This window comes from Haloterrigena gelatinilytica, assembly GCF_013342145.1.
Classification (GTDB): domain Archaea; phylum Halobacteriota; class Halobacteria; order Halobacteriales; family Natrialbaceae; genus Haloterrigena; species Haloterrigena gelatinilytica.
The window spans coordinates 2,220,971-2,277,270 of sequence record NZ_JABUQZ010000001.1 but is presented as its reverse complement, the minus strand read 5'-3'; the positions used below and the strand labels follow the sequence as shown (position 1 = coordinate 2,277,270).

Here is a 56,300-nt window from a genome sequence, read left to right as displayed (position 1 = left end):
CGCTCGAACTGGCGGACGTGGAGTACGACCTCCTGGGCTGGCCGCCCGACGGCCCCACGCTCCGACTCGACTACGAGCGGTTCAGCTACGCCGGCAAGTTCGTCATGACTAACACGGGGAAGGCGGTGGCCCGAACCGACGAGGACGAGATCGTCGCCGCCGTCGCGTTCAACGAGGACCGCACCGACGCGTCGACGCTGTGGCTGCGCTACGTGACCGTCGCCCGCGATCGGCGCGGCGAGGGGATCGGTCCCGAACTGCTCGCCCGCGTCCGCGACCGCGCCCTCGAGCGGGGTTACGACCGGCTCCGGATCGCCGTCAACAACCCCTTCGCCTACGAGGCGCTCTACCGGACGGGCTTCGCCTACACCGGCGAGACGACCGGGATCGCCGAACTGGTCCTCGAGCATCCGGCGCCGGTCGACGACGAGGGCGATTTCGACGGCGAACCGGACGCGAAAGCGCGCTATCAGGCCGGCCTCGAGGAGTTCCGCGAACGGGATCTCTCCGACGCTGAAGCGGAATTTCTCGAGTCTCGAGAGGGGAGCGAACCGCCGACGCTCGAGTCGTAATGCGGCGGACGCAGCGGTTCGCCGGCGGGTGGCGCCGCGGTGGGCGGCGTGCGACGCGGTCCGTCGTTCACTCGCGAACCGCGGGGAGCGTAAACGAGAACGTCGAGCCCTCACCGGGTTCGGAGTCGACCCAGATGTCGCCGCCGTGGCGCTCGACGATCCGCTGACAGAGCGCCAGTCCGATGCCGGTCCCGTCGTACTCCTCGCGGCTGTGGAGCCGATCGAAAACGGTGAACACGCGGTCCTGATCGTCCGGATCGATCCCGATCCCGTCGTCTTCGACCGAGATCACCCACTCCCGTCCGCGGCGGGTCGCGTCGATCCGAACGCGCGGCGGGGTGTCGTCGCTGTACTGGATCGCGTTCTCGAGCAAGTTCTGCAGGACCTGCCGTAACTGGCTGGCGTCGCCCGACACGCGGGGGAGTCCGTCGGTCGCGATCGTCGCGTCGGTCTCCTCGATCTGGATCTGCAAGTCCTCGCGTACGTCCTCGAGCAGGGCGTTCAGGTCGACGGGTTCGAACGGGTCGCCCTGCGTTTCGACGCGGGAGTACTCGAGCAGGCCGTCGATCATCTCGCGCATGCGGTCGGCGCCGTCGACCGCGAAGTCGAGGAACTCCTCGCCGTCCTCGTCGAACGCGTCGCCGTAGCGGTTCTCGAGCAACTGGAGGTAGCTGGTGACCATCCGCAGGGGCTCCTGGAGGTCGTGGGAGGCGGCGTACGCGAACTGCTCCAGGCGCTCGTTGGACTCCTCGAGGGCCCGTTCCCGCTGGGTTCGCTCGAGTTCGTACGCGATCCACTGGGACATGAGGTGGAGGAACGTCCGCTCGGCCTGCGTGAACTCCCGGTCGCGGGCGTCCGTCGAGACGAAGAAGAACGTCCGATCGGGCTCGTTCTCGAGTTCGATCCGCGTGCCGAGGTACGTCTCGACGCCGAACTCCTCGTAGGCGATGCTGTCGCCGAACCCGGCCCGCTCGGGATCGGTGATGTCGGCGACCGTCTCGTCGTCGACCGTGGCCCGGCAGTACGTCTCCGACAGCGGCGCCTCCGCGCCGGGCCGTAGCTGCTCGTGATCGCCGTGTATCGCTTGCACCGTAAACGAGTCGGACGCCGGATCGATCTTCGCCAGTCCGCCCATCTCGAGGTCGAACCGTTCGCAGCCCAGTTCGAACAGATCTCCCAGCTTCGCCTCGAAGGATCGACCGGGATCGGCGGCGATCCGACTCAGCGTCTGCTGGTGGTGTTCCCGCTGTTCGCGCTCGAGTTCGTAGCTGATCCACTGGCCCAGTAACTCGATGAACGTCCGCTCGGTCTCGGAGAACGGCCGATCGCGGGGGTCCGTACTCCCGAACCAGAACGTCCCGTACGGCGTCGATCCGTTCGTCACCCGCGTTCCGAGGTAGCTCGTCAGTCCGAACTCCCGGTGGATCGCGTCGTCCTGCCAGTCGGTGCCGTGGACGTCCGTCATCGCGACGGGGTCGTCGGCTTCGATCGTCCGCCGACAGAAGCATCCGTACCCCGGATCGGACCACAGCTCGTCGTCGTCGTCGACGCCGAGGCCGATCCCCTTCTCCAGACGGAACTCGCCGCCCCGCGCCGGGAGGTGGTTCAGCCCGCCCATCTCGAGGCCGAACCACTCCCGACCCAGTTCGAGCAGCTCCTCGAGCTTCTCGTCGAAGTCGCGGTCGGGGTCGGCCGTGATCCGGTAGCTCTCCTGGAGGAACGCCTCCCGCTGCCGGCGCTGGAGTTCGTACTTCACCCATTGCCCGAGCAACCGCTGGAAGGTCCGTTCGTCGTCCGAGAACTCGCCGTCGTGGGGCTCCTCGGAGACGAAGAAGAACGTTCGGTCGACGTCCCCCTCGACTTCGATGTACGTCCCGAGGTACGTCTTCATGTCGAGCTCCCGGTAGACGTAGAGGTCGTCGTAGCCGGCCTCGACGGGATCGTCCACGCTTCCGACGGTGCCGCATCCGGCGACCGTGGCGCAGTAGGTCTCGGACAGGGGAAGCTCGAGCCCGGGTTCGAAGCCGTCGTACGTATCGCTCACGTACTCGACCTCGAACCGGTCGTCGTCGGAATCGACCTTGGCCATCGCCCCGAGTTCGAGGCCGAACTGCTCACAGCCCAGTTCGAACAGCGCCTGTAGCTTCTCCTCGAAGTCGAGGTTCGGATCGGACGTGATCTGGGAGCTCTCCCGGAGGAACCGCTCGCGGCGCTGTCGCTCGAGTTCGTACTCCACTAACTGCCCCATCAGATCGAGGAACGTCCGTTCGGCGTCCGTGTACGGCGCCTCCCGGGTCGTCTCGGAGCCGAAACATAACGTCCCGTACGTCTCGCCGCCGACGTGGATCGTCGTCCCGAAGTAGGCGTCCAGTCCGAACCGCTCGTAGGCGGGGTCGTCGGTCCAGCCCGCCTCGGCCGCGTCCCGCACGGCGATGCGTCCGGGCGACGCGAGGAGCTTCTCGCAGTACGTCTCGGAGAGCGAATCGGTGACTCCCGGACGGATGTTCTCGTGTGCGCCGACCGCGTCCACGATCTCGAACGTGTTCTCGTCGAGGGTCTCCGTGAAGTAGCCGATCTCGAGGCCGAGTCGCTCGCGGCCCAGTTCCAGCAGTCCCGCGATCTTCTCGTCGAAGGACGCGTGCGGCGTGGCGATGATCTCGTACAGTTCCCGCTGGTAGCGCTCGTGGGTCTCGATCGTCGTCCGCGCGTCGGTCCGATCGACCAGCGTCGCCAGCTTCCGGTCGAGTTCCTGCGACGGCCGATCGGGACCGAAGTACTCCTCGGGGGGCGTGTAGTAGAAGTTCTGACAGACGGTGGTGTCGTCGTGGACGAGAAACGGATGGGTCTTGAGGACGTCGTGGAGAATCTCCGCGGGGAATCGGTCGCGGTTGTACTGACAGAGGACGGCGTAGTCGTCGTCGTTGTAGAGCGGGTTGAGCAGCTCCTCGTACTCGCAGAGGTCGTCGAACCCCGTGTCGTCGGCCTCGAGCGCCCACGTCATTTCCGCGGCGGCTCTGAGCCCCGTGAACTCGTCGTCGGTCGCGTCGGCGAGCGTCTCCTCCCAGAACGAAAGCATCGCATCGCGATCGAACTCGCCGGTCCGTCGATAGGTCTCCGCTTCCGTGTGTACCGACAGCGCCCCCGACTCGAGCGCCGCGTCGACGTCGACGCCGCGGGATCGCATCGCCGCGAGCACCTCGTCGACGGTGTTGTCGTCGGCGACGTAGACGCACCGCTCGCCGCGCTCGAGTCCCTCTTCGATGAACGGGACGGCCGCGTCGAACTGCTCGGCGCGGTCCTCGTAAATGAGCGCGAAGTGATCGGTGTGTTCGTGGTCCTCGTTCGGGTCGATTGGACCGCGGATATCGAACGTCGACCGCGAGGAGTCGAACCTGCCCTCGAAATCAGATGACGGCCGCTGGATGGTGTGGTCTGATAGATGTTTACTCATGGATTACCCCCTGAGCATCCGGTCTGATAATCGGAATCCCCCGGCTTCGGGACCGGATGTCGTCGAGATCCGAATTCGGTATGTCGACCGAAGAGATGAGGGCGAGAGTGAAAAGATTATCGCGGACCGCGATCGATTCGCGACGAGGGGACGCGGCCGCGATCCCCACAGCGCGACGCGGTAGTCCGAAGCGCCGCGATCGGACCGACGCCCGCCGGTCGGAACCGAACGGCGGGTCGCTCGGAAGCCAATGATACAAATCCCAGTCCTCCCAAGGGATCGGTAATGGGAAACGCAGCACTCCGCGACATCGCCGTCATCGAGGAGCTCCCCTTCTCCGAGATCGAGGGCGTCGTCGCCGTCGACGCTCACAACTGGCTCTACCGCTATCTGACGACGACGGTCAAGTGGACGGACAGCGACGTGTACACGACGTCCGACGGCACCGAGGTCGCCAACCTCGTCGGCATCGTCCAGGGGCTGCCCAAGTTCTTCGAGAACGACATCACGCCGGTGATGGTCTTCGACGGCGGCCCCTCCGAGCTCAAGGAAGACGAGATCGAGTCCCGCCGCGACCAGCGTCGCACCTACGAGGAGCAACTCGAGGTCGCCCGCGAGGAGGGCGATCAGGTCGCCGTCGCGCAACTCGAGTCCCGAACCCAGCGGCTGACGCCGACGATCCAGGAGACCAGCCGCGAACTGCTCCGACGGCTCGACGTGCCGATCGTCGAGGCGCCCGCGGAGGGGGAGGCTCAGGCGGCCCACATGGTTCGCCGCGGCGACGCCGACTACGTGGGGTCGGAGGACTACGACGCCCTGCTGTTCGGCTCCCCGCTCACGCTGCGCCAACTGACGAGCAAGGGCGATCCCGAACTGATGGATCTCGAGGCGACCCTCGAGCACCACGACCTCACCCTAGAACAGCTAATCGACGCGGCGATCCTCATCGGGACGGACTTCAACGAGGGCGTCTCGGGGATCGGCCCGAAGACCGCTATCAAAGCCATCACCGAGCACGGCGACCTCTGGAGCGTCCTCGAAGAGCGAGGCGCCCACATCGAGTACGGCGATCGGGTCAGACAGCTGTTCCGCGACCCCGACGTGACCGACGACTACGAGTTCGACACCGACCTCGATCCGGACCTCGAGGCCGCCCGCGAGTTCGTCTGCGAGGAGTGGCGCGTCGCGGAAGACGAGGTCGAGCGCGGCTTCGAGCGCATCGAGGAGAGCGTCACGCAGACGGGGTTGGATCGCTGGACCTGACGCCGACCGATCCCTCACCCGTATCGTGGTATGCTCCGGATAATAAATGCCGACGCCGGGCTACGACGAAACGGGTGATACCCCATGTCACGACAGCCCGATGGCGACCGATCCCGAGGTGGCGATCGATCGACGCGACCGGGTGAGACCGCACCCCCACCAGGGCGATGGCTGCTGTCGACCGTCCTGCAGACCGTCGTCGCCGTCGTCGGTCTCGCCGTCGTCCTGTACGCGCTGAGTCGAGCGTTCGGCATCGACCTCCTCGGCATGACCGCCGCCGCGCTCGCGACCCAGACCGGCCAGTGGATCGCGATCGCCGTGGTCGCGCTCATCGCCATGAGCGCGGCGATGCGAGCGGTCCGCTCCGTTCGAGCGCCGTGACGTGTCGCGGGACGAATCGCTCGTCGCGTTCGTCCCCTGACCCCCGATTGCTCCCGTTTCGCCGACCGATCGGCGTCGCTTCACTCGAGGTTCCGTTTCGGGAGCGTGATGTAGAACGTCGACCCCGCGCCGGGTTCGGACTCGACGCGGATATCGCCGCCGTGATTGTCGGCGATCTCCTGGCACAGCGAGAGGCCGATCCCGGTGCCCGGATACTCGTCGTCGTGGTGGAGGCGCTTGAACACCTCGAAGATGCGATCGGTCTTCTCCGGATCGATGCCGATTCCGTTGTCGGCGACCGCGAACTCCCAGCGGTCGTCCCGGTCCGCGGCGCTCACCTCGACCCGGGGGACCGCGCTCTCGTTGTACTTGATCCCGTTCGAAACGAGGTTGCTGAACAGTTGCTCGAGTTGGTCGCCGTCGGCGCGGACCGTCGGCAGCGAGTCGACGAGGATCTCGACGTCGTTCTCCGCGATCCGTAGCTGCAGGTCGTCCTGGACGCGATCCAACACTTCGGTACAGTCGACCGGCTCGAACTCGCCGTCGGCGTGTTCGACCCGCGAGAAGGCCAGCAGATCGTCGATCATCTCGCGCATGCGGTCGGCGCCGTCGACCGCGAAGTCGATGAACTCCCGGGCCTCGCCGTCGAGGTCGTCCTTGTACCGGTTCTCGAGCAGTTGCAGGTAGCTCGAGACCATCCGCAGGGGCTCCTGGAGGTCGTGGGAGGCGGCGTAGGCGAACTGCTTGAGCCGATCGTTGGACTGTTGGAGCCGATCGACCGTCTCCTCTAAGTCCCGTTCGTACTGCCGGCGGTCGAGTTCGTACTTCACCCACTGTCCCATCAGGTGGTGTAACGTGCGTTCGGCCTCCGAGAACTCCTCGCGGGGCTCGGTCGAGACGAACCAGAAGGTCCGGTCGGGGCTCCCCTCGATCTCGAGGTGGGTGCCGAGATACGCCCGGACGCCGAAGCGCTCGTAGCACAGTTTGCCGTCGAATCCCGTCTCGACGGGATCGGTGATCGTACGGGTTCCCTCCTCGTCGATTGGCGCCTCGCAGTACGTCTGGGAGAGGGGGTACGGCTCGCCCGGCGTGAGGTACTCGTGATCGCCGTTCGTGGTCTCGACCTCGAACCGATCGGCCGCCGGGTCGACCATCGCGACCCCGCCCAGTTCCATGTCGAACCGCTCACAGCCCAGGTCCAGGACCGCCTGGAGCTGCTGGTCGAACGATCGGTCCGGATCGGCGGTGATCTCGTACAGTTCCCGCTGGGTTCGCTCGTCCCGCCGGCGCTCGAGTTCGGTGCTGACCCACTGGCTGATGAGGTCGATGAACGTGTACTCCGTCTCGGAGAACGGCCCCTCTCGGGGCGTTTCCGATCCGAAACACAGCGTTCCGTACTGTTCGCCGTCGACCTCCAGCGTCGTCCCGAGGAAGGCGTCGAGCCCGTACGTGTCGTAGGCGGGATCGCCCTCCCAGCCCGCGTCGGCGGCGTCGTGGACGCCCAGCGATTCGCCCGCGTCGACGACCTTCTTGCAGTACGTTCCCGACAGCGAACCACCGCCGCCCGTCCGGATCCGGTCGTGGGAGCCGACCGCCTCGACGATCTCGAAGCGATCGGTCTCGGCCTCGACGGCGGTGAAGTAGCCGACGTCGCAGCCGAACCACTCGCGGCCGTGCTCGAGCAGTCGCTCGATCTTCTCCGCGAAGGCGAGGTCGGGATCCGACGTGATCTCGTAGCTCGTGCGGAGAAACTCCTCGCGCCGGCGGCGCTCGAGTTCGGTGCTGATCCACTGGCCCATCAACTCGAGGAACGTCCGCTCGGCGTCGGTAAACGGCCGGTCGCGCGGCTCCGTATCGTAGAACCAGAACGTGCCGTAGGGTTCGGTGCCGGCGGTGACGCGGATGCCGAAGTAGGTCGCGAAACCGAACTCCTCGAAGACGGGGTCGTCGTCCCAGCCGGCGGCGACGACGTCGGGAACGGCGGTCGGCTCGTCCCAGTCGATGGCCTTCCGGCAGAAGTTCCCGTCGGTGGGCTGGATCGGTAACTCCCCCTCGAGGTCGCCCATGTCGGGGCCGACCGTCACTTCCGCCCGGAAGTTGTCGTCCCAGGTCGGGAGGTGAGCCAGCGCGCCGCCCCTGAGGTCGAACCGCTCGCAGCCCAGTTCCAGCAGTCGCTCGACCCGTTCTTCGAAGGAGAGATCGGCGTCGGCCGTCGTCTCGTAGAGTTCGCGGAGGTAGGTCCGGTGCTCGCGGACCGCCGTCTTCGCGTCGGTGCGCTCGTGTACGGTCCGGATCATCCGGTCGACCGTCGCCGCCGGCTTCTCGCCGTCGAAGAACGTCTCGGGGGGCGTGTAGTAGAAATTCTCCGAAACCGTCCCGCCGGAGACGAGATAGGGGTGCGTCTTGATGACGTCTTCGAGGACGGGCGCGGGGAACCGCTCGCGGTCGTACTGACAGAGAAGGGTACAGTTCTCGCCGCGGAGACGGTCGTTCATCCGCGCTTCCAGCGCCACGAACTCGTCGGCGTCCTCGATCGCTCGCAACAGCCACGTCTCCTCGGCGGTCACCCGCGCCCCCTCGAAATCGACGGTCGACTCCGCGACGAACGTCTCGAGCAGCTCCAGCGACGCCTCGAGATCGAACGAGCCGTCCCGCAGATAGGCGTCTTCGGCGTCGGAGAGCACCAGCGCGTCGGATTCCAGCGCCTCGTCGACGTCGACGCCGGCGTCGCGAAGCGCGTCGCAGATCTCGTCCCGGCCGGTCTCGTCGGCGAGGTACAGACACCGCTCGCCGTCCTCGAGTCCACGCCGGACGAACGGAATCACGGCGTCGAACTGCTCGTCGCGGCTCTCGTAGAGCAGCGCGAGGTGGTCGTGCGAGCGGGTGCGACCGTCAGTCGACCCGACCGGCCCGCGAAACGCGGACCCCTGATCCGGCGCCTCGAGTCTCGGTTCCCGATCCGAAGCGCGTCGCCGGTCGGTTCGTTCGACCTCGTCGCTCATCGCTCCCCTCTACTCGGCCGACGACTAAAAGGTCTGGACCGCCGAGCGGATCCCGCCGACGGCCGACGATCACCCGTTTCGCTTGCCGGTAGCACCCAGTTGCGGTAACACGGTCGCCGGGCGCAGGACCGAAGGCTCGAGAGCGCCTCGGCTCGAGCGATGCGAGCCTACGAAGTCCAGACCGCCACGAGCGATTACGAGGGAGTCGTGCAGGTCGACCGCGAGCGCCCCGAACCGGGCGCCGACGAGGCGCTCGTCCGCCTCCGGGCGGCCTCGCTCAACTACCGCGATCTGGCGATCGCGAACGCCGACCTCGCCTATCCGGGCGCCTCGCTTCCGGTCGTCCCGCTTTCCGACGGCGCCGGCGAGGTCGTCGCGGTCGGTGACGACGTCGATCGCCTCGCCGAGGGCGACCGCGTCGCGACGCCCTTCGCGCCCGACTGGATCGCGGGGGAGGGCACGCGCGAGAAGATGGCCCGAACCACCGGCGGCAACGTCGACGGCGCGCTCGCCGAGTACGCCGTCTTCCCGGCCGAGAGCCTCGCCGTCCTGCCCGACCACCTCTCTTACGAGCAGGGAGCGACGCTGTCGTGTGCCGGCCTCACGGCGTGGCGCGCGCTCGTCGAGGACGGCGACCTCACCGCCGGCGAGACCGTCCTCGCGCTCGGCACCGGCGGCGTCTCCACCTTCGCCCTTCAGTTCGCGACGCTGCAGGGCGCCGACGTCTTCGTCACCTCCTCGAGCGACGAGAAACTCGAGGTCGCCCGCGACCTGGGCGCCGAGTGGACGCTCAACTACGAGGAGACGCCCGACTGGGGCGAGGCCGTCCGCGAGCGAACGGACGGCGGCGTCGACCACGTGATCGAGGTCGGCGGTCCCGGTACGCTCGAGCGCTCGCTCGAGGCCGCGGCGGTCAACGGCCACGTCCACCTCATCGGCGTTCTCAGCGGCCAGGACGGACGGGTCCATCCCGGACCGATGCTCCACAAAGCGCTGACCGTCGAAGGCGTGATGGGGGTCGGCAGCCGCGCGATGTTCGATCGGATGAACCGCGCGATGGCCGCCGCGGAGATGGAGCCGGTGATCGACCGCACTTTCGACTTCGACGAGGTCCGCGAGGCCTACCGGTACGTAGAGGCCGGCGAGCACCAGGGCAAGGTCGTGATCTCGCTCGAGTAACGCTCGACCGGCCGACCGTCACCGGTCCCGCCGGAACCGTTCCGGAACGAATTCCCGATAGGCGAACCGTCCGGCGCTGCCGGCGTCGCCGACGTCTGAGAGGTAGCCGACGCCGACGCTCGCCTTCAGCGCCTTCGCCGCCCGTCCCGTGAGGACCCGCGAGCCGACCGTCGCGACGGCGTCGTCGCCGACGCTGACGACCCAGCCCGGCGACTCGAACCGGAACGACTCGAGGTCGGGGTCGAACGTCTCGACGCCGTCACGACGGGCCTCGACGAGCCGTTCGATGTTCTCGGCCGCCGTCCGAGCCTCGCGGACGGCCGCCTGCGCGCTCGCCGGCACCGCCTCCCGGTCGGCGTCGACGACCCGCGCGGCGTCACCGAGGGCGAACGTCCGATCGTCGAGTCGCAGGTCCGCTTTGACGGTCGGCCGCTCGCCCTCGAGGGCGTCCGCGCCGCGAATGCCGCCGGTCCAGACGAACAGATCGAACGGAACTCGCTCGCCCGACTCGAGTCGAACGCCGTCCGCGTCGGCTCCGGTGACGGCCGTCCCCGTTCGGATCTCGATTCCGGAGTCCTCGAGCGCGCGTGCGACTGCATCCCCGAAGTCGGCAGGGAAGCCCGGCGCGACCCGCGCCCGCTGCTCGAGGAGCGCGATCGACGCCGAGCCGTACTCCTCGCGAGCCAGCGCGGCGAGTTCGCCCGCGACCTGCACGCCGGAGAGGCCGGCTCCGCCGACGACGATTCGACCACCGTCGTCCGCCCGCAGCGCTTCGCGGGCTCGCTTTCGGATCCGGCGCGCGTGCGGGAGCCGCTTCAGCGGAATTCCGTGTTCAGACACCCCCTCGAGCCCGTAGTACGCCGTCCGCGCGCCGAGACAGATCGCCGCGATATCGTACTCGAGGCGACCGTCCGAGAGCGACACGACGCGTTCGTCCCCGTCGATCGCCTCGACGCGCGCGACGCGAACCGTCGCCCGCTCTAAGGCGCCGGGCAGCGAGAGCCGAATCTCGTTGGCCACGCCGGGCCGGCGGATCACCCGGTGGAGTTCGTGCTGGACGAGGTGGTCCGGCGACTCGTCGACCAGCGTGAGGTCGACGTCGGACGGAAGCGACGACTCGAGTCGCTTCGTCAGGGTCAGCCCCGCGTAGCCCGCGCCGCAGACGACGACGTGCATGACGGCGGCTACGGCTTCGAGCGGGATAGGTGCACGGCGAGGCCGCTCGCGAGAACTGTGTCACTCGTCGAAGATAATCCACTCGCTCGAGGGATCGTCCTCGCTCGGCGCCGAGACGTCGACGCGGCCGTTTCCGGTAATGAGGACGGAACGGTCGCCGTATCGGAATCGGATCCGGAGTTCGTCCGACCCGGATCGAACGAGCGAATCGAGCGCCTCGGGGTCGACTGCGTCGTAGAGCGTCGGTTCGAAATCCAGCGGCGACGTCCCGGACGCGGCCGCGACCGCTTCGACGACTCTCTCGCTCGGCGGACGACGGTCGTCGGGAGAACCAACTTGATCAGACATCGCGTCGGGCTATCGGTCACCGACCCTAAAGCACGTTGCAGATCGGACGGTTTTCCGCGGCACCTTCAATCCCGCGCGACACTCATCGGAAAACGGACCCGTTTCGGAACGAACGTCCCGAAAGTCAGCCGTCGGTCGTATACTTCTTCCCGAATTGGTCGAACGGCCGCGTACGCTCCTCGACGATAACGTTCGTCCGCACGATTTCGACGCCGAGTTCGTGGAGTTCGTCGGTGGCTTCCTCCACCCGCTGCTGGGTGTCGGTCAGGAGTTCGACGTGGAGGTCGGTCTCGTCGGCCAGCAACCGCCTGACGCTGACGACGTTCTCCACCTCGCTTACGTCCCCGACGATCGCCGCCTCGTCGTCTTCGTCGGTGATCGTGCCGACGAGCAGCGTTCGCTGTTCGAATCCGGCTTTCTCGTAATCGATCGCGGGCCGATACCCCGTGACGACGCCGCGGTCCTCGAGGTCGTTGATCCGCGACGCGACGGTGCTCGCCGCGAGGCCGACTTCCGCGCCGATCTCTTCGGTCGTCGCGTTCCGGGCGTCGTCCTGCAGGACGTGAAGGATCGCCAGATCGTCTCTGTCGAGGTCGACCATAGGTGTCACTATCGACGCACTACCTCGACGCAGTATATGACTCTTTCAACGCCGTTCGCTCGAGAGAACGCTCGATCGCCCGGCGCCACGCAAACCGCGGGCACCGCCGCGGATCGCCGCGCCTAGAACAGGTGCTTTTCCTCGTCCAGCAGCTTCGCGGGCCCGCCGACGTCCCAGACGGTGGTGGAGACGCCGCAGTCCGAGACGGCCTCTTCGACTTCGTCGACGTGTTCTTCGGTGGTGTTGACGTAGACGCTGGCGCCGGTGTCCGTCGAGAAGTAGACGGGGATATCCTCCTCCTCGCGGAGCTCCCGCACTGTATTGAAGATCTTCAGGGTGGCGGGCTGCCAGTAGACCCACCCGGACGGGCCGGTCATCGTCGTCGCGGCCAGCGAGAGGGAGTCCTGTTCGGCGAGTTCGAAGGCGCGGTCGAACTCGTTGTTCCGCAGGGCGTCGCGCATCTCGGCGATCTGGCCGTGGATGTGGGCGTTGCGAGCCTGGAACATGTGGCTGTCGGCGGCCTCCTCGTGGGCGTCCTCGGTCTCCTTGTGGTAGGGAACGAGGCCGACGACGATCTTCAGGTCCTCGTGGAGGTCGCTCGGAATGCGCCGCGAGCGACAGTCCTCGTCGTTCAGACCCGTGTGCAGCTGCGAGAACGCGCCGGTGACCGCGCGGGCGGCCGACGCGGAGCCGACGCGGGCGATCGTCGAAATCTCCTGGCGCGAAGCGTCGAGTTCGGCGGCCTCGGCCAGCGCCATCGCGGCAGCGGCGAAGCCCGAAGAAGAGGAGCCCAGACCGACGTTAGAGGGGAAGCTGTTCTCGCTCTCGAGGCGAACCGGGTAGACGGTGTGGGCCGCGTCGGACTTCGAACGAGCCTTCTCGACGACGGCCTCGACGCGCTCGTAGGCCCGGCCGTCGAGTTCCTCGCCGTCGACGACGAAGGTGTCCTCCTCGTAGTCCATCGAGAACTCGACGGTCGTTCGAGTGTGGCTGGGCGCCGTACAGAGGCTGATACTGTCGTGATACGGGAGCCGCTCGATTTCGTCTCGCATCCCGTGATACTTGACCAACCCCTGAATCGGGTGGGCCATGGCGGTGGCTTTCATACCCGGATAGGCGGATGAAGACCGCTTAAAGGTCACGGCATCCGATCGGAGACGCGCGACGAGTCGACGTCGGCGGGGTACCGACAGTTCACCGATATTCGGACGAACGCCTCACTGAGACGTCTCTTGCATCGACCGGCGCCACTCCCGGATGGCCTCGAGGTCCCGCTCGAGGGCCGCCAGTTGCGTCTCGAGCGCGTCGACGTCGGTCGACAGCGTCTTCACATGTCGTCGGTCGTCGATCCGCGGATCCGATCGGCGCGAACCGAACACCTCAAATGGACGCTCTCGCAACGAACGCTCGATGGGAACCCCACTCGAGAGCCGCGAGGCGCAGGCCGAAGAGGTCGTCGACCGCCTCGAGGAGGCGTATCCGGACTCGACGATCTCGCTGCGGTACTCGAACCGACTGGAGTTGCTGATCGCGGTGATCCTCTCGGCGCAGTGTACCGACGAGCGCGTCAACAAGGAGACGGAGCACCTCTTCGAAAAGTACGACGGCGCCGAGGACTACGCCAACGCGCCGGAAGACGAACTCGCGGAGGACCTGAACTCGATCACCTACTACAACAGCAAGGCGGGCTACATCAAGAGCTCCTGCGAGACGATCCTCGAGGAGCACGACGGCGAGGTGCCGGACACGATGGACGAGCTGACGGCGCTGTCGGGCGTCGGCCGGAAGACGGCCAACGTCGTGCTCCAGCACGGCCACGACGTCGTCGAGGGAATCGTCGTCGACACGCACGTCCAGCGGCTCTCCCGCCGGCTCGGCCTGACCGAGGAGGAGCGCCCCGAGGCGATCGAGCGGGACCTGATGGGAATTGTCCCCGAGGGCTACTGGCAGCAGTTCACCCACCTCTGTATCGACCACGGCCGCGCGACCTGCACCGCCCGCAACCCCGACTGCAGCGACTGCGTGCTGGCCGATATCTGTCCCTCCGAGAAGGGCGATAGCGAGATCGACCTCGCCTCGGGCGAGCCGTGGTGAGGGGAGATGTCGGTCGCGCTCCGGACCCGGCTATTCACCGAGCGGTGGCGCGCACCGTCGATCGTCCGAACGCTAGTGAGGGCGATCGATAACACTGTGCGAGGTCTTCGTGAGCGTAGTGAACGAAGGCGTGTCAGAACTTGTTCTGACAGTGGATGAGTGAGCGATGCGAGGGGTGAACGGCGTGAGCCCCTCGGACAGCGAACGAATCGGCTGGAGAGGGAGTGAAAATCCCCGTTGCCACGATAGCAGAGTGATTACCGTCTTCTCGAGGTATCTCGTCGGAGCGATTGACCAGTCACCGAGACGAACGCCACCGAACGGACCGAAATCAACTAGCCGACCTTCGCAAGCCCAACGCCTTTTCGCGGTTCGACGGTAGCCTCAGTCGGGATCAGTATGTCCGACAACACTGACGAGACCGGCAAAGACGAGCACGGGCGGGACGTCGAACTGGCTCACGAAGACACGGGAGACGAAGCCGAGGAAGAGGAACTCACCGAAGAGGAGAAGGAGGCCCGCGAACGACAGGACGAGGAGCAGCGACGCCAGGACATCGAACACAAGTCCGACGACCGGGTCGACGACGCCCTCGAGCAGGAGAACCCGGACCACCACCGGGACGAAGAGCCGTACAACAGCTAGGCTCGACCGGTCGCGAGCGCACCGCGCCGTTTCCGACCGTTCGAGACGAGACAGCTCGGGACGACCCGCCGTCACCGCCGGTACTCGCACGTTTTTCGCTCGCTCGTCGCTGAGAGCCGTCCTCGAACGCCCTCGAGTGGCGTCTCGGCCGCGCTGAAACGGCGTCTCTGGGACGTCTCGATCGATGACTGGTCGGTATCCGTGGTTACCGACAACCGCAGGCACGGCCGCTTTGCACGGGTACCGGCTACCTCCGATGGAGACATGAGCGACACACCGACCGATACGAACCGAGACAGTACCGCAGCCGAGCGAGCGGACCACCGAAACACCCTCAACACGGACACGATGCAGTGGCTGAGCGCCCTCGTCGCGATCATCGGGCTCTACGTCGTCGCCTCGCCGTTCATCTTCGAGGCGACGGACCAGGCGATCTGGAACGACACGCTCGTCGGGACGGGGATCTTCCTGCTGGCGGGCTATAACTTCGTCCGCCTCTCGCGGGATCGGCTGGCGAGCGTCGGAGTCGCGTCGCTGGCCGTCCTGCTCGGCCTCTGGCTGCTCGTCTCGCCCGCCGTGATCGAGATGGGGAGCAGTACGCTGGCGACCGGGACCGCGGCCTCCGGGCTGGCCATCGCCGTCCTCTCGGCGTACAACGCGTACGCGAACAACAAGGCTGACGCACCCGACCGAGTCGGCGCGCGTGCCTGAAACCGGCCGCTTTTTCTCGACCCGTTTATCGACATCGCCCCTCGAGCGCCCCGTCGGGGACGGAGAGGGTCTCGAGCGAGTCCTCGACCGAGACGGCGATCCGCGCGTCGACGCCGACCGACGTCACGCGCCGGCCGTCGGCGACGAGCGCGATCGGACCTTCGTCGCGTTCGACCGTGAGCTCGAGTCGATCGTCGGGAAGCACCCAGCGGCGCGTGTCGGTGACGAAGGGCGCGACGGGCGCGACGGCGACCGCGTCGACGGCGGTCGAGAGGGAGGGCGCGTCGACGGCGCCGGCGTAGCCGTCGCTGCCGGCCGCCGTCGCGACCACGACGCCGTCGGCCCGGAACCTCGCGACGGAGTCGCCGCGGCTCGCGACGCCGTACTCGGAGATCCGCGCCGGTTCGTCGGTCACGAGCGCGACGTCGAACAGCGCGCGGTCGCGGACGGCGTCGGCTCCGGCGTCGCCGCTATCCGCGTTCGTCTCAGCGGAGTTGCCGTCAGTATCGGCGCCGCGGGCGTCGAACTCGGCGCCGTCGGAATCGCTGTCGATGTCGACGTCCACGCCATCGTATCCGACGGCGTCGCCGGTACGGCCGCGATCGGCGACCTCGAGTTCCAAAATCGCGTGTCGACGGACGGTTGCCTCGCCGTCGAGGACGGCCTCGAGCGCCGCCGGCGCCCGCGCCCGGTCGACGGCGTCGATACCGGTGACGTCGCCGACCGGGAGGGCGGGAGCGTCGGCGCCGGCGCGAGCGATCGCCGAGAGGTCGCCGTCGCCGGCCGCCACGAGAACCGAGGGCGTCGCGGCGAGAACGTCGTCTACGTCGCCGCTGACGGCCGTCGCGTCGCGATCCGCGACGGTCGGTCGGAGCGCGTCTGCGAGCGAGTCGTCGGCGGCGTCGGCTCTCGATCCCGTGTCGGCGTTCGCGTCGACGATACCGACGACCGGCTCCTCGTCAACGAACCACGCGGCGTCCATGTCGGCCCGTTGGCGCGGGTGCGAAAAAAGACGTGGGGTTCTCTCGTCGCCGCCGACGGTCACCGCCCCGATCGAACGACCGTCGTGCGACCGGGGCGTCGGCGCGAATCGGTCAGTCGGAACGCTCGTCGTAGGGCCAGTCGCCCGTGATCCGCATTCCGTCCGCGAGGTCCTGGGCCTCGAGGTCGGCGGCGATCGCCTCGGGATCGCGGTGCTCGACGGTCGCGTCCTCGCCGGCGAGTTCGACGACGAGGTCGGTCAGGAGGATCGCCTGCTCGCGGAGCGTCCGCGGCTCGAGTTTCTCGATCGTGTCGGCGAACGTGTGGCCCCAGCCGCGGCCGACCTCGTCCGACGTCGATTTGACGTGATAGCCGGGGACGCCCCACTGGACGAACGGCCAGTGATCGCTGTGGGGGCCGAGCTTCGGCACCGTCTCGATCGGGTGGTCGTAGCGACCGGCGATCTCGTCGGCGGCCGCCTCGAGGCCGTCGAAGCCGTGGGTCGTCAGCGACAGCGTCCGATCGCTGACGACGCCGTCGTTGTTGACGACGGCTCTGATCGCGTCGTGATCCGCCCGCTCGGCGTGATCGTTCGAACCGACCAGCCCGACTTCCTCGGCGCCGTAGGCGACGAACTCGACGCGGGTCTCGAGGTCGTCCTCGCGGGCGGCCAGCGCGTTCGCGAGTTCGACGACCATCGCGGTCCCGGCGCCGTTGTCCGCGGCGCCCTCCGCGATGTCGTGGGCGTCGACGTGGCTCGTCACCAGCACGCGCTCGTCGGTGTCGAGCCCCAGTTCGGCGTGGACGTTCTGGCTCGTCGCCGGGCCGATGTCGGCCTCGACGGTCAGTTCGACCTCCTCGCCGTCGAACCGGCGGGCCAGTCGCGCGCCGACCTCGCTCGAGACGCCGACGGCCGGAATTTCGCCGATGGGGTCCTCGTCGGTTCCAACACTTCCAGTCGGCGGCAGACAGCCCTCGACGTGGTTCCGGTAGACGAACCCCGCGGCGCCGTTCTCGACGGCGTGATAGTACTTCTCCCGGCGGTGGAGATAGCGATCGTAGTAGTCCGGAACGTCGCTGCGGACCATCGCGATCTTCCCCTCGAGGTCGGCCGCCTCGAAGTCCGCGGGGAGCCCGTAGCCGAGGTCGACCAGCGGCGCCGCCGCGCGGTCGGCGGGGCTGCGCGGCAGGGCGATGCAGTTCTGGCTCGTCTCGCCCGCGGCGATCTCGCTCCCCTCGCGCGTCCAGCCCTGGATGTCGAAGGACTCGAGGCGGGCGTTTCGGGCGCCGGCGTCGGCCAGCGCGTCGCGGGTCAGTTCGGCGGCCTCGCGCTCGCCGTCGCTACCGGCCATCCGAGTTCCGATATCGACGAGGCGCTCGAGGTGGGTCCACCCGACGTCGCTCGTGAAGACGTCTCCGATCCAGTCGGTCATACCTCCGCTGTGGACTGCCGGCCGGGAAACTGTACCGCTCGAGTCCCGACCCGTGCCGGGAGCGAACGAGAGCGACTCATCCTTTCGAAGTTGACAAGACAAACTGCGAATCTTTTTCACGCCCCTCCCTCTCGGAACGAGTATGCGGGAGACGCTTGCCGAGTGGCGGCCGGCCATCGACGAGGCGATCGCCGATCTGGTCCCACGCGAAATCGACGCCGACTACCTCGCATCGTTCTTCGGCGATCCGACCTACGAGTACGATCCCGACGCCATCCAGCGGGCGCTGTCGACGCCGCTGTGGGACCTCCTCGACCGCGGCGGGAAACGGTGGCGCGCGGTGCTCTTTCTCGTCTTCGTCGAGGGATTCGGCGAGGATCCGGCGGCGTACGTCGACTACGCCTGCATCCCGGAGATCCTCCACAACGGGACGATCATCGTCGACGACGTCGAGGACGAGGCGACGATCCGCCGCGGCGAACGCGCGCTCCACCGCGTCTACGGGCGTGACATCGCGCTCAACGTCGGCAACGCGATGTACTTCCTGCCGCTGAAGATCCTGGCCGAGAACCCGGCCGACCTCCCGGCGGAGCGACGGCTCGCCGCCTACGAGATGCTGGTGGCGGAACTCAACCGCACGCACCTCGGCCAGGGGATGGACATCCGCTGGCACAACGAGGACGACGTGCGGGTTACCACCGACGAGTACCTCGAGATGTGCGCGTGCAAGACGGGCTGTCTCGCCCGGATCGTGGCTCGACTCGCGGCGATCATCACCGACCGACCCGACGACGTCGAGGCGGCCGTCGCGCGGTACGCGGAGCTGACCGCCGTCGCCTTCCAGATCGGCGACGACATCTTGGACGTCGAGCACTCGCTGGGCCGGGCCGGCGACTTCGGCAAGGAGTTCGGCAACGACATCCGCGAGGGCAAGCAGACGCTGCTGGTCATCCACGCGATCCGGGAGAGCGATCCCGAGCGGGCCCGACGACTGCGGGACATCCTCGCCGCGGCGTCCAACACCGACGCGGAGATCGCCGAGGCCCTCGCGATCATCGAGGACGCCGGCAGCCTCGAGTACGCCCGCGAGCGCGCCCTCGAGCTGGCCGCCCGGGCCCGGGAGGAAGTCGACCGCCTCGAGTTCGACGCGGAGACGACTCGGAAACTCCACGAGTTCACCGAGTTCGTCATCGAGCGCGAGGAGTGAGCGGCGAGACTAGTCGGACAGACGGTGTCTCGCCCCGGCACGTCCCAATCGCAGCATCGTCTCGAGCCCCTCGTTCTATCGGTTTCGGTGACTGTCTCCGGTTCCGACGGACGACCCTAGCTACTACTAGCGGGACGTGGTAGCCGTTCGTCGATGGTCGATCACTCGAGTGCGAACGACCGCGGCGAGCGCGATCGCGAGCGGCCGACGGCGAGCCCGTGGCCCGTGCTGGTCGCGATCGGACTCGCGGGATCCGAGGTCGGCATCGTCGTCGATCTCTTCCCGGTCGCGGTCGGTGGGCTCGTGCTGTTCGCCGCCAGCGTCGCGGGGATCCTCGCCGAGTCGGACCACGTCGCCGACCCCTTGCCGGTCGCGATGGGCTTCGGCGCGGTCTTCGCGCTCGGCGGCGGCGTGCTGTACGCGCTCGGAACCGACGCCGTCGCCCCCGCAGCGACCGACGGACTGACCGGGCTCACCACCCGCGGCCTCGCGATCGCGATCGCCGGCATCGTGACGGTCGTCGGAACGGTGATCGTCCACTACCGACGCCGCTAACAGATATCCATGAGCCGACGCGCATTCGACGCCGAAATCACGCTCGATCTCGCGGTCAACCTGATTCCCCTCGCGATCATGGTGTTCTTCGTCGCGCTCTTCGCGGTGTTCAACCCGTGGGGGATCGAACCGCTGCAGTCGACGATCCAGTTCGCGATCCTGCTGTCGATGATCGCGACGCTGGGTTTCGTCACCTACTACGCGGCGCGCGTGATCGAACGGGACGACCGCACGTATCACGATACGACGACGATCGACCAAGAGAAGGACTGACCCCGACGGCCGATATCGGCCCGCGGCCGCCGTTCTCGACGCGATCCTCAGGTGACGATGAGCATGAACCCCAGCAGCGCCATCAGGAGGGCGATACCGACGAGTAGCAACAGGAACAGTTCCTTCTCGGCGAGCCGTCGCTGCGACTCGTCGGTGTCGGCGGTGGCGTCGGGTCCGGTAGCGTCGGTCGGTTCGGAGTCCACGGCTACGTTGCTTCGAGCGTACGACGACGCCGGGTAAAAAACGAGTGGTGGCATGCGAACGCGCCGACGTCGTTCGCGCGGATCGGCGGTGTCGCGCCGGCAGCGGTCGGCGCGACACGGGCAGTGGGGGATGTGGATGGGATGGGGTGGGATGGGATGGGAGTGGGGATGCGACGGCAGGGCCCGACACGGGGGGTCCGGTGTCGACGACCCTGCCGTACGCGTTCGTACGACGACATCGTCGAAACAAGTGCGGCCAAACAATTTTGGGTCCGCGAGATCAGCGTGCCTCGAGGCGACGATCGAACGCGCTCGCGCTGCTCGAGACGAAGCGCAAGGACCTCGGGGACGCGCCGCGAACGGGCGACCGTGACTGCCGATCGACGACTGGGCGGTCGCCGCGTGGTCGGCGGCCTCTGTCTCGTACTGATCGCCGCCACCGCCACCTTCGGCGCCATCCTCGGCTACGCCCTGCCGGTTATGACGGACCTCGAGGAGATCACCGTCCTCGAGGTGGTCGTTCCCGTCACGCCGGCCACGTTCGCCCTCTACGGCGGCGTGACCGTCGGCGTCTTTCTGGTGACGTTCCTCCTGGTCGTCCAGTTCGTCTCGCGCTTCGACGAAAACGCGGTGTGACGGCGGCCGCGATTCGCTCAGTCGCGGTCCGCGTCAGCGTCAGTATCGCCGTCGTCGTTCGCATTAGCGTCAGTATCGTCGTCGCTGTCGGCGTCGGCATCGCCGTCGCCGTCAGCGTCTGCGTCCGCCGTCTCGTCGTCGCTCGAGTCGCCGTTTCCGTCCTCGCCGTCCGTTCCGTCGTCGACCTGTCGCGCGATCTCGTCGACGATTTCGGGGTTCCGGAGCGTCGAGGTGTCGCCCAGCTCGTTGCCGCTGGCGATGTCCTCGAGCAGGCGGCGCATGATCTTCCCAGAGCGCGTCTTCGGGAGCTCCGGCGTGAACAGGACCTCCTCGGGGCGGGCGATGGGGCCGATGTCGTCCTCGACGGCCGCGACGATCCGCTCGCGCATGTCCTCGCTCGGTTCGGCGTCGTCCTCGAGGATGACGTAGGTGTAGACGGCCTCGCCCTTGATCTCGTGGTCGCCGCCGACGACGGCGGCCTCGGCGACGCCGGGGACGCCGACGATCGCGGACTCGATCTCCATGGTCCCGAGTCGGTGGCCGGAGACGTTGATCACGTCGTCGACCCGGCCGAGGACGGTCACGTAGCCGTCGTCGTCGACCGTCGCGCCGTCTTCCGGGAAGTAGACCCACTCGTCGGCGTCCTCGCGAGACTCGCTCGAATGAGGGCTCGTCAGCTGTCCGTTGACGGCGTCGGCGTCGGAGTACTCGGTCCAGTATTCATCGATGAACCGTTCGTCGTTCTGGTAGAGCGTCCGGAGCATCCCCGGCCACGGGTTGTTGACGGTGAGGTAGCCGGCTTCGCCAGCCGAAATCTCCTCGCCGGCGGCGTCGACCACGCGGGCGTCGATACCCGGCAGCGGCGGCCCGGCCGAGCCGGGCTTCATCTCGTTGATCGCGGGCAGCGTCGTGATCATCATCCCGCCGGTCTCGGTCTGCCACCAGGTGTCGACGATCGGGCATTCTTCGTCGCCGATGTGCTTGTAGTACCACTTCCAGGCCCGCGGATTGATCGGCTCCCCGACGGTGCCGAGCAGGCGCAGCGAGGAGAGATCGTGCCGCTCGGGGTACTCGGAGCCCCACTTCATGAACGACCGGATGGCCGTCGGCGCCGTGTAGAAGGTATCGACGCGGTTCCGCTCGATGAGTTCCCACAGCCGGTCCTTGTCCGGGTAGTCTGGCGTCCCCTCGTACATCATCGTCGTCGTTCCCAGCGCGAGCGGACCGTAGACGATGTAGGAGTGACCGGTGATCCAGCCGATGTCGGCCGTACACCAGTAGGTGTCCTCGGGTTTGACGTCTAAGACGGCGTGAGAGGTCCAGGCCGTGTAAGCGAGGTAGCCGCCGGTCGTGTGCTTGACGCCCTTGGGCTCGCCGGTCGTTCCCGAGGTGTACATCAGGAACAGCATGTCCTCGGCGTCCCGCGAGACCGGCTCGACGCTCGCTCCCTCGTGGTCGGCGACGAGTTCGTCGTAGTCGTGGGCGTCGTTGCCGAGGAAGTGAGTCAGTTCGTCGCCGAGTCGGTCGACGACGACCGTCTGGACGTCGTTCTCGACGCCGCGAAGCCCCTTGTCGGCTTTCTCCTTGTGGTTCAGGGCGTCGCCGCGGCGGTAGTAGCCGTCGCAGGTGACGAGATACTCGCTGTCGGCCGAGTTCATCCGGGTCGCCAGCGCGTCCGCCGAGAAGCCGGCGAAGACGACGCTGTGGGGCGCGCCGAGGCGGGCGCAGGCCAGCATCGCGATCGGCAGCTCCGGGATCATCGGCATGTACAGCGTGACGACGTCGTCCTCCTCGACGCCGAGGTCGCGCAGCGCGGCCGCGAACGCCTCGACCTCGTTCAACAGGTCGCCGTAGGTGTAAGTCCGCGTCTCGCCGAGTTCGCCCTCCCACTTGATCGCCGCGCGGTTCTTGGCGCCTTCCTCGACGTGGCGGTCGAGACAGTTGTACGAGGCGTTCAGCTCGCCGCCGGTGAACCACTCGTAAAAGGGCGCGTCCCCGTCCTCGAGGACGGTGTCGTACTCCTCGTCCCACGAGAGGAGGTCGGCTGCCCGCTCCCAACAGTCCGGCCAGTTCTCCTCGAACTCCTCGTAGACGTCCGGATCCGAGACGTTCGCCTGCTCGACGAACGAGTCGGAGGGTTCGAACGTCTCCTGTTCCTCGAGTCGCGCCTCGAGTTCGACTTCGGGCTCGCCGGTATCGTCGCTCATAAACACTGCTACCATCGGACAAGATCGGGATAAACGTTCCCCTGTCGGCGTCCCGTCCGGCGGTTTCGCGGGTTCGCCGTCCCTCTAGGACGCCGCGCGTAGGGGAAGAGCCGACGGGTCGCGGGTATTATCCTTCCAGCTCCGCAATCGACCGATATGCCGCCGACGAATCTGCTCGTCATGAGCGGAGCGCTACTGGTCGGACTGGGGATCCTCGGGGCCGGGCTGTTCATCGCGTCGATCGGCGTCGGCCGCGTCCGGCTCGCCCGACGGCTTCGGCAGGCCGGGCCGACGCCGATCAGCGAGGTTCCCGACGCGACTGGACTCGTCGCGTTCGACGGAATCGCGCGAGCGGGCGCCGAGGGGGCCCTCGAGGCGCCGCTCTCCGAAACCGACTGTCTGGCCTACGCGGTGCAGTCTCGCTCCCGGACTCGCGCCGACGCGGACGTGGATGCGGACGCGGACGAGACGTGGACCCACGACGGACGCGTCTCGGCCGGCGTCCCCTTCGTGGTCGCCGACGGCGGCGACCGCGTCGCGGTCGACCCGAGCAACGCCGTCCTCTCGCTCGCCGACTGGGAGCCGGACGCGACGGCGTGGACGGACCGCGCCGATCTCTCGGCCGACGCGCGCGATCGGCTCGCGGCGGTCGGTCTCCCCGGTACGGACGCCGAGTCGACGGCCGACTCGTCCGCCGCGAGCGACGCGCTCACCCAGTACCGCGAGCTTCGCCTCGAGCCCGGGACCGACGTCCACGTCTTCGGCGGCTCCGTCGTCGACGACGCTCGAAGCCACATGGACGACGCTCCCGTCACCGTCGGCGGCGACGACTGGTTCGAGGTGTCCGCCGGCGAGCGGTCGACGGTGATCCCCGACCGGCACCGATCGGGCTCGCTCTACGTGATCTTCGGCGGGCTGGTCGCGATCCCGGGACTGGGTTTTACGCTCGCCGGGATCGTCGGTCTGGTGTCGACGTTCCTGCTCTGAGGGGCCGCCGCGACCCGACTCCCGGTTCGGGCGCCGCTCACGCCAGTCCGATCTCCTCGCTGTAGGCGCCGTGCTGTTCCTCGAACACCTGCATGATCTCGCCCATCGTCGCGTACGCCTTCACCGCGTCGACGATGTACGGTATCGCGTTCTCGCCGCGCTCGCTCGCCTCGCGGAGCGCCTCGAGCGCGTCCTCGACGGCCGCGTCGTCGCGGTCGGCCTTGACGTCCTCGAGGCGCGCGAGCTGCCGTTCGGCCGTCGTCTCGTCGATCTGGAGGATGTCCGGGCTGGTGTCCTCCGTTAAGGTGTACTCGTTGACGCCGACGACGACCTCCTCGCCGCGCTCGACGCGCTCCTGGTACTCGTAGGAGGCGTCCTGGATCTCCCGCAGGAAGTAGCCGTCCTCGATGCCCTTTAAGACGCCGTCCCGGACGGAGCCGTCGCCCATCTCGCGGATCTCCTCGATGTAGCGCATGGCGCGCTGCTCGGTTTCGTCGGTCAGCGCCTCGACGGCGAAACTGCCGCCCATCGGGTCGACGATGTCCGCCGCGCCGGACTCCTCGGCGATGATCTGCTGGGTGCGCAGGGCGACCGGACCGCCTTCTCCGAGGGAGCGCCAGCGCCTCGTCGAAGCTGTTAGTGTGCAGCGACTGCGTGCCGCCCAGTACCCCGCAAGCGCCTGGATCGTCACTCGAACGACGTTGTTCAGCGGCTGCTGGGCCGTCAGCGACTGGCCCGCGGTCTGGGTGTGGAACTTGAGCCGTTTGGACTCGTCGGCCTCGGCGTCGTACCAGTCGTCCATCACGCGGGCGTAGATCCGCCGAGCGGCCCGGTACTTCGCGATCTCCTCGAAGAAGGAGTTGTGGCAGTTGAAGAAAAAGGAGAGCCGCGGCGCGAACTCGTCGACGTCGAGCCCTCGCTCCATCGCGTCCTCGACGTAGGCGAAGCCGTCCGCGAGGGTGAAGGCCAGTTCCTGGACGGCGGTCGAGCCGGCTTCGCGGATGTGGTAGCCCGAGACCGAGATGGGGTGGAACTTCGGCGTCTCCTCGGTGCTGAACTCGACGACGTCCGTGACGAGATCGAGCGACGGCTCCGGGGGGATCACCCACTCCTTCTGGGCGATGAACTCCTTGAACATGTCGTTCTGGAGGGTCCCGCGGAGCTTCTCGCGGGGGACGCCCCGCTGGTCGGCCAGCGCGACGTACATCGCGTAGATCACCGGCGCGGAGGGGTTGATCGTAAACGAGGTCGAGATCTCCGCCAGGTCGATCCCGTCGAAGAGGATCTCCATATCGCGGAGCGTGTCGACCGCGACCCCTTCCCTGCCGATCTCGCCCTCGCTCATCGGATCGTCCGAGTCGAGTCCCATCAGAGAGGGCATATCGAACGCCGTCGAGAGGCCGGTCTGGCCCTCGTCGATCAGGTAGTGAAAGCGCTCGTTGGTCTCCTCGGCCGTCCCGAAGCCCGCGAACTGCCGCATCGTCCACGTCCGCCCGCGGTACATCGTCGGGTACGGGCCGCGGGTGTACGGCTCCTCGCCCGGAAAGCCGAGGTCCTCGAGGTAGTCGAGATCGGCGACGTCCTCGGGCGTATAGAGCCGGTCGACCTCGAGGTTCGAGACGGTCGCGAACCGCTCGCTGCGCTCTCCGTGGGCGTCGAGGGCCGGCTCGAGCGTCTCCCGTTCCCACTCGTCCGTGGCCTCCCGGATCGACTCGAGGTCCTCCTCGTCGTACATACGCACACGATTTGCCGGACGCGGCATTAAGGATTCCGGGGAATGGTAGCGTGTGACGAAGCGGGTCGCGAGAGCGACCGCGGACGGCTGTGTTCGGCTCCGGACGGACCGATCAGGCGAAACTCGAGAATTCGGTCCCGCCACAGCCACAGCGGTCGCCCATCCCGATCAGGAAGACCGCGCCGTCGTCTTCGATTTCGGCCGTGAAGATGGACTGACAGTCGCCACACCGAACGGCGGTCTTCCGCTGGACGTTTGCGCGTTTCATCGTATCCGCTCGAAGGGTCCAGTCAGGGTTGAACCCGTCTCCAAAACACAGTGGGTCCGCGCTCGACGGACTGGGACTCGAGGCGACTCGATTGGCGGCCGGACGTCCGCTACTGCTCGGCCAGCCACGCCAGCGCGTCCGCGTCGCTCGTGAACGTGCGGTACTCGAATCGGGGATCGATCTCGTTCAGCGCCGTCTCGATGCGTCGCTTCTCGAGCGACGCGACGGCCGAGTCCGCGTGTACGCCGGCCCCCACCCGAACGCCGAGATCGAGCAGTTTCGGGATCCAGGTCTCCGCGAGCCACTTCTTATCCTCGTCCTTGTGCGCCATGAACTCCGCCGTGTTCACGACGTAGCGGTCGGCGCCCTCCGCCTCGACAACCTCGGCCCACCTGAGCGCGGCCTCCCGTAACTCCTCGCCCGTGACGAACCGATTGTACGTGAAAACCGGAATACCGAGCTCCGGCTCCAGTTCCACGGTGTAGTCGTCCGTCCGTTCTACTACCTTCGTTGTCATATATCCCGGTCTTTTCCCACTGTACTTGTAACTATTCAGCCGCAGCTATCAGATCTGATACGCCGATCGGAGTCGATCTGCGGCGAGCCGCCGGCCGCCCTCAGTTGTCGGACTGCAGCCGCTCGGTCGTCTGGACGAGCGGGTGGTGTGCGTAGTCGACGACCTCGATGTCGTCGATCCGCTCTAGGTTCTCCTTCTCCGCGGTCTTGGCCATCCCGAGCTCGATCGTCTGATCGACGACGATGACGTAGGCGTCCATCTCGTCGATCCCCAGCCGATCGGCCGCGAGCACGCGGTGGTGGCCGTCGGCCAGCAACAGCGTGCCGCCGTTGTCGATGACGACCAGCGGCTCGGCCAGCCCGTGCTCGAGTTCGTACCGCCGACCCTCGAGTTCGTCGGCGTAGACCCGGCCCTGCGTGGGCGTCAGCTCCGCCAGGGCGACGGTTCGGCGCTCCTGCTCGAGGTGGGTGTCGTGGATCTCCTCTAGGGTCCGAACGAGTTTCCCCACTTTCTCGGGCGTGGCGCGCTCGATCTGGCTGCGGATGACGTCGGCGTTCGAGATGATCCCCACGAGGTTGCCGGCGTCGTCGACGACGGGGAGCTTCTGGATGCCCGACCGGAGGATGACGCGGGCGGCGTCGGTCACCTTCATATCGGGATGGGCCACGAGCAGGTCGGTGGCCATCACCTTGAAGATCGGATCGTCGTCGTCGGCCAGCAGCAGGTCGCGGGCGCTGATAAAGCCCTCCACGCGGCGCCGCTCGCAGACGGGAAAGCCGCTGTGCTCCTCGCTCTCGGCGATCCGCGTGGCGACGTCGCCGACGGTTTCGTCGGGAGCGACCGTCGCGACGTCGCGCGTCATGTACTCCTTGACCTTCGGCTTGCTCCGGTCCGACAGGACCTCCATAGACGGGCCAACGAGCCGCGCGCGCAAAAACGTGTCTTCCGCGACCGCTCGGCCCCCTCGCGGGGCGGTGGTCTCGGGACGACCCCAGACCCTAGACCGACTCCCCGTTCTCGTCGGCCGACGTTCGGTTCCTCGAGGGAGACTCGGACTCGTCGTCGACCGAGAACAGCCGCTCGCTGGTCTGGGTGTAGACGCCGACGGGCGTTCCCGGACCGGTGTCGATCGCCTCGAAGAACCGGTTCGTGATGACCTCCTCGACGACGCTGACGATCGATTCGACCTCGTCGGCGTCGTCGGCGTTGCCGAGGATGCCGAGCTCGAGCTGGGCGCCGGCCATATCGGCGTGGCCGCCGGCGCTGCCGATCCGATCGAACGCGTCCCGGACCGTCTCGCCCAGGTCGACGTCGGCCGCCCGCGAGCGCGCGGAGACGAAGACCATCTCGTCGCGAAAACCGAAGATGAGCGTCGTTTCGATCCCCTCCATCGACAGCAACTGCTCGGCCGCCTGCGGGAGGGCGTCGCGGTTGGTGATCTCGCCGACGCTCGCGACGGCGACCGAGTCCCGCTGGATGCGGTTCTTGATCGCCCGGGCGATCGTCTCGAGCGTGTCTCCTTCGACCGTCGGCTGCTCGATCTGCTCGAGCATCGACGTGTCGGCGTGGGGCCACAGCACCGAGGCGGCGTTGAAATCCGCCGGGGAGACCTCGCGGGTGAAGTCGTTCGTGTCGATCCGGATCCCGTACAGCAACGCGGTCGCCGTCGGCCGCCGCGGTTCGAGACTGAACCGGTCGAGATACTCCGTCAGCACCGAGCTGGTCGCTCCGGCTCCCTCGCGCAGATCGACGAACTCGCCGGGCACCGGACCCCGTGGCGGGTGGTGGTCGATGACGATGTCGATGTGGAGTCCCTCGGGTAGTTGGTCGTTGACGCCGGGTCGGGAGTGATCGACCAGCGCGAAGGCCGAGTAGTCGTCGAGGGAGTCGGACGGCGAGAGGTTTCGCAGGTCGAGATCGAGCAGGTTGACCATCGCGCGGTTCTCCTGGTGGGAGATCTCGCCGAAGTAGCAGGCGTCGGCGTCGACGCCCATCTCCGCGGCGATGTCGACCAGCGCGACGGCGCTTGCGATCGCGTCCGGGTCGGGGTTGTCGTGCATCACCACCGCCAGCCGACCGTCGATTTCCGCCAGCTGTTTCCGGAGTCCGATCGCGGCGCCGGCCGACGGACTCACGGTCCCCTCGAGGATGTGATCGACCATCGACCGCCGGGCGTCGACGACATAATTCGCGAGTTCCTCGAACCGCGTTCGGTCCGCTTCGGTCGCGTTCCCGCCCATGTAGGCGACGATCGAACTCGTCGGGAACCGCTCCCGGGCCCGGACGAGCGCGAGCCGGTTCCGATCGGTCCGGTCGCCGGCGACGAATATCACGTCCGGCGTCTCGAGGTTCGCGATCACGGACGGGTCGGTCGGATCGGCCCGCCGCGCCGGGAGGCTCTCGTCGCGAAGCGTTTCGGCGACGCTCTCGTCGTCGGTGACGACGAGCAGGCGATCGCCGGTACGTGCGTCGCGCTCGGGGAACCGTTCGACGACCTGTCGGCCGACCGTTCCACAGCCGAGCACGAGCCGGAAAACCATGTATCGCAGTTGCGATTCCGAGCGGGAAAAGCTACCGGGTCGCCAGCGACGGCCCGGCGATCAGTTGACGAGCGCCTCCGCGGCTCCGGTGGCGGCCTCGGCGACCGGACCGAAGCCGGGGAGGATGACGATCGTCATCACGGCGGCGACGACGATCGCCGCGTAGAGCCCCGTCGGCTGTCCGAGCCGATCGCGCGTCGCCGGCGGGTCCTCGATCCACAGCGCCTTGACCAGCCGCGAGTAGTAGTACAGCGAGAGCGCGCTGTTGACCACGAGCGCGGCGGCCACGGCCAGCATCGCCGCGTTCGCCGTCGCCGCCTCGAGGGCGCCGGTGAAGAGGAAGTACTTGCTGAAGAAGCCGCCGAACGGCGGAATCCCGGCGAGACTGAACAGGAAGACGGCCATCGCCGTGCAGGCGACCGGCGCCTGCGACGAGAGGCCGTTGTAGTCCTCGAAGGTGCGGCCGACGCCCCAGTGCTCGGCCAGCGCGACGAACAGGAACGCGCCCGTGTTCATGAAGCCGTAGACGAGCAGGTGCATCAGCGCCGCGCCCATGACGAGTTCGCCGCCGTCGGCCGAGAGGCCCGCAAGCCCGATCAGGGCGTAGCCGGCGTGGCCGATCGACGAGTAGGCGAGCATCCGCTTGACGTTCTCCTGAGTCGCCGCCGCGAAGTTCCCGACCGTCATGGTGACGATCGCGAGCACGACGAAGGCGACCGTCCAGTCGAAGCCGATCACGCTCCCGATCTCGCCCAGCGGGAAGGCCACGTTGAACACGCGGAACGCGATCACGAAGCCGGCGGCCTTCGAGGCCGAGGAAAGGAACGCGCTGATCGGTGCGGGGGCGCCCTCGTAGGCCTCGGGCGCCCAGAAGTGGAACGGCACGCTGGCGGTCTTGAACGCGATCCCGCCGAGCAACATGAGGATGCCCAGTCCGAGCAGGCCGCCGAAGCCGTCGGCGCCGCCGTCGGCGATAACTTCTGCGATGCTGTCCAACTGGAGAACGCCGGTCGCGCCGTAGACCAGCGAAATCCCGTAGACGAAGATCGCCGAGGAGAGCGCGCCGATCAGGAAGTACTTCAGCCCGGCCTCGACGCTGCCGCGGTTGTCCTTCAAGATCGCCACGAGGGCGTAGGACGGCAGACTCGTCAGCTCGAGGGCGATGAAGATCGTCACGAGGCTGTTGGCGGCCGCGACGGTCGCCATCCCGGTCGACGCGAGGACGACCAGCGAGTAGTACTCGGCCTGGTAGGTGTGACCCGCCAGGTAGTCGTAGCTGGCGACGACGATCAGCGCCGTCACGATGGTGACGACGATCGTGAAGTACAGCGCCAGCTGGTCGACGACGAACTGGCCGTCGAAGACCTCGATGACGCCCTCGCCGCCGTCGATGGTCGGCGTGCCGACGCCGGCGGCGGTAAACCAGACGGCGACGCCGAGCGAGGCCAGCGCGCCGACGGCCGCGGTGCCGGCCAGCAGCGTTCGGTCGGTCGACCGCGGCGAGATGCTGTCCACGAGGAACAACACCAGCCCGGTCAGCGCCAAGATTAGCGCCGGGGCCAGCGCGGCCCACTGTGGGAGTTGATAGACCGCCATTACAGGTCACCTCCGTTCAGGATCGGATCGACTGCGTCGGTTATCATGTCGAATATCAGTTCGGGGGCTACGCCGAGGGCGATGATGAGCGCGAGCAACACGAACATCGGCGCGATGTCGTGCAGCGGCGCGCGGCCCACGTCGTAGTCGGTTTCCAGGTGATACGGGCCGAAGACGGTCCGCTGGAGCGCGAAGAGCAGGTAGCCGGCGACGATGACGATGCCGAACATCGCAAGCGCCGTAAACAGCGGCGCGTAGGCGAAGTCGGCCTGGAAGGCGCCGAAGAAGATGGTGAACTCGCCGTGGAAGCCGGACATCAGCGGCAGCCCCATGTAGCCGAAGGCGCCGGCGACGAGGATGCCGACGGCGATCGGCATCCGGTCGGCCAGCCCGGACATCTCCTCGACGCTGCGGGTGTGCGTGACGTTGTAGATGACGCCGACCGACATGAACATCAGTCCGGAGATCAGCCCGTGGGAGACCATCTGGAACGTCGCCCCGCCGACCCCGAACTGGGTGTAGGCGATCAGTCCGAGGATCACGTACCCCATCGAGGAGACCGAGGAGTAGGCGACGATCCGCTTTAGGTCCGTCTGGGCCAGCGCCAGCATCGCGCCGTAGATGACGCTGATGACCGCGACGGCCGCGATCGGCACGGCGTAGGTCTCGACCTGCTCCGGGAACATCGTGAAGTTGAACCGCAGCAGGGCGTAGGTCCCCATCTTCAGGAGCACGCCCGCGAGCAGCACGGAGGCGGGCGTCGGGGCCTGCACGTGGGCGTCGGGCAGCCACGTGTGGAACGGGACCACCGGCACCTTCACGGCGAAGCCGAGGAACAGCGCGATGAACACGAGCGCCGTGAACGTGCCCGGATCGATACCGAAGACGCTCGACTGGACGCCACCGTTGACCATCGCGTCGGCGACGTCCGGCAGCGCGAAGCTCGTCACGGCGTCGCCGAGGCCGAAGACGAGCGCGATGAACGACCCGAACATCAGCAGCGACGCCACGTTCGTGTAGACGAAGAACTTGATCGCGGCGTACTTCCGGTCCGGACCGCCCCAGACCCCGATCAGCAGGTACATCGGGATGAGGACGGCCTCCCAGAAGATGAACCAGACGAAGAAATCCAGCGCCGAGAAGACGCCGATCAGGTTCGCCTCGATGAACAGCACGAGCCCGTAGAACTGGGACTCGCGGCTGTCGATCGGCGTCCACGAGCTCAGGATCGCCAGCGAGCAGAGGATCGTCGTCATGACCACGAGCGGCAGGCTGATGCCGTCGAGGCCGACGAACCACTCGATCGAGTACTCGCCCAGCTGGATCCACTCGAGGTGGGATTCGAAGGCGAGGCTACCGTCGAGCAGGGCGTTGCCGCTGCCGTCGAAGGCGGTGAACATCCACAGGCTGAGCGCGGCCGGCACGAGGCTGATGGCGAAGGCCAGTTTCCCGGCGACGCGATTCGGCGCGACGAACGTGACGAGCGCGCCGATCAGTGCGACCGCGATCAGTGCTTCGATCATCATCAGAACCACCCTCCGTAGAGTCCGAGACCGAGGAGCAACGCGATGAACCCGGCCACGATCAGTGCCGCGTAGTTCGTCACGAGCCCCGTTTGGATGCGTTTCACCCAGCTACTGCCGAACAGGCTGGCGCCCGAGACGCCGTTGACGGCGCCGTCGATAACCGACCGGTCGAAGAGATCGGCCGTCCGGGCAAGCGGCAGCGTGAGTCCCTCGGCGAGCCAGACCTGGTACTCGTCCTGGTAGTAGTTGTGCCGCAGGACGGTGTAGGCGCCGCCGATTTTCGTCGTGTGTCGCTTCGGTTCGGGGACGTTGTACAGCGTGTGCGCCGCGAACGCGCCGGCCAGCGCCAGTCCCAGCGAGAGGCCGGCGCTGAGCAGCATCGTCGTCGTCTCGGAGCCGATGTACCCCTCTTCGAAGGCCACCATCTCGTGGTAGTGGTGGTAGGTCAGTCCCTCGACGTAGCCGTACTCACCGTCGAGCCAGTACTCGAGGAACGTGATGTCCATCCCCGCGACCTTGGCGATCGGCGCGAGGTTGACGAAGCCGACGAGGGCCGCGAGGAGTCCGAGGACGACCAGCGGCGCCTTGATCGACCAGCCGACGCCGTGTGGATCCTCGGCCGTCTCGGTGCGGGGTTCGCCGTGGAAGGTCAGGAAGACCATCCGGAAGGTGTAGAACCCGGTGAAGAAGACGGCGAGCAGTCCCATCGCGTAGGCCGCGAGGATGACGGGCTCCTCTAAGCCGACGATCAGGGCGTCGAACAGCACCTCGTCTTTCGACCAGAAGCCGGAGAACGGGACGATTCCCGCGAGCGCGAGCGCGCCCGCGAGGAACGTGTAGTAGGTGATCGGCGCCTTGTCCTTCAGGCCGCCCATCTTCCACATGTCCTGTTCGTGGTGCATGAGGACGATGACGGCGCCGGAGCCGAGGAACAGCAGCGCCTTGAAGAAGGCGTGGTTCATGAGGTGGAAGACCCCGGCGACGTAGCCGCCGACGCCCATCCCCAGCATCATGTAGCCGTACTGGCTGATCGTCGAGTACGCCAGCACCTGCTTGATGTCGTCCTTGACGACGCCCATCGTCGCGGCGAATAAGGCGGTGAAGCCGCCGACGAAGGCGATGATCGACAGCGCGGTCGGCGAGAGCGCGTAGTAGCCGAACATCCGCGCCACGAGATAGACGCCGGCCGCGACCATCGTCGCCGCGTGAATGAGCGCGGAGACGGTGGTCGGGCCTTCCATCGCGTCGGGCAGCCAGGTGTGCAGCGGGAACTGCGCGGACTTGCCGATGACTCCGCCGAGCACGAGCAGCCCGGTGATCGTCACCCACGTCTGGGCGTCGAAGCCGAACAGCGTCGTTCCGTCCTCGATGGCCGTCTCGGCGGCGGCGACGAACGACTCCTCGCCGGCGAAGGCGACCGTCCCGAACGTCGACGCGATGGCGACGACGCCGATCAGGAAGAAGTAGTCGCCGAAGCGGGTGACGAGGAACGCCTTCTTCGCGGCCGAGGGGGCCGACTTCGTCCGGAACCAGAACCCGATCAGCAGGTACGAACAGAGGCCGACGAGTTCGAAGAACATGAACGCCATCAGCAGGTTGTCCGCGTAGACGAACGCGAGCATGCTGAAGGTGAAGAGCCCGAGGCTGGCGTAGTACCGCGGCAGCCCGGTCTCTCCCTCGTCGTTCATGTATCCGAGGCTGAAGACGTGGACGAGGAAGGCGACCAGCGAGACGATGATCAGCATCAGCGCCGACAGCGGATCGATCAGCAGGCCGAAGGAGAAGGCGATCTCCTCGGCGCCGACCTCGGTCGTGACCGCGCCGGCCGACCACTCGTAGAGCGTCTCGTGATACGTTTCGCCGCCCGCGACCGTCGCGAACATCCACAGCGAGAACAGCAGCGAGGCTGCCGTCGCGAAGATACCCGGAATCGCGCCCTTCTTCGGCAGCTGTCGGCCGAAGACGAGCGAGATGACGAACGCCGCGAGCGGGAACAGTGCGATCGCCGGAGCGTAACTGAATGGGCCTGCACCAGTTCCTACCATCTTACCACCTCATCGTCGTTGGAACCGTGACGTCGACGTCACGGAAGTTGCGATACAGCACCAGGATGATCCCGAGTCCGACGGCGACCTCCGCGGCGGCCAGCGCCATGGTGAACAGCGCGAACACCTGCCCGGTGAGGTTGCCGTGGTAGAACGCGAACGCGATCAGATTGATGTTCGCCGCGTTCAGCATGAGTTCGACGGACATCAGGAACAGCAGTGCGTTCCGACGCGTCAGGACTCCCATGAGCCCGATACAGAAGACGGCCATCGACAGCAGGACGTAGTACTCGACGGCGACCGTCACCGACGGTCACCTCCGTTCGAGCGCTCGTCCGCTGCGGTCTCGGATCGGCCGCCGTCGGTCGCCGTCGGCTCCGAACCGCCGAACCCGCTCGAGTCGGTCGCCGGACGGGCGCCGGTGCCGGCGTCGTCGGGGCTCGTACTCGAGAGCGGCGAGACGGGTTCGCCCGACTCCTCGCGTTTCGCGAGGACCAGGGAGGCGTCCAGCGCCGCGTCGAGCGCGACCGCGATCAGCAGGAAGGCCGCGAGGAACGGTTCGGTTCCCACCACGCCCGCGTCCTGCTGGAGCGCCTCGAGGTCGAACAGCGCGTAGCCGATTGCGGCGGTGATCGATTCGGCCTCGAAGCCGCCGTCGGCCATCGGCTCGAACGGCGTGTTGAGGACGATCAGCGCCATCAGCGCGAACAGCCCGACGGCGAGCAGCCCGGGTACGAGCGTCTTCCCGAGTCGGAGTCGCGGTCGGTTCGTCATGTCCGCACCACCTCGTCGGAGTCTGAGTCGGACGCCGTTTCCTCGCGCTGGGTGAGCATCACGGCGAACGTGATGAGGACCAGCACCCCGCCGACGTAGACGAGGATCTGCATCATCGCGACGAACTCGGCGGCGAGCATCACGAAGTGGACCGCGATGCTCATCAGCGCGACGCCGAGTAACAACGCCGCGTGCCAGGGCTCCTCGAGGAGGACCACGCCCAGCGCGCTGGCGATCGTCACGAACGCGAAGGCCGCGAAGGCGATTGTTTCCAACATGGTTACTGGTAGTCGACCTCTCCTTCGCCCTCGCCGATCCACGCGCCCCGGTCGGGTTCGCGCGACTCGAGCGGGTCGATGTCCTTGTACCACGGTACCGCTTTCAGCTGCTCCTTGTTGTAGACGAAGTCGTGTTTCGTGTCCGCCGTGAACTCGAAGTTCTGGGTCAGCAGGATGGCGTCGACGGGGCAGACCTCCTCGCAGAGCCGGCAGTAGACGCACTGCCCGATGTGGAGGTTGTACTGTTCGCCCTGTCGCTGATCGTTCGTCACGATCTGGATCGTGTCGTTCGGACAGACGTTCTCACACTGCCGACACCAGATACACCGCTCCTGGCTGAACTTGTGGACGCCCCTGAACCGCGGGGAGACGTCCGGTGCTGTCTCGGGGTACTCGACCGTGAAGGTCGACCCGTCCAGTGCGTGCTTCATCGTCGTGGCCATTGATTTGAGAATTCCGATCATGCTAGGACCCCCACGATCACTGCGGTGAGGATGAGGTTCGCGAAGGAAAGGACGAGCAGTCCCTTCCAGCCGATCTCGATCAGTTGGTCGATCCGGACCCGGGGCACCGCCGAGCGGAGCCACTGGGTCAGGAGGAATATCGCCCAGATCTTGACGATGAACCAGACGATGCCGAGTTCCGCCGGCCCGGGTCCGGCCGGACCGCCGAGGAAGATCGTCGCGATGATCCCGCCCCCGAGGAAGATGTGGAGGAACTCCCCGAGGTAGATCAGCACGAAGTAGACCGAGGAGTACTCGGTCTGGTACCCGGCGACGATCTCGGTCGGCGCTTCCGGCGTGTCGAACGGGTTACGGCCGACTTCCGCGAAATTCGCGACCAGGAAGAGGACGAACGCGAACGGGTTGACCACCGCGTACCACCGCGGGATGTCCAGGCCGGCGAACGAAACCAGCGGCTCGGCCTGGGCCGCGACGATCTCGCTCATCTGGAGGGTGCCGGCGAAGATCACGACCGACATCCCGGTGACGACCAGCGGGATCTCGTAGGCGATGTTCTGTGCCACCGCGCGGAGGCCGCCGATCAGCGAGTACTTGTTCGCCGAGGAGTAGCCGGCCATCACCAGTCCGAGGCTCGCGATCCCCGAGACGGCGAAGACGTACGCCAGTCCGACTTCGGGATCGGCGAGGTGGACGCCGCTGCCCATCGGGATCACGGCGAAGCCGAGCAGGGCCGAGCCCGCGACGACGATCGGCGCGAGGTCGTAGGCCGGTCGGTCGGCGTTCTCGGGAACGACCAACTCCTTCGACAGGAGGCGAACGGCGTCGGCGAGGATGATGAAGATCCCCCCCGGTCCGAGCCGGTTGACCGCGATCCGGTCGGTGAACGCGGCGGTGATCTTTCGCTTCGCCCACGGGCCGGCGACGCCGGTCATCGCCAGCATCAGGTTCCCGATGACGAACGCGGCGAGGAACGTCGCGAGCAGTTCGCCCCCGACGCCGAAGCCGTCTAACCCCGTTAGCTCGCCGATCCGCTCGGGGAGCAAGATCGTGTCGCCGTTCTGGAGCGGCGCCGTCGCGTATCCACCCACCATGGTTATCGGTCCACCTCCCCGAGAACGATATCTAAGCTACCGAGCGACGCGATCAGGTCCGGCACGTACTCGCCGTTCGCCATCTCCGGCAGCGCCGAGAGGTTGTGGAAACACGGGCTGCGGATCTTGAATCGGGCCGGCTTGTCGGTGCCGTCGGCCCGGATGTAGATGCCGAGTTCGCCCTTCGCGCCTTCGACGGCGCGGTAGACTTCGGTGTCGGCGTCCGGCTTCAGCGTCCGCGGCACGTTGGCCTGGATCTCCCGCTCGTCTTCGGGCCAGTCCTCGAGCAGGTCGAGACACTGCTCGATGATCTTGGCCGACTCCTCGACCTCCTGCATGCGCACGAGAACGCGGCTGTAGTTGTCACAGCCCGGCTCGGTGACGACGTCCCACTCGAGTTCGTCGTAGTAGCCGTAGGGGTCGTCGCGCCGGAGGTCGTAGTCGATGCCCGAGCCGCGGGCGACGGGCCCCGTACAGCCGTAGTCCTTCGCCACATCGGGCTCGATAATGCCGGTGTCGTGAGTTCGGACCTGGAAGATCTCGTTGCTGGTGAGCAGGTCGTGGTACTCGTCGACCTTGGCCGGCAGTTCGTCGAGGAAGTCCCGCGTCTTCGCGACGAACTCGTCGCGGGGTTCCGGCAGATCCCAGGCGACCCCGCCCAGCCGGAAGTAGTTGAACATGAGCCGCTGGCCGGTGAGGTCCTCGAGGATGTCCTGGACGACTTCCCGATCGCGCATCCCGTACTGGAAGATGGCGGTGAAGTCGCCGTAGACGTCCAGCGCGAACGTCGCCAGCGCGAGCATGTGGGAGGCGATCCGACAGAGTTCGGCGCCCATGGTTCGGATGACCTGGGCGTAGTCGGGCACCTCGATGTCGGCCAGATCCTCCGCGACGCGCGCGTAGGCCCACTCGTTCAACAGCCCCGCCGAGACGTAGTCCCAGCGGTCCGGGTAGGGCATGATCTGGTGGCGGTACGTGCCGTTCTGGCACATCTGCTCCTCGCAGCGGTGGAGGTAGCCGATGTCGGGGTCGACGTCGACGACCGTCTCCCCGTCTAACACCGTCTCGAGGTGAAGCACGCCGTGGGTCGCCGGATGGTGGGGACCGATGTTCAGGAACATCGTGTCCGACTCGGCGTCGTGGTGGTCCGGCTGGATCGGATTGGCGTGGTCCGTGAGGGTGACCAGCTGCGGTTTCTCCTGGTCGTAATCCTTCGAGAGCGGGTGTCCCTGCCAGGTTTCCGGCAGGAGGATCCGTCGCGGGTCCGGATGGCCCTCGTAGTCGATGCCGACGAGGTCGAAGGCCTCTCGCTCGTGCCAGTCGGCCGTCGAGAACACCGGCGCGGCGGACTCGCTGACCGGGTCGTCGATCGGCGTCGGAACGACGATCGAGACCTCCTGGGTGCGGTCGGCGTACTTGGTCAGGTGGTAGATCGACTCGTACCGATCCTCGTACTGCTGGGCGGTCAGGTTCGAGAGGTGGTCGAACCCGGCCCGCTCTTTCAGATCCGAGAGGACGTCCCGGACGTCGTCCGGGCGGACGACGAATCCGGGCGCGTTCAGGTGATCGTCGCGCGCGAGCGCGCGATCGCCGACGATCGCCTCGAGGTCGTCCTCGGTGACCTCGACCGGCACTCGGTCGCGTTCGAGTCCCGTGCTCATGGCGAATCAGCCCAGTTGTAGCGCATGACGAGGTCTTCCTCGTCGATCTCGCTCGCGAGTTTCTGGACGAGTTCGTCCTGTGGCAGGTCGCCGAACTCCTCGAGTTCGTAGGGTTTGACGACGACGGGTGACGACTCGCCGTTTCGGATCCGCTCTTGCAGTTTGGCGATGCCGTAGACCAGCGCCTCGGGACGGGGCGGACAACCCGGGACGTGGATGTCGACCGGGATGATCTCCTCGGCGCCCTTGACGACGTTGTACCCTTCCTGGAAGGGGCCGCCGGAGATCGTACACGATCCCATCCCGACGACGAACTTCGGTTCCGGCATCTGGTCGTAGACCCGCTTCATGCGGGGGCCGAACTTCGAGACGATCGTTCCCGGAACGATCATCACGTCGGCCTGTCGCGGCGAGGCGCGAGGGACGCCGGCGCCGAAGCGATCGAGGTCGTGTTTGATCGCGTAGGTGTGCATCATTTCGATGCTGCAGCAAGCGATCCCGAACTGCAGCATGAACATCGAGTTGCCCCGCACCCAGTTCATGAACTTGTCGAACTTGGTGAGGATGAACGGCGTCGAACCGAACGCTTCCCGGAGCTTCGAGTTGAACCGGTCGTCGGGCCCCTCGCCGATCCGCGAGTCGCGGGTGTCCGTCGACGGTGCGGTGCTGCCGTGGATCTGTTGCCGTGGATTGTTGCTACTCATTGTCGGTCAGAGTCGGCCGCTGCCTGACGGGGTGTCTGTGCCCACTGTACTGCGCCGTTGCGCCACGCCCACGCGAGTCCGACCAACAGGATGGCGACGAACAGCAACATTGGCCCGAGAATCTCGAGCAACGAGACGGAATCCGATTCGACGGCATCCAGGTACACGACCGCCCAGGGGAACAGGAGGACGGTCTCGATATCGAAGACGAGGAACAGAAGTGCAACCGTGTAGTACTGGATGTTGAACCGGACGCGCGTCCCGCCGGTGGGGATCTCGCCACTCTCGTAGGTGGCGCGTTTGCTCGTTTCGGGAACGGTCGGCCGCAGGAGGTAGGATACCGCCATCATTCCGAGCGGTATCAACAGTCCCACGAGCGCCAGCGCCCCGATAGCGATCCAGTCATTCATCTCCGTAACGTTCGAGGGTTCCAACCGCACGCATATAAGGGTTGATTGTTCGTTTTTCGGCAAAATCAGGCATCCTCCACCGACGTTCGTGATGAATTTCGACGGCAAATCGGAATCGTATGTGATAGTTCAGCATATGTAGGCTGTACGAATCGGTAGTAACTGATTACGACCGATCGCGCTCGAGGGACGACGCGGTCGTTTTCGACGGTAGCAACGGCTGACGATCGACTCCAAAGTCGATCAAACGGTCACTATTCCGGCCCCCAATCTGATATCAGAATGATGATTGAGTGGAAAAACGAACGGCGTCCCGTCCGTAATGACGGCTGTACGATTCGGCGGCCGATTACTCGCTCGAGAAGTTCGCGGTACCCTGATCGTGCAGCCGTCGCGATACGTCGCCGACACCCTCTCGGAGTCCGTCGTGGTAGTCCACGAGTCGCTCGCGGACGGTCTCGTGCTGTCGGGCGAGAATCTGGGCCGCCGACAGCGCGGCGTTGAACGATTTGCCGGCGTCGACCGCCACGAGCGGCGCGCCGGTCGGCATGCCGATGACGCTGTCGACCGACTTCTCCTGGACGGGAACGCCGATTACCGGCAGGGGGTAGGCGATCGAGGCGGTCATGTTCGGCAGGTCCGCGGACTTCCCGCCCGCGCCCGCGATGATGACCTCGAGGCCGCGGTCCGCCGCCGTCTCGGCGTAAGCGGTCATTAAGTCCGGCGTCCGGTGGGCCGAAGTGACGTAGGTTTCGAAGGTGAAGCGCTCTTCGGGCGGTTCCTCGTAATCGGTCTGCTCGGCGAAGCCGAGTTCGTCGACGAAGGCGTCGTAGGCGCCGCGACGCCGGCCGCCGGTCATCATCGTCTCGAGGTCGGAGTCGCTGCCCATGACGATGCCGACGTCGGGCGTCTCCGCGTTCGGGCGGTCCTGGTCGGCCTCGCGGTGCAGGCGGTCGATGAGATCGCTGACGCTATCGCTCATGGGTGGAGATGGTCGCGCTGGTGACTTCAAACGGTGGTAAACGAGCCGGTCGGCGGTTCAGTTCCGGAACGTGACCGCGTCCTCGAGTTCGCGCGCGGTCTCCAAGAGCGCCTCGACGTCGGCGTCCTCGTCTTCGGCCGACACCGTCACGTGGCCCATCTTGCGCAGCGGCCGAACCTGGCGCTTCCCGTACCAGTGGAGGTTCGCGCCGGGGGTCTCGAGAAGACGGTCGATATCGCCCAACTCCGCGCGCCGTTCCTCGTCGACATCGCCGAGCAGGTTGGTCAGCACGGTCGGCGAGCGCAGGTTCGTCGAACCGAGCGGCCAGCCCAGCACGGCGCGGGTGTGCTGTTCGAACTGCGAGCTCTGGGCGCCCTCGATCGTCCAGTGACCGGAGTTGTGCGGGCGCGGCGCGATCTCGTTGAGCAGGATTTCGCCGTCGGGCGTTTCGAAGAGTTCGATGCCGTACACCCCGCGTCCGTCCATCACCTCGAGGACGTCCCGCGCGACGTCGTAGGCGCGTTCGGCTGCGGCCTCGCTCGAGCGCGCGGGGACGATCGTCTCCCGGAGGATCTCGTCGACGTGGACGTTCTCGCCCAGCGGGAAGGTCGCGACCTCGTCGTCTCCCTTGACGGCGATGACCGAGACCTCGCGCTCGAAGTCGACGAACGACTCGACCATCGCGGGGCCGGCGACCGACTCGAGGGCGTCCTCTGCGTCGGCTTTCGACTCGACCGGGACGTTGCCGCGGCCGTCGTAGCCGCCCGTACGAGCCTTCAACATTACCGGCGCGCCGTAGTCGTCGATGGCGTCGCGAATGTCGTCGGCGTCCTCGACCTCGCGGAACGGCGGCACCGGAACGCCCGCGGCCTCGAGTTCGCGCTTCTGGACGAGTTTGTCGTGGATCGTTCGCAGCGTCGACGGCTTCGGGTGGACCGGCGTTCCGGAGTCCTCACTGACGCGTTCTAAGACGTCCTGGTCGGCGAGTTCGATCTCGAAGGTGAGCACGTCCGCGCGCGCGGCGAGTTCGCGGATTCCCGCCTCGTCGTCGAAGTCGGCGACGATCTGGTCGCGGGCGACCGGCGCCGCCGGACAGTCCGGCGTCGGATCGAGCACGACGACCTCGACCCCCAGCGGCGATGCCGCCTCGGCGAGCATCCGTCCGAGCTGTCCGCCGCCGACGACCCCGAGCGTCGGTCCCGGCGTCCGTAGCGTTGTCATTGCGCGGCGGTTGACGTTCGCTCCGCTTAAGGGTTCTCACTCCGCTATCCGCGGTCCTGACCGGCCGGTCGCAGCCCCGTCGATGCATCCGGCGGAACCCGGCGAATCGACGGGTTCCCGCGACGTGTCACTTGGCGGCCAATAACGAATTTACAGAGGGGTGCTTTGGTCCGCCAACCCACATGGCACAGCGGATCTCTCGAGATGAACCCGGAGTATCGAGGACCGAGTCGGCCGAACGACGGGTCGAGTACACGTCCGAGACGGTCGATCGACTCGAATCGTTCGCCGACGAGACGGAATCTCCGACGCTCGACGTCACCGCGACCGATCTCGAGGCCGCATACGCCGCGGACGACGGCGACACCGACGGCGAGGCGACGGCCGTGCCGGACTCCCTCGTCGCGACACAGGCCGAGCTCACGGCCGGGCTGTTCGATCCCACCGCGGGGGACCGGGCGGCAGACGTCGCAGCGGCCGCCAGGGACCACGCCGACCGCGAGATCGCCCCGTCGACGTACGTCGCGACGTACGCGCCCGCGATCGATCGGCTGATCGACGACGCGTTCGCGTCGATCGACGGCGAAGACGAATCGGACGCCGACCTCGAGACCGTCCGAGAGACGCTTCGCGCCGGTCTCAAGTCGACGCTGGTCGACGTCCAGATCGGCGTCGACGAGTTCGCCGCGACGGAGCCCGAGTCGGATCCGGACGAGAACGCCGACAACGAACGCCTCGAGTCGGTCGGTCTCGAGACGGTCTTCGACGCGATTCCGAATCCGGCCTTCCTCATCGACGACGAGAACACGGTGCTGTACTACAATCGGCCCTACAGGCGACTGCTCAATCTGGACGCCGATCACCGCGACTTCCTCGGCGACGACTGCCGCGAGACCCTGGCCGCGGCGACGTATTCGGACGGGCGACGCCACCACACCCTCGCGGACAAGGTCGCGGAGAACCCGCGGGACGCGGACGCGGCCTGGGACGTCGAACGCGTCGACGACGACTACGGCTTCGCGGATCGCATCGTCTACGGGGACCAGAGCACGATGAAAGACCACACGGGCGCGGAGACCCACATCGAGTTCCTCGCGATGCCGCTGTTCGACGACGACGGCGAACTAGCGACCGTCCTGGAACTCATCTACGACCGGACCGACGCGGTGCGCCGCCAGCGATCGGTCGAGCAGTTGATCGGCGAAGTGACCGGCACGCTCCGCAGCATCGGCGACGGCGATCTATCCGCCCGAGCCGATTTCCACGACCAGTACGGGGTCGTCGATCCGACGCTCCTCGAGTTGACCGGCGAGGTCAACGACATGGCCCACGACTTCGAGGAACTCGTCGAACGCGTCAACCGGCAGACCGACGGGCTCGCGGCCTCGATCGAGCGCACGACCGAGTCCGCCCACGAGATCGACGGCCAGGTGACCAGCCAGAACCAGTCCCTCGAGGCCGTCGCCACGGAACTCGAGGAGTTCTCCGCGACGATGGAGGAGGTGGCGGCGTCCTCGGGCGAAGTCGCCGACGCCGCCGACGAGGCGCTTTCGGAGGCCGATCGGGGCGTCGCGGCCATCGAGGATGCCACGGACGTCACCGACGAGATCCTCGAGAGCAGCGCGGAACTGGTCGAGACCGTCGAGACGCTAGACGAGTCGGTCGACGAGATCGGCGACGTCGCCGAGGTCATCGCCGACGTCGCCGACCAGACGAATCTGCTGGCACTCAACGCCAACATCGAGGCGGCCAAGGCCAGCGACGACGGGGCCGGCTTCGCCGTCGTCGCCAACGAGGTGAAACGCCTCGCGGAGGAGACCCAAGAGCACACGGAGGAGATCGCGACGCGGATCGAACACGTCCAACAGCAGGCCCGCAAGACCGTCGACGAGGTCGAAACCTCCCACGAACAGGTTCGCACCGCCGAGTCGGAGATTCGGGACGTGGTCCAATCGTTCAGCACCATCTCCGATAGCGTCCAGACCGCCGCCGACGGTATCCAGGAGGTCGCCAACGCGAACGACGATCAGGCGGCGACGGTCGAAGAGGTGATGGCCACGGTCAAGGAGGTCCAACGGCACGCCGACACGGTCGCGGAGACGACGGACGAAATCGTCGTCGAGTTCGAGAAACAGGAGCAGGCCGTCATCGAACTCACCGATCGGATCCACGAACTGTCGGCCGGCCAGTAGGGTCGACCGCGGGAGACGCGACGGTCCGTTCATATCGGGTCGCCGTTCGACGGCGACGACACCGAACGCCGGGTCGCGGAGCGGTCGAGAACGGTACCTCTTTTAGGCCCCCTCTCCACCGCTGGCGTATGACCACGCTCGGACTGGTGGTCGCGGAGTTCAACCGGCCGATCACCGAGCAGATGGAGCAGGAAGCCCTCGAGGCGGCCCAGGCCGCGGGCGCCGAGGTGTACGAGACGGTCCGCGTCCCGGGCGCGTACGACGCGCCGCTGGCCGCGGATCGGCTCGCCCGCCGCGACGCGGTCGACGCCGTGGCCGTCATCGGGACGGTCATCACCGGCGACACCGACCACGATCAGGTGATCACCGACGCGACCGCACAGCGGCTCTCCGACGTCAGTCTCGAGCGTGATACACCCGTAACGCTCGGCGTGACGGGCCCCGGGATGTCCGCCGCCGAAGCGCGCGAACGCGTCGAGAACGCGGGCAAAGCCGTCGACGGCGCGCTCGACCTCGTCGACCAGCTTCCCGGTTCCGATCCGACTACAGATTCAGCGTAATACCAGCGATGACCATGGAATTCACCGACCGTCTGACCCGAGTCGAACCGTCCGCAACGCTTGCCATCTCCGCGCTCGCCACCGAACTCGAAAACGACGGCGTCGACGTCGTCGACCTCTCCGTCGGCGAGCCCGACTTCCCGACCCCCGAGAACATCGTCGAAGCGGGCAAGGACGCGATGGACGCCGGCCACACCGGCTACACCACCTCCGCGGGGATCATCGACCTCCGCGAGGCCATCTCGGAGAAACTCGCCGACGACGGCCTCGACCACGGCCCCGAGGAGATCATCGTCACGCCCGGCGCGAAGCAGGCGCTGTACGAGATCGTCCAGGCGCTGATCGCCGACGGCGACGAGGTCGCGCTGCTCGACCCCGCGTGGGTCTCCTACGAGGCGATGGTCAAGATGGCCGGCGGTGAGCTGACCCGCGTCGACCTCTCCGAGACCGACTTTCAGCTCGAGCCCGCGCTCGACGACCTCGAGGCCGCGGTCTCCGACGAGACCGAACTGCTGATCGTCAACTCGCCGTCGAACCCCACCGGCGCCGTCTACTCCGACGCCGCCCTCGAGGGCGTCCGCGATCTGGCCGTCGAACACGACATCACCGTGATCTCCGACGAGATCTACAAGGAGATCACCTACGGCGTCGAGCCGACCAGCCTGGGCACGCTCGAGGGGATGGCCGACCGCACCGTCACGGTCAACGGCTTCTCGAAGGCCTACTCGATGACCGGCTGGCGGCTGGGCTACTTCGCCGGTCCCGAGGACCTGATCGACCAGGCCGGCAAACTCCACAGCCACTCGGTTTCTTCGGCTGTGAACTTCGTCCAGCACGCCGGCCTCGAGGCCCTCGAGACCGAGGAGCCGGTCGCCGAGATGGTCGACGCCTTCGAGGACCGCCGCGACCTCGTCATCGACCTGCTCGAAGAGCACGACGTCGACGTCGCCGAACCCGAGGGCGCCTTCTACATGATGGTCCCCGTCGACGACGACGATCAGGCCTGGTGTGAGGGCGCGCTCGAGGACGCCCACGTCGCGACCGTCCCCGGCAGCGCGTTCGGCACCCCCGGCTACGCGCGGATCTCGTACGCGGCGAGCGAGGAGCGACTCGAGGAAGGCATCGAGCGGCTGGCCGACGAAGGCTACTTCTAAGCCGTCGGTTCACCGAGTTCGATTTCGGTTTCGTACTATCCGTCGAACAAGGACGGAATTGCCTGCCAGCACTGCGAACCGACCCTCGAGGTCGTTCCCTCTCGAGCGACCGATCGTACGGCGCCTTCTGTACGCTCGAGTGCTACGGCGCGTGGCTCTCGTCGAACGTCGTCGGCCCGACCACCATCAGTGGGAAGGCGAGTCATTCGACTACGGCCAAAAGTGGTGGCGGATTCGACGGCAAGCCCTCGAGCGTGACGGCTACGCGTGCCAGCACTGCGGGGCAGACAGGGACGACCTCGGACGAAATCCGGACGTACACCATTGCCAGCCCGTTCGGTCGTTCGACCGACTCGAGGACGCCCACACGCTGGATACCGTCGTCATCCTCTGCCGAAGCTGTCATCGGCGGGCCGAAGCGGGGACGATAGCGGTGTCCGCCGAGGACGAAAAGTAACACTATTGTGCGACGGTCCGTTACAACTCGAGTGACGTCGCGTGAAACCGAGCAGTTCCGTCGGAACTGCCGGGATATGCGGAACGAGGAGTCCCGTGGTGGTGAGTGAATCCGGAGGATTTACGAGCCACACGGGACTTCGAACGACGTGAGAAGTCCCGTGGTGTAGTGGCCAATCATATGGGCCTTTGGACGTGTTCGGTTCAGGCCGTCACGGAAGATAGCCCATGACGGCGGTTCGAATCCGCCCGGGACTACTTTTGCGCCGAACAACCTCGTGAGGCGCAAGTATCCCCGTGGATTCGAGCCCAGAAGACGAGCGGATTCGAGTCCTCGCGGTTCGAATCCGCCCGGGACTACTTCTGCCGCGAGCAATTCCGCGAGCGGCGAATGTCCTCGGCGGTTCGAGCCCAGAAGAGCGGATTCGAGCCTTCACGGTTCGAATCCACCCGGGACTACGAACTCGGAGGATCGGATTCTGACGCCCCTTTCGAAGCGAACGGCACACCCTCACGGACGGGGATGAAGCCGATTAAAACTCCTGTTGTCCGACCTCCGACAGTTGAGACTGATTCGAGTACGATACTCGAGTCCAGACGATACGGACGCTAATCGCACCGAGCGAGGTGATGAGCAAGAGCGAACAGAAGTACCACGGTTTGGATTGAACCACGAAAAGCCCTCTCGCGGACGCAGGCACGATACCGAGCGCCAGCAGATAGAACGCGGTGAGGAGAGCGAGCGACGGCCGACGGAGCCCGTGCCAATAGAGGAGGCCGACGAGAACACCCGATAGCAATCCGAGTTGTCCGGAGTGGAGTTCGAGGACGGTACTGAAAATCGACGAAAGGATAGTTTCGACGGTAGCCATGGCTACAGTACCCTGTTCGAGAATCAGTGTACGGTTTGACCTGCAATTGTGCGTCTATTACGGCGATCAGTTACCCGTCCGCAATTAGGAGTAGAATGCGACGTCGGTCACGTGTGAGGGAGGATTCACACCACGTGAACGGTTATCCGTCGGTGAGCGGGTCGAGTCCGCGCCGGGAATCAGCGAACACTCCGTCGTCGAACCGCCTCGGTTGTGAGTCGACCCGCTCGAGGTACCGAGTCCCTAGCCGCGATCGATGCGGTTCGGCCATCCGTCACAGCGCTCTGCGTTCAGCCGGTCGTCGGTCATCACGATCCACCGCACTTCGGTCCAGCTCAACCGGTAGTGACACGTCTCCGGCTTCAGCTGCTCCCAGTAGACGGTCCGCATCGACGGGCTGTTCGCATCGTCCGGAGAAATCGGGAGGTGCTCGTCCGGCTCGGCCTCCCGCTCCATCGTCTCGAGCGTCGACTTCGGGGGCGGCGAGTTGACGTTCCAGGCCAGCCCCGAGAGGACGATCAATCCGGCGACGAGGGCGACGACGACCTTCCACCGGTAGCGGTTCGTGCGGGTCGCATCGTCACTGGGTCGGTCCGTCGCGACGGATCGCCACGCGGTCGCGCGTTCGACGGTGACGGCCACGCCGAGCGCGACGAAGGCGAGCCAGAGGAACGTGTCCGTCGAGCCGTCCAGATCGACGACCAGCACCTGGAGGCCGAGTAGCACCCCGCCGGCCGGAACCCACCATCGCGTCCGGACGTCGCGGACGGCGGTGTACGCCCACCCGTAGAGCGCCACCGGGAGGAGCACCGACCCGTAGCCGAACACCAGCAGTATCGAGAAAACGCGTTCGGCCAGCGTGTACGGCGAGCCGGCGACCAGCGGCGCGATCACGGTCTGTACGAACATCGGAACGAGCGCACCTGCGGCCGCGAACACGAGGACGACGACGCCGGCCACGGCGCCGCCGCCCGCGGTGGCCCGGAGCGCGCCTCTCCCGCCGGTTCGCTGGTACGCTATCCCGACGACCAATGGTGCGAAGGCGACCCCGGACTGCCAGGAGCCGGCGCTCAGTGCCGCGGCGACCCCGGCCTGAAACGGCCGGTCGCGGAGGGCCAGCGCGAGTGAAAGGACGCCGAAGAACAGCGCGTAGAACTGCGCCCAGACCCCGGCCAGAGGGAGGACAAAGAGCTCCGGAACGACGAGCATCGTGAGGCCGGCGGCGACCGCCGCGGCGTCCTCTCCGGTCGCGAGGAAGGCGACCCATCCGACCAGCAGGACGCCCGCGGCGGCGACGAGCAGGGTAAGTATCACGCTGAGAAGGTGGAGGATGTACATGTTCCCGCCCGCGATGGCAGCGAGCGTGGCCGTAATCGCGAACGGAACGGGCGGGTTCACGTCCCAGACGTCGACGTACGGAACGCCGCCCTCGAGGACGTACCAGCCCGTATGCTGGAAGAACGCGGGATCGATCGCGATCGTCGGCCACTCGGTCAGGAGATACGCGGCGAATTCGGTGGCGAACAAGACGGCGACGATCGGACCGAGGACGGCGATCCAATTGGACCGCCGCTGGGTGAGTGATCGAGTGGACATGATGGAGGAACTCACCGACCGTACGAGTACGGACGTCGAAGAGCCACCTCGTTCTGTCGGTCGGTTCGCCGACGTCCGGTCGTACGTCACCGATGGGGTTCCGTCGGTTCCGATTCTCCGTGTGATCTCCCTCGCGACGGCGAGGGCGCCTCGATCCCACGCGACGCAGCGGTCGAGGCCGGTCTCGTCGGACAGTTCGCCTTCGGACTCGAGATTCGTGCGGACGGAGTGGCGGGCAGCACCGCTACTGCAGGGATTCAAACATCAGAAACTCACTGCCGCCCGCAACTATATAAGTGGACTTATAATTCACGAAAAACAATACGACGTCTCGAGTCTCAGTCCGATATGAATCAGACACCACGAGACGACAGGTACTGAACTCGAGAGGGGTTGTCTGACTTCCAACGGACATCTCGTTTCGTGAGAGCGTCGGCGTACGACTGCGGTCGCTGGAACTGCCGACGTGCTCCCGTCGATTCCGACTCCACCCGGAAGAGACATGACGGAAATTCTCCGAATTTCGGGCGTCTCCGACCGTTTAACGGAACGATAATGAAGTGGCTGATCACTCTTTCAGTAAGTAGATAGCTGTGCCGTATCGACTGAAACCGCTGCCGGGAGGGAGTCGGCAGCGGTCGACCGAAGCGACCGACGACAACCAAATCTACTGCAACGATGACACGGACGTCTGACCGTGACGACACCACACCGACCGAGCGTACCGAGGGCGAATCGGATGGGCTAGATACGCTCGTTATCGGGATCGACGCGGGGTGTCGACCGGTCTTCGAGCGACTCTTCGAGGAGAACCGGATTCCGACCATCGAGCGGCTGTGTACCGAGGGCGCAACCGCGCCGTTAGAGTCCCAGATTCCGCCGTGGACGCCGAGCGCTTGGCCGTCTATCTACACGGGCGTCAACCCCGGCAAACACGGCGTGGTCGGCTTCGTCGGCTACGACGGCTACGACTGGCACGTGACGAGCAACGACGACGTCCAGGCGCACCCGCTGTGGACGCTATTGGACCGACACGACCGCTCGAGCGTCGTCGTCAACGCGCCGGTGACGCACCCGCCCGACGAGTTCGACGGCGCGGTGATCCCCGGCTTTCTGGGGCCGGAGGATCCGCCCTGCCACCCCGAGGGACTTCTCGAGGAGGTCCGCGACGAAATCGGCGAGTACCGCGTCTACCCCGCCTATACGCGCGGCGACGACTCGCTGTCCGACGACGAAAAGATCGCGGAGTACCGAAATCTGATCCGGATGCGCGGCGAGGCGTTTCGGTACCTCGCCGAGGAGTTCGATCCCGATCTCGGCTTTCTCCAGTTCCAGAAGACGGACACGGTCTTCCACGAGTTCGCCGGCGACGAGGAACTCGTCAACCGGGTCTACGAGGCGACCGACGACCAGCTCGCGGCGGTGCTCGAGGACTGCGATCCGGATCGCGTCTTCCTCGTGAGCGATCACGGGATGGGGCCGTACGACGGCTACGAGTTCCGGATCAACGAGTTTCTGCGGGACGAAGGCTACCTCGAGACGACGACCGGCGGCAAGGGGATGCCGTCGTGGACGCCGATGCGCAGGCGGCTCCGCGAGGGCGAGGAGTGCGAGTCCTGGGAACCCGGCACGACGGCGCGTGCGGCGTCGATCGCCGCCCGGTTCGGGATCACCGCCAGCCGCATCAGAGCCGCCCTCGAGCGGGTCGGCCTCGCCGAACTCGCGAGGGAGTACGCGCCGAGTGGCGTTTCGCGGACGGCCAACGAGCAGGTCGATTTCGTTAACTCCGCGGCCTACGTCCGGGCCCGAACCGAACTCGGCGTCCGGATCAACCTCGAGGGGCGGGATCCGAACGGGGTCGTTCCGCCCGAGGAGTACGAGGCGCTCCGCGAGGAGCTGATCCGGCGCCTCCAGTCGGTCGAGACCCCCGACGGCGAGGCGCTGTTCGAGACGGTCGCGCCGCGTGAGCGGTACTTCCACGGCGACCGCGTCGAGGATACCGTCGACATCGTGACGATCCCCAACGGCTTCGACCACATGATCTCCGAACAGCTACGCGACGGGGAGTACTTCGGCCCGGCCGAACCGTGGAACCACAAGCTCGACGGGATCTTCGTGGCCGCCGGCGAGGGGATCGACGAGGAGGCGTCGCTCGATCGCGTCCACATTTTCGACGTCGCACCGACGGTCCTGTCTTCGATGAACGTCCCGTACAGCGATCGCATGGACGGAAGCGTCGCTCCCGTCGTCGATCCGGTCGATCCGATATCGTACGCGACCTACGAGGACGACGGCGACGGTTCTGATCGGTCGGAGCCCGACGAAGACGTGACCGACCGACTGGCCGATCTGGGGTATCTGAACTGAGTCGCCGACCGACTCGAGGTCGTCCCGGTTACTGAAACGGTCGCTTAGCCTCCGTATAGGTTTGGACGCCGTTCCCGACCACGCGATAGGAAACGGGCATTGCATGGGATTTATCGCTGAAGTTCATCTCGTTCACGACGAGCTCGCGTTGGCATCGACGATCGCAAACCATCCCGAGACGACGTTCCGGTACGAGTACGAGGCGTCGACCGACGACCGTCGATACCAGTTCGTCTCCGTGTTCAGCGACGACGAGACGGCCGTCGAGGATTCGATGGCGTCGGACCCGACGGTCTCGGACCCGACCCGCATCGCGACGTTCGAGAATCGGACGATCTTCCGCGTCGCACTCGAGACCGACCTCGCGGTCCTCCCCGACTGGGGCGGCGAGCACGGACTGTTCGTGTTCACGGTCACGAGCGGCGAACGCGGCTGGGTCGCTCGCATCTACCTGCCGAACCGGGACGCGCTGATCGCGTTTCGAGCGCGGTGTCGCGACCACGGGATCTCCTTTCGCGTGACTCAGCTGTACGACACGTCGGTCTCCGACAGCGGCACCTTCCACCTGACCGACCAGCAACACGAGATTCTCATGATGGCCTACTACGGCGGCTACTTCGATATTCCCCGCGGAATCACGCAGGACGATCTGGCCGAACGGCTCGGCATTTCGGACTCGGCGGTCTCCCAGCGGCTCCGACGCGCCATCGCGGAACTGATCGCGGCGACGATCGAGAACGATCGGATGCCGAATCAGTAACCGGGAGCGAAACGAGCGGGCACTCGAGGGGGGGTATTCTATCGATGTCGGACGAGCGTCAGACGGGGTATTAGATATCTTATTGACAGTATTGTTAAACGAAGTAGTAATTCAGAGAGACGTCGAATATCGGCACGAGTGCGCTTCAAACCGGAGATTATTATCTCGACAATCAGTTGTGGATGCTGCAAGTGTTGGGTAATCTACCACTACCCCATAGGGTTTCGGACTTAAAAGCTTGCTATCCGAAGCCATAGTTACTGGACCCCGTCATCACTCAGAAAGAAGTGAATATCAATGGTGGAACGAAGCGATCTGCGGTGTTCGGATGGGATGAACTCGCCGCAGTTTCAGTCGGATGGGAACGGTGCCGATCGATCTACTGGCGACGGACGAACAGGAACAGGACAAACACGACGCACGGTGCTAAGTGGACTCGCGGCTGCGGGTGCAGCCGGTCTCGGTCTGTCGACGACCGCCGGCGCTTCGAGCGCGGCGGCCCCGTACGAGGAATACCACGACGAGTACGAGAACGTCGTCGACGTCGTCGAGGCCGGCGCGGACAACACCGGAACGGAATCGATCACGCCCGTCCTCGAGGACCTGCGCGCCGACGACACGCTGTTCGTCTTCCCGGAGGGGCGCTACTACATGGACGAGCAGTTCAGATACACGGGCTTCGAGAACATCGGCTTCGTCGGCGACGACGCGACGCTCGTCCCGGCGGATTACCACGCCTTCGACGGCCCGCAGTTTCGGCTGTTCCGTCTCGGCGTCACCTACAACCCCGGCAGTCGCCTCCGATTCGAGGGGTTCAAGGTCGATCAGACGGCCCCCGATACCGGGATCCGAGCGATCGAAGCCTACGTCTCCGATCGGCTCGAGGTGCGCGACATCACCGTTCGCGGCCAGCACGACAGCGGGACGTGGGGTCCGGGACTGTTCAATATCACCGATCCCGACGGGACGGGACTCGTTGAGCGGTTTCGGGCGCCGGACGGCGGCGCGTGGGTCGAGAACACGCCGAACGCGGGCGAGCGCTGGCGCGGCCCGATCGGGATCGAGGCCAACCAGAACGCGGGTACCCTCGAGTTCAAACACTGCTGGCTTGGCGGCTTCCCGAACAACGGGCTCTACGCGGCGGGCAGCGAGGGACAGATCGTAGTCAGCGGCGGTCTCTACCGGAACAGTAACGGAGCGAACATCCGCGTCGGCGGCGCGAACAGCGTGATTCGGTGGCCGACGGTCGAGGTCGACGAGTCGCGACCGGAGGATCGATCCCAGCGCGGAATCCGGATCGAGAAAGGTCGGGACATCGAAATCTACGGTGCACTCGTCGATATCACCTCGCCGATGCCGACGAGCCACGCGATTTCGGTGATGAACACCTGCGAAAAGGCTCGGATCAAGAACACCGAGGTTCGGATCCGCGGGTCGAACGTCAACCACGGCATCGTCCTCTCGCCCGACTGCGGCGAGACGACGATCGCAGACACGTCGATCAGCCACGAGACCGCGGGCGGCTACCCGCTGTGGATCCGCGACAGCGACAGATCCGAGCGGATCCTCGCCGAACACCTCACGATCTCGGGCCGATCCGGCGACGCCAGCGGCTTCCGCGACGGGATCCGTTGTGAACGGGACAACTGCCGGTTCAGTCACATCTCGGTCACCCAGGAGGGTCGCGACGGGACCGACCGGAACGCCATCGTCAACACGGGCGCGGACCTGACCGTCTACAAGAGCGAACTGCGCGCCAGCCAGTATCCGTACCTCGACGTCGGGACCGACGCGCTCGTTCGCGACTCCGACCTCGAGTCGACGGGCGGCGAGGAAGCCGTCTGTCTCTACGCGTCCGCGGAGAACCCGACCCTCAAGAAGAATCGCCTCGCGGGCGGGATCCGCGACCTCGGCGCGAGCGGCGTCACGACCTGGGAGAACACGATCGAATAGTCGAGACGGTCACCCTTGCGAGGACGGAGATCGGCTGTGTCGGCCACTCACCGGGGTTTAACACCCGTATAATAAGTCTTCGCCGTCGCTACGTCGCACTACTGTGAGCACGCTGGATGCTGAACGGGCGTCGGCGAGGGGAGCCGCCGACCCTCAGCACGGACGCTCCCCGGTGAGAGCGTGAATCGAAGTATCGCGAGCGGCGTCTTCTCGGTCGTCAGTGTGAAGGTCGTCGTGCAGCTCCTCACTGCCCTCTCGACGCCGCTCCTCTATCGGTTTCTCGGCCCGTCGGAGTACGGGGACTACGCGTTCCTGCTGTCCGTGTTCGCCATCTACATGATCTTCGTGAGCTCCGGCGTCACCGACGGCGTCCGGAAGTTCCTCGCGGAGGATCGCAACGACGCGAACTGGAGCGAACACGTCGTCGGCTTCTACTTTCGGCTGGCCATCGGTCTCGCCGCCGTCGGCGCTTTCCTGTTGATACTCGCCGCCCGATTGGGAATTGTCGACCGCGCGTTCGGCGACGGGTTCGCGATCTACTTCTACGCGCTCGCCGCCCTCGTCGTGACGGCGCAGTTTCGCGACTACGCCCGAAAGACGCTGATGGGCTTCGGCCTCGAGCGCTACTCGGAGCCGCTGAAGATCCTCGATACGGTCGCGTTCGTCGTCATCGCCGTCCCGCTGGCGTACGTCGGGGTCGGCGTGATGGGGGTCCTCGCGGGCCATCTGGTCGCGAGTCTGCTCGTGGCCGTCGCCGGACTGGCCATCGTCAACCGCCGAGTTCCGCTGTCGTGTCTCTCGAGTACGCCGACCGAACGGTTCCCGCGCAAGCAGATGCTCACGTTCAACACGATGAGCATCGTGCTCGTGTTCCTGCTGATGTCGCTGTACCACATCGACATCGTGATGCTCCAGCGGTTCCGGACGAGCGCGGACGTGGGGAACTACAAGGCGGCGCTGGCGCTGGCCGAGTTCCTCTGGTTCGTCCCGCTGGCGGTCCAGACCGTCTTCGTCCACTCGACGTCGGAGCTGTGGTCCCAGAACCGCCGCCGAAAGATCTCGAAACTGGCGTCGCGGGCGACGCGATACACGTTCCTCCTGACGGCCGTCATGGCGGTCGGGCTGGCGGCGCTGGCCGACGTCGCCGTGCCCATTTACTTCGGCGACGAAGCCGTTCCGGCGATCGAACCCCTCCTGTTGTTGCTGCCGGGGGCGCTCGGGTTCGCGCTCGCCCGACCGATCCTCGCGGTCTCGCAGGGCAAAGGGAACCTCCGGTATCCGATCGCGGCCACCGGCGTAGCGGCACTGCTCAACGTCGTCCTCAACGCCGCGCTCATTCCGCGCTACGGGATGCACGGTGCGGCCGTCGCCACCAGTATCGGCTACGGGACGATGTTCGTCTGCCACTGCTGGAGCGCCCGTCGCGTCGGTTTCGATCCGCTCGCCGACGCGCGACTCGCTCGAGCGGCGTTGACGACCGTCCTCGCGGCCGGTCCCATCGTCGCCCTCGCGACGGTGATCACGAACCCGTGGCTCGCGCTCGCGGTGGTCCCGCCGGTCGGGTTCGGGATCTTCGTCGGCTTCGCGCTGCTGGTCGGCGCGCTGGACCCGTCCGAACCGTTCGAGATCCTCTCGGCGTTTCCCGATCCCATCGGCTCCCGGGCGGCCGCGATACAGGTGTCGTTCGAGGGCGAAGGGGACGAGGACGGCGAAACGCGAAGCTGGCTTCAGAGCCTGCTGTTCGTCGCCGGGTTGTCGCTGTTCGTTTCCGGACTCGCGCTGGGTATCCTCGGCCCCGGCATCCAGAGTCTCCTTCCCTGATCCTGATCGGTCGGCGGAGCGAATGCGACCGACCGGGTTCGATCCCGATTCGCGCGGAACGCCGTTGCTATTCCTCGGACGACCCGCTCGAGCGGGTGCAGCCGATTGGTCGATTGCGACCGTCGAGTGTAGTATTCGGATCTCCGATCGAGTTGATTCTTCGGCCGATTGAGAACTAGTTACACTGCGGACCGACGGGCCGGAACCCGACGCGAAGTGAACTCGAGAACGGCGAACAGCGACGGAAGCAGAAACCGGACGGCTGGGCGAATCACGACAACGGAACTGGAGACGCGACGAGCGATCGCGACGACGAACGGGGCTAGCGGACCTGCCGCTCGAGGTGTTCGCTCTCGGCCATGTCGAACACCATTGCGAACAGGAGGAACGCGATGCCGGCGACGAGCAGGAACACGGTCGTCGACCCCTGCACCGACGGACCGACCGTCGCGAGCGTCGCGAACAGCGTCACGGCGGCGGCGAGGACGCCGGTCGCGGCCAGTCCGGCGCCGACGAGATAGAAGAACGCCAGCGGGTGGAAATCGAGCACGAGATACTTCGTTTTCAGCCGCCAGAGGAAGTTCCGCAGGAGCATGGTCGACACCTTCGGGATGTACTCCGAGTACGTGATGCTCGACTCCTCGTCGCCGTAGACGGCCGGCATCGCCACGTCCGCGACGCGCATTCCGTGGACGTTCAGTTTCACCAGCAGGTCGTTGCAGTAGCCGTAGTACTCGTAGAGGTGCTCGAGATCGATCGCCTCGAGGGCGTCGCCGGAGATGGCCGTGTACCCGTTCTGGGGGTCCATCGTCTTCCAGTAGCCGGAGGCGATCTTGGTCAGGAACGAGAGGA

50 protein-coding genes, 1 tRNA gene and 1 pseudogene (1 of these 52 cut by a window edge) are annotated in these 56,300 nt (G+C 66.4%); 21 read left to right on the top strand and 31 right to left on the bottom strand.

The features are described 5' to 3' along the window. The first annotated feature begins 17 nt into the window (after nucleotides 1–17). Nucleotides 18–572: a GNAT family N-acetyltransferase gene (locus HTZ84_RS11480; protein ID WP_174680804.1), complete on the top strand. Its 555-nt coding sequence runs from the start codon at nucleotides 18–20 to the stop codon at nucleotides 570–572. A gap of 67 nt (nucleotides 573–639) precedes the next feature. Here HTZ84_RS11480 and HTZ84_RS11475 read toward each other — a convergent pair whose 3' ends face one another. Beyond that, complete coding sequence (locus tag HTZ84_RS11475) at nucleotides 640–4,023, bottom strand: MEDS domain-containing protein (protein WP_174680803.1); 3,384 nt, start codon at nucleotides 4,021–4,023, stop codon at nucleotides 640–642. 285 nt (nucleotides 4,024–4,308) lie between these two features. On the opposite strand from HTZ84_RS11475, the gene fen reads away from it, so the two are divergent. Both fen and HTZ84_RS11465 read left to right on the top strand, forming a co-directional pair. Next, a complete protein-coding gene (gene fen / locus HTZ84_RS11470; RefSeq protein WP_174680802.1) occupies nucleotides 4,309–5,286 on the top strand; it encodes a flap endonuclease-1 in 978 nt (325 codons plus the stop codon). Between the two features lie 84 nt (nucleotides 5,287–5,370). Continuing rightward, nucleotides 5,371–5,667: a hypothetical protein gene (locus HTZ84_RS11465; RefSeq protein ID WP_174680801.1), complete on the top strand. Its 297-nt coding sequence runs from the start codon at nucleotides 5,371–5,373 to the stop codon at nucleotides 5,665–5,667. Nucleotides 5,668–5,747: 80 nt separating this feature from the next. Here the strand turns inward: HTZ84_RS11465 and HTZ84_RS11460 are convergent, their stop codons facing one another. Further along, a complete protein-coding gene (locus tag HTZ84_RS11460; protein WP_174680800.1) occupies nucleotides 5,748–8,669 on the bottom strand; it encodes an MEDS domain-containing protein in 2,922 nt (973 codons plus the stop codon). 159 nt (nucleotides 8,670–8,828) lie between these two features. Between HTZ84_RS11460 and HTZ84_RS11455 the strand changes: the two genes are divergently transcribed. Further along, the gene (locus tag HTZ84_RS11455) at nucleotides 8,829–9,848 is read left to right on the top strand and encodes a zinc-dependent alcohol dehydrogenase family protein (protein ID WP_174680799.1); all 1,020 of its coding nucleotides are present in this window, start codon (nucleotides 8,829–8,831) and stop codon (nucleotides 9,846–9,848) included. A gap of 18 nt (nucleotides 9,849–9,866) precedes the next feature. On the opposite strand, the gene HTZ84_RS11450 is transcribed toward HTZ84_RS11455, so the two are convergent. From HTZ84_RS11450 to mvaD, 4 genes are all read right to left on the bottom strand, one after another. Then, nucleotides 9,867–11,024: an NAD(P)/FAD-dependent oxidoreductase gene (locus HTZ84_RS11450; protein ID WP_174680798.1), complete on the bottom strand. Its 1,158-nt coding sequence runs from the start codon at nucleotides 11,022–11,024 to the stop codon at nucleotides 9,867–9,869. Nucleotides 11,025–11,084: 60 nt separating this feature from the next. Then, on the bottom strand, nucleotides 11,085–11,372 hold the full coding sequence (locus HTZ84_RS11445; RefSeq protein WP_174680797.1) for a HalOD1 output domain-containing protein: 288 nt from the start codon (nucleotides 11,370–11,372) through the stop codon (nucleotides 11,085–11,087). A gap of 124 nt (nucleotides 11,373–11,496) precedes the next feature. Next, entirely contained in the window at nucleotides 11,497–11,973 is a 477-nt protein-coding gene (locus tag HTZ84_RS11440) for an Lrp/AsnC family transcriptional regulator (protein ID WP_174682574.1), read from the bottom strand. Nucleotides 11,974–12,095: 122 nt separating this feature from the next. Then, complete coding sequence (gene mvaD, locus HTZ84_RS11435; protein ID WP_174680796.1) at nucleotides 12,096–13,079, bottom strand: phosphomevalonate decarboxylase MvaD; 984 nt, start codon at nucleotides 13,077–13,079, stop codon at nucleotides 12,096–12,098. Nucleotides 13,080–13,383: 304 nt separating this feature from the next. Here mvaD and nth point away from each other — a divergent pair, with 304 nt between their 5' ends. From nth to HTZ84_RS11420, 3 genes are all read left to right on the top strand, one after another. Further along, on the top strand, nucleotides 13,384–14,067 hold the full coding sequence (gene nth, locus HTZ84_RS11430; protein ID WP_174680795.1) for an endonuclease III: 684 nt from the start codon (nucleotides 13,384–13,386) through the stop codon (nucleotides 14,065–14,067). Nucleotides 14,068–14,466: 399 nt separating this feature from the next. After that, the gene (locus HTZ84_RS11425; RefSeq protein WP_174680794.1) at nucleotides 14,467–14,712 is read left to right on the top strand and encodes a hypothetical protein; all 246 of its coding nucleotides are present in this window, start codon (nucleotides 14,467–14,469) and stop codon (nucleotides 14,710–14,712) included. 264 nt (nucleotides 14,713–14,976) lie between these two features. Further along, entirely contained in the window at nucleotides 14,977–15,423 is a 447-nt protein-coding gene (locus HTZ84_RS11420) for an SPW repeat domain-containing protein (protein WP_174680793.1), read from the top strand. Between the two features lie 25 nt (nucleotides 15,424–15,448). Here the strand turns inward: HTZ84_RS11420 and HTZ84_RS11415 are convergent, their stop codons facing one another. Both HTZ84_RS11415 and HTZ84_RS11410 read right to left on the bottom strand, forming a co-directional pair. Then, complete coding sequence (locus HTZ84_RS11415) at nucleotides 15,449–16,405, bottom strand: NAD(+)/NADH kinase (RefSeq protein WP_174680792.1); 957 nt, start codon at nucleotides 16,403–16,405, stop codon at nucleotides 15,449–15,451. A 112-nt stretch (nucleotides 16,406–16,517) separates the two neighbouring features. Then, nucleotides 16,518–17,837 carry a M28 family peptidase gene (locus tag HTZ84_RS11410; RefSeq protein WP_174680791.1) on the bottom strand — a complete coding sequence of 440 codons (1,320 nt, stop codon included), beginning with the start codon at nucleotides 17,835–17,837 and terminating at the stop codon, nucleotides 16,518–16,520. 142 nt (nucleotides 17,838–17,979) lie between these two features. Between HTZ84_RS11410 and HTZ84_RS11405 the strand changes: the two genes are divergently transcribed. The 3 genes from HTZ84_RS11405 (at nucleotide 17,980) to HTZ84_RS11395 (ending at nucleotide 19,872) form a co-directional block, all read left to right on the top strand. Next, the gene (locus HTZ84_RS11405; protein ID WP_174680790.1) at nucleotides 17,980–19,044 is read left to right on the top strand and encodes a polyprenyl synthetase family protein; all 1,065 of its coding nucleotides are present in this window, start codon (nucleotides 17,980–17,982) and stop codon (nucleotides 19,042–19,044) included. A gap of 153 nt (nucleotides 19,045–19,197) precedes the next feature. Next, complete coding sequence (locus tag HTZ84_RS11400; protein WP_174680789.1) at nucleotides 19,198–19,599, top strand: DUF7541 family protein; 402 nt, start codon at nucleotides 19,198–19,200, stop codon at nucleotides 19,597–19,599. Nucleotides 19,600–19,608: 9 nt separating this feature from the next. After that, a complete protein-coding gene (locus tag HTZ84_RS11395; protein ID WP_174680788.1) occupies nucleotides 19,609–19,872 on the top strand; it encodes a DUF6684 family protein in 264 nt (87 codons plus the stop codon). A gap of 47 nt (nucleotides 19,873–19,919) precedes the next feature. Here HTZ84_RS11395 and HTZ84_RS11390 read toward each other — a convergent pair whose 3' ends face one another. Next, nucleotides 19,920–20,075, bottom strand: a complete 156-nt coding sequence (locus tag HTZ84_RS11390; protein ID WP_174680787.1) for a hypothetical protein — start codon at nucleotides 20,073–20,075, stop codon at nucleotides 19,920–19,922. A 369-nt stretch (nucleotides 20,076–20,444) separates the two neighbouring features. Here HTZ84_RS11390 and HTZ84_RS11385 point away from each other — a divergent pair, with 369 nt between their 5' ends. Next, nucleotides 20,445–20,711 (top strand): DUF7520 family protein, encoded by a 267-nt coding sequence (locus HTZ84_RS11385; protein WP_174680786.1) that lies wholly within the window; start codon nucleotides 20,445–20,447, stop codon nucleotides 20,709–20,711. Between the two features lie 17 nt (nucleotides 20,712–20,728). Here the strand turns inward: HTZ84_RS11385 and acs are convergent, their stop codons facing one another. Further along, nucleotides 20,729–22,918, bottom strand: a complete 2,190-nt coding sequence (acs, locus tag HTZ84_RS11380) for an acetate--CoA ligase (RefSeq protein ID WP_174680785.1) — start codon at nucleotides 22,916–22,918, stop codon at nucleotides 20,729–20,731. A 156-nt stretch (nucleotides 22,919–23,074) separates the two neighbouring features. Here acs and HTZ84_RS11375 point away from each other — a divergent pair, with 156 nt between their 5' ends. Then, nucleotides 23,075–23,905 carry a hypothetical protein gene (locus HTZ84_RS11375; RefSeq protein WP_174680784.1) on the top strand — a complete coding sequence of 277 codons (831 nt, stop codon included), beginning with the start codon at nucleotides 23,075–23,077 and terminating at the stop codon, nucleotides 23,903–23,905. A gap of 37 nt (nucleotides 23,906–23,942) precedes the next feature. On the opposite strand, the gene HTZ84_RS11370 is transcribed toward HTZ84_RS11375, so the two are convergent. The 18 genes from HTZ84_RS11370 to HTZ84_RS11285 all read right to left on the bottom strand — a co-directional run bounded on the left by HTZ84_RS11370 (nucleotide 23,943) and on the right by HTZ84_RS11285 (nucleotide 41,717). After that, nucleotides 23,943–25,640: a methylmalonyl-CoA mutase family protein gene (locus HTZ84_RS11370; protein ID WP_174680783.1), complete on the bottom strand. Its 1,698-nt coding sequence runs from the start codon at nucleotides 25,638–25,640 to the stop codon at nucleotides 23,943–23,945. A 112-nt stretch (nucleotides 25,641–25,752) separates the two neighbouring features. After that, entirely contained in the window at nucleotides 25,753–25,908 is a 156-nt protein-coding gene (locus tag HTZ84_RS11365; RefSeq protein ID WP_008896370.1) for a hypothetical protein, read from the bottom strand. A 109-nt stretch (nucleotides 25,909–26,017) separates the two neighbouring features. After that, complete coding sequence (locus HTZ84_RS11360) at nucleotides 26,018–26,425, bottom strand: hypothetical protein (protein WP_174680782.1); 408 nt, start codon at nucleotides 26,423–26,425, stop codon at nucleotides 26,018–26,020. A 100-nt stretch (nucleotides 26,426–26,525) separates the two neighbouring features. Continuing rightward, nucleotides 26,526–27,332, bottom strand: coding sequence for a CBS domain-containing protein (locus tag HTZ84_RS11355; RefSeq protein WP_174680781.1), 807 nt, complete (start codon nucleotides 27,330–27,332; stop codon nucleotides 26,526–26,528). Between the two features lie 91 nt (nucleotides 27,333–27,423). Continuing rightward, the gene (locus HTZ84_RS11350) at nucleotides 27,424–28,965 is read right to left on the bottom strand and encodes a DHH family phosphoesterase (protein ID WP_174680780.1); all 1,542 of its coding nucleotides are present in this window, start codon (nucleotides 28,963–28,965) and stop codon (nucleotides 27,424–27,426) included. A gap of 60 nt (nucleotides 28,966–29,025) precedes the next feature. Beyond that, complete coding sequence (locus tag HTZ84_RS11345; RefSeq protein WP_174680779.1) at nucleotides 29,026–30,561, bottom strand: NADH-quinone oxidoreductase subunit N; 1,536 nt, start codon at nucleotides 30,559–30,561, stop codon at nucleotides 29,026–29,028. Continuing rightward, nucleotides 30,561–32,087: a complex I subunit 4 family protein gene (locus HTZ84_RS11340; protein WP_174680778.1), complete on the bottom strand. Its 1,527-nt coding sequence runs from the start codon at nucleotides 32,085–32,087 to the stop codon at nucleotides 30,561–30,563. Before HTZ84_RS11340 ends, HTZ84_RS11345 begins: the two co-directional genes overlap by 1 nt. After that, entirely contained in the window at nucleotides 32,087–34,132 is a 2,046-nt protein-coding gene (gene nuoL / locus HTZ84_RS11335; protein ID WP_174680777.1) for an NADH-quinone oxidoreductase subunit L, read from the bottom strand. Before nuoL ends, HTZ84_RS11340 begins: the two co-directional genes overlap by 1 nt. 1 nt (nucleotide 34,133) lies before the next feature. Beyond that, on the bottom strand, nucleotides 34,134–34,439 hold the full coding sequence (gene nuoK / locus HTZ84_RS11330) for an NADH-quinone oxidoreductase subunit NuoK (RefSeq protein WP_008896377.1): 306 nt from the start codon (nucleotides 34,437–34,439) through the stop codon (nucleotides 34,134–34,136). Continuing rightward, complete coding sequence (locus HTZ84_RS11325; protein WP_174680776.1) at nucleotides 34,436–34,906, bottom strand: NADH-quinone oxidoreductase subunit J; 471 nt, start codon at nucleotides 34,904–34,906, stop codon at nucleotides 34,436–34,438. Before HTZ84_RS11325 ends, nuoK begins: the two co-directional genes overlap by 4 nt. Further along, the gene (locus HTZ84_RS11320; RefSeq protein WP_174680775.1) at nucleotides 34,903–35,184 is read right to left on the bottom strand and encodes an NADH-quinone oxidoreductase subunit J; all 282 of its coding nucleotides are present in this window, start codon (nucleotides 35,182–35,184) and stop codon (nucleotides 34,903–34,905) included. Before HTZ84_RS11320 ends, HTZ84_RS11325 begins: the two co-directional genes overlap by 4 nt. 2 nt (nucleotides 35,185–35,186) lie before the next feature. Continuing rightward, the gene (locus tag HTZ84_RS11315) at nucleotides 35,187–35,648 is read right to left on the bottom strand and encodes a NuoI/complex I 23 kDa subunit family protein (RefSeq protein WP_008896380.1); all 462 of its coding nucleotides are present in this window, start codon (nucleotides 35,646–35,648) and stop codon (nucleotides 35,187–35,189) included. Continuing rightward, a complete protein-coding gene (locus tag HTZ84_RS11310) occupies nucleotides 35,645–36,739 on the bottom strand; it encodes a complex I subunit 1/NuoH family protein (protein WP_174680774.1) in 1,095 nt (364 codons plus the stop codon). The genes HTZ84_RS11315 and HTZ84_RS11310 overlap by 4 nt, the downstream gene beginning before the upstream one ends. A gap of 2 nt (nucleotides 36,740–36,741) precedes the next feature. Continuing rightward, nucleotides 36,742–38,400 carry an NADH-quinone oxidoreductase subunit D gene (locus HTZ84_RS11305; RefSeq protein ID WP_174680773.1) on the bottom strand — a complete coding sequence of 553 codons (1,659 nt, stop codon included), beginning with the start codon at nucleotides 38,398–38,400 and terminating at the stop codon, nucleotides 36,742–36,744. After that, entirely contained in the window at nucleotides 38,397–39,104 is a 708-nt protein-coding gene (locus HTZ84_RS11300) for an NADH-quinone oxidoreductase subunit B (RefSeq protein WP_008896383.1), read from the bottom strand. Before HTZ84_RS11300 ends, HTZ84_RS11305 begins: the two co-directional genes overlap by 4 nt. Further along, nucleotides 39,101–39,514 (bottom strand): NADH-quinone oxidoreductase subunit A, encoded by a 414-nt coding sequence (locus HTZ84_RS11295; protein WP_008896384.1) that lies wholly within the window; start codon nucleotides 39,512–39,514, stop codon nucleotides 39,101–39,103. The genes HTZ84_RS11300 and HTZ84_RS11295 overlap by 4 nt, the downstream gene beginning before the upstream one ends. Before the next feature lie 349 nt (nucleotides 39,515–39,863). Next, on the bottom strand, nucleotides 39,864–40,496 hold the full coding sequence (locus HTZ84_RS11290) for an AIR carboxylase family protein (protein WP_174680772.1): 633 nt from the start codon (nucleotides 40,494–40,496) through the stop codon (nucleotides 39,864–39,866). 57 nt (nucleotides 40,497–40,553) lie between these two features. Then, a complete protein-coding gene (locus tag HTZ84_RS11285; RefSeq protein ID WP_174680771.1) occupies nucleotides 40,554–41,717 on the bottom strand; it encodes a 5-(carboxyamino)imidazole ribonucleotide synthase in 1,164 nt (387 codons plus the stop codon). Nucleotides 41,718–41,899: 182 nt separating this feature from the next. On the opposite strand from HTZ84_RS11285, the gene HTZ84_RS11280 reads away from it, so the two are divergent. From HTZ84_RS11280 to HTZ84_RS11260, 5 genes and pseudogenes are all read left to right on the top strand, one after another. Then, nucleotides 41,900–43,909, top strand: coding sequence for a methyl-accepting chemotaxis protein (locus HTZ84_RS11280; protein WP_174680770.1), 2,010 nt, complete (start codon nucleotides 41,900–41,902; stop codon nucleotides 43,907–43,909). A 128-nt stretch (nucleotides 43,910–44,037) separates the two neighbouring features. Further along, nucleotides 44,038–44,469, top strand: coding sequence for a 6,7-dimethyl-8-ribityllumazine synthase (gene ribH / locus HTZ84_RS11275; protein WP_174680769.1), 432 nt, complete (start codon nucleotides 44,038–44,040; stop codon nucleotides 44,467–44,469). A gap of 8 nt (nucleotides 44,470–44,477) precedes the next feature. Beyond that, nucleotides 44,478–45,623: a pyridoxal phosphate-dependent aminotransferase gene (locus HTZ84_RS11270; RefSeq protein WP_174680768.1), complete on the top strand. Its 1,146-nt coding sequence runs from the start codon at nucleotides 44,478–44,480 to the stop codon at nucleotides 45,621–45,623. 33 nt (nucleotides 45,624–45,656) lie between these two features. Further along, nucleotides 45,657–46,080: pseudogene (locus HTZ84_RS11265) on the top strand (HNH endonuclease); the annotation flags it as partial. Between the two features lie 154 nt (nucleotides 46,081–46,234). After that, nucleotides 46,235–46,337 (top strand) — tRNA-Gln (locus HTZ84_RS11260). A gap of 275 nt (nucleotides 46,338–46,612) precedes the next feature. Here HTZ84_RS11260 and HTZ84_RS11255 read toward each other — a convergent pair. Together HTZ84_RS11255 and HTZ84_RS11250 are read right to left on the bottom strand one after the other, a co-directional pair. Beyond that, nucleotides 46,613–46,951, bottom strand: coding sequence for a hypothetical protein (locus tag HTZ84_RS11255; RefSeq protein ID WP_174680767.1), 339 nt, complete (start codon nucleotides 46,949–46,951; stop codon nucleotides 46,613–46,615). A gap of 243 nt (nucleotides 46,952–47,194) precedes the next feature. Beyond that, entirely contained in the window at nucleotides 47,195–48,547 is a 1,353-nt protein-coding gene (locus HTZ84_RS11250) for a DolP-mannose mannosyltransferase (protein WP_174680766.1), read from the bottom strand. Nucleotides 48,548–49,225: 678 nt separating this feature from the next. Between HTZ84_RS11250 and HTZ84_RS11245 the strand changes: the two genes are divergently transcribed. From HTZ84_RS11245 to HTZ84_RS11230, 4 genes are all read left to right on the top strand, one after another. Further along, a complete protein-coding gene (locus tag HTZ84_RS11245) occupies nucleotides 49,226–50,914 on the top strand; it encodes an alkaline phosphatase family protein (RefSeq protein WP_174680765.1) in 1,689 nt (562 codons plus the stop codon). 103 nt (nucleotides 50,915–51,017) lie between these two features. After that, a complete protein-coding gene (locus tag HTZ84_RS11240; protein WP_174680764.1) occupies nucleotides 51,018–51,674 on the top strand; it encodes a helix-turn-helix domain-containing protein in 657 nt (218 codons plus the stop codon). Between the two features lie 297 nt (nucleotides 51,675–51,971). After that, nucleotides 51,972–53,627, top strand: coding sequence for a right-handed parallel beta-helix repeat-containing protein (locus HTZ84_RS11235; protein ID WP_394353266.1), 1,656 nt, complete (start codon nucleotides 51,972–51,974; stop codon nucleotides 53,625–53,627). 180 nt (nucleotides 53,628–53,807) lie between these two features. Then, on the top strand, nucleotides 53,808–55,448 hold the full coding sequence (locus HTZ84_RS11230) for a flippase (protein ID WP_174680762.1): 1,641 nt from the start codon (nucleotides 53,808–53,810) through the stop codon (nucleotides 55,446–55,448). A gap of 322 nt (nucleotides 55,449–55,770) precedes the next feature. Here the strand turns inward: HTZ84_RS11230 and HTZ84_RS11225 are convergent, their stop codons facing one another. Continuing rightward, a protein-coding gene (locus HTZ84_RS11225) for a glycosyltransferase family 2 protein (protein WP_174680761.1) crosses the window boundary here: on the bottom strand, nucleotides 55,771–56,300 show its 3' portion. Its footprint extends 526 nt past the window's final position; only the last 530 of its 1,056 coding nucleotides appear in the window; its start codon lies off the right edge, out of view — the gene reads right to left on this strand; it ends in the stop codon at nucleotides 55,771–55,773.

Excerpts from the sequence above, each read along its gene's own strand:
- HTZ84_RS11475 (WP_174680803.1), bottom strand. The coding sequence starts at position 4,023 with ATGAGTAAACATCTATCAGACCACACCATCCAGCGGCCGTCATCTGAT.
- fen (WP_174680802.1), top strand. The coding sequence starts at position 4,309 with ATGGGAAACGCAGCACTCCGCGACATCGCCGTCATCGAGGAGCTCCCC.
- HTZ84_RS11465 (WP_174680801.1), top strand. The coding sequence starts at position 5,371 with ATGTCACGACAGCCCGATGGCGACCGATCCCGAGGTGGCGATCGATCG.
- HTZ84_RS11460 (WP_174680800.1), bottom strand. The coding sequence starts at position 8,669 with ATGAGCGACGAGGTCGAACGAACCGACCGGCGACGCGCTTCGGATCGG.
- HTZ84_RS11455 (WP_174680799.1), top strand. The coding sequence starts at position 8,829 with ATGCGAGCCTACGAAGTCCAGACCGCCACGAGCGATTACGAGGGAGTC.
- HTZ84_RS11450 (WP_174680798.1), bottom strand. The coding sequence starts at position 11,024 with ATGCACGTCGTCGTCTGCGGCGCGGGCTACGCGGGGCTGACCCTGACG.
- HTZ84_RS11445 (WP_174680797.1), bottom strand. The coding sequence starts at position 11,372 with ATGTCTGATCAAGTTGGTTCTCCCGACGACCGTCGTCCGCCGAGCGAG.
- HTZ84_RS11440 (WP_174682574.1), bottom strand. The coding sequence starts at position 11,973 with ATGGTCGACCTCGACAGAGACGATCTGGCGATCCTTCACGTCCTGCAG.
- mvaD (WP_174680796.1), bottom strand. The coding sequence starts at position 13,079 with ATGAAAGCCACCGCCATGGCCCACCCGATTCAGGGGTTGGTCAAGTAT.
- nth (WP_174680795.1), top strand. The coding sequence starts at position 13,384 with ATGGGAACCCCACTCGAGAGCCGCGAGGCGCAGGCCGAAGAGGTCGTC.
- HTZ84_RS11425 (WP_174680794.1), top strand. The coding sequence starts at position 14,467 with ATGTCCGACAACACTGACGAGACCGGCAAAGACGAGCACGGGCGGGAC.
- HTZ84_RS11420 (WP_174680793.1), top strand. The coding sequence starts at position 14,977 with ATGAGCGACACACCGACCGATACGAACCGAGACAGTACCGCAGCCGAG.
- HTZ84_RS11415 (WP_174680792.1), bottom strand. The coding sequence starts at position 16,405 with ATGGACGCCGCGTGGTTCGTTGACGAGGAGCCGGTCGTCGGTATCGTC.
- HTZ84_RS11410 (WP_174680791.1), bottom strand. The coding sequence starts at position 17,837 with ATGACCGACTGGATCGGAGACGTCTTCACGAGCGACGTCGGGTGGACC.
- HTZ84_RS11405 (WP_174680790.1), top strand. The coding sequence starts at position 17,980 with ATGCGGGAGACGCTTGCCGAGTGGCGGCCGGCCATCGACGAGGCGATC.
- HTZ84_RS11400 (WP_174680789.1), top strand. The coding sequence starts at position 19,198 with ATGGTCGATCACTCGAGTGCGAACGACCGCGGCGAGCGCGATCGCGAG.
- HTZ84_RS11395 (WP_174680788.1), top strand. The coding sequence starts at position 19,609 with ATGAGCCGACGCGCATTCGACGCCGAAATCACGCTCGATCTCGCGGTC.
- acs (WP_174680785.1), bottom strand. The coding sequence starts at position 22,918 with ATGAGCGACGATACCGGCGAGCCCGAAGTCGAACTCGAGGCGCGACTC.
- HTZ84_RS11375 (WP_174680784.1), top strand. The coding sequence starts at position 23,075 with ATGCCGCCGACGAATCTGCTCGTCATGAGCGGAGCGCTACTGGTCGGA.
- HTZ84_RS11370 (WP_174680783.1), bottom strand. The coding sequence starts at position 25,640 with ATGTACGACGAGGAGGACCTCGAGTCGATCCGGGAGGCCACGGACGAG.
- HTZ84_RS11365 (WP_008896370.1), bottom strand. The coding sequence starts at position 25,908 with ATGAAACGCGCAAACGTCCAGCGGAAGACCGCCGTTCGGTGTGGCGAC.
- HTZ84_RS11360 (WP_174680782.1), bottom strand. The coding sequence starts at position 26,425 with ATGACAACGAAGGTAGTAGAACGGACGGACGACTACACCGTGGAACTG.
- HTZ84_RS11355 (WP_174680781.1), bottom strand. The coding sequence starts at position 27,332 with ATGGAGGTCCTGTCGGACCGGAGCAAGCCGAAGGTCAAGGAGTACATG.
- HTZ84_RS11350 (WP_174680780.1), bottom strand. The coding sequence starts at position 28,965 with ATGGTTTTCCGGCTCGTGCTCGGCTGTGGAACGGTCGGCCGACAGGTC.
- HTZ84_RS11345 (WP_174680779.1), bottom strand. The coding sequence starts at position 30,561 with ATGGCGGTCTATCAACTCCCACAGTGGGCCGCGCTGGCCCCGGCGCTA.
- HTZ84_RS11340 (WP_174680778.1), bottom strand. The coding sequence starts at position 32,087 with ATGATGATCGAAGCACTGATCGCGGTCGCACTGATCGGCGCGCTCGTC.
- nuoL (WP_174680777.1), bottom strand. The coding sequence starts at position 34,132 with ATGGTAGGAACTGGTGCAGGCCCATTCAGTTACGCTCCGGCGATCGCA.
- HTZ84_RS11325 (WP_174680776.1), bottom strand. The coding sequence starts at position 34,906 with ATGACGAACCGACCGCGACTCCGACTCGGGAAGACGCTCGTACCCGGG.
- HTZ84_RS11320 (WP_174680775.1), bottom strand. The coding sequence starts at position 35,184 with ATGTTGGAAACAATCGCCTTCGCGGCCTTCGCGTTCGTGACGATCGCC.
- HTZ84_RS11315 (WP_008896380.1), bottom strand. The coding sequence starts at position 35,648 with ATGATCGGAATTCTCAAATCAATGGCCACGACGATGAAGCACGCACTG.
- HTZ84_RS11310 (WP_174680774.1), bottom strand. The coding sequence starts at position 36,739 with ATGGTGGGTGGATACGCGACGGCGCCGCTCCAGAACGGCGACACGATC.
- HTZ84_RS11305 (WP_174680773.1), bottom strand. The coding sequence starts at position 38,400 with ATGAGCACGGGACTCGAACGCGACCGAGTGCCGGTCGAGGTCACCGAG.
- HTZ84_RS11300 (WP_008896383.1), bottom strand. The coding sequence starts at position 39,104 with ATGAGTAGCAACAATCCACGGCAACAGATCCACGGCAGCACCGCACCG.
- HTZ84_RS11295 (WP_008896384.1), bottom strand. The coding sequence starts at position 39,514 with ATGAATGACTGGATCGCTATCGGGGCGCTGGCGCTCGTGGGACTGTTG.
- HTZ84_RS11290 (WP_174680772.1), bottom strand. The coding sequence starts at position 40,496 with ATGAGCGATAGCGTCAGCGATCTCATCGACCGCCTGCACCGCGAGGCC.
- HTZ84_RS11285 (WP_174680771.1), bottom strand. The coding sequence starts at position 41,717 with ATGACAACGCTACGGACGCCGGGACCGACGCTCGGGGTCGTCGGCGGC.
- HTZ84_RS11280 (WP_174680770.1), top strand. The coding sequence starts at position 41,900 with ATGGCACAGCGGATCTCTCGAGATGAACCCGGAGTATCGAGGACCGAG.
- ribH (WP_174680769.1), top strand. The coding sequence starts at position 44,038 with ATGACCACGCTCGGACTGGTGGTCGCGGAGTTCAACCGGCCGATCACC.
- HTZ84_RS11270 (WP_174680768.1), top strand. The coding sequence starts at position 44,478 with ATGACCATGGAATTCACCGACCGTCTGACCCGAGTCGAACCGTCCGCA.
- HTZ84_RS11255 (WP_174680767.1), bottom strand. The coding sequence starts at position 46,951 with ATGGCTACCGTCGAAACTATCCTTTCGTCGATTTTCAGTACCGTCCTC.
- HTZ84_RS11250 (WP_174680766.1), bottom strand. The coding sequence starts at position 48,547 with ATGTCCACTCGATCACTCACCCAGCGGCGGTCCAATTGGATCGCCGTC.
- HTZ84_RS11245 (WP_174680765.1), top strand. The coding sequence starts at position 49,226 with ATGACACGGACGTCTGACCGTGACGACACCACACCGACCGAGCGTACC.
- HTZ84_RS11240 (WP_174680764.1), top strand. The coding sequence starts at position 51,018 with ATGGGATTTATCGCTGAAGTTCATCTCGTTCACGACGAGCTCGCGTTG.
- HTZ84_RS11235 (WP_394353266.1), top strand. The coding sequence starts at position 51,972 with ATGGTGGAACGAAGCGATCTGCGGTGTTCGGATGGGATGAACTCGCCG.